Here is a 55,767-nt window from a genome sequence, read left to right on the forward strand (position 1 = left end):
GGGGTCGGCCGAGACGGCCAATGCCTTGGCCGCGAGCATCGAGCAGAAAGGTGGCCGTGCGCTGGCGTTGCAGGCCGATGCGGCGGATGCCGTGGCGGTCAGGGGGGCCATTGATAAGGCCGCAGCCCAGTTCGGGAAAGTCGATATTCTCGTGAACAACGCGGGCATAGCGGTGTTGGGACCCGTCGACGACATCTCGCTGGAAGACTTCGACAAGATCATTCAGGTCAACGTACGCGCGGTTTTCGTGGCGATAAAAGCGGTGTTGCCGCATATGGGCGAAGGCGGTCGTATCGTGAACATCAGCAGCTGCAATGCGGAGCGGATGCCCTTCCCGGGTGGCGCTGCGTATGCGATGAGCAAGTCAGCGTTGCGGGGGCTGGTGCAGGGGCTGGCTCGGGACCTGGGGCCGCGCGGGATCACGATCAACAATGTGCAGCCCGGGCCGGTGGATACGGACATGAATCCTCAATCCGGCGACTTTGCTTCGACGCTGCACGGATTGATGGCGATTCCCAGGCATGCGCATGCGGAAGAGATCGCCGGAATGGTGGCATATGTCGCAAGCCCGGAGGCGGCGTTTGTCACCGGTGCGGGCCTGACTATCGATGGCGGCTTCAACGCCTAGTGTTGCGCCGGCCCGCCCCGTCGCAGCGCCCGCGACACAAACCCGGAACGCGGGATGCAGCGGCTGCGTCAGCCGGCGGGAAGCCGGTTCATTTCGTCGACCAATTGCCGGCCGTGCAGGATGGCGGCGTCGACCGCGCGGCGGGGCGTTGGGACCGCACCGCCCTTCGCGAATTGCGGCACGCCATGCGCGGACGAGACCGACCCTTCATGGCGTATGACGAGTAGCGTGGCGGTGAACGCAGGCTGGTTGCTGGCGGTCTCTCGTTTCACGATGGCGCTCAGCCGATAGCCTTTATAGACGGAGTTGTTTTCCATATCAGATCCTTGTATCGAAGCGGCGAGTCAAACGCCGCAACAAACAAAAAAGCCCTCGACCGAGGGCTTTTTTTCACAGCATGCGGATATTCGCGGTTTGCGGCCCCTTGGGGCCTTGTCCTATCGAAAAAGTGACTTTCCAGGGGTCTACGGGCATGGCCGCCCCCGGTCCTTCGATGGCGGAGTACTCCGCGTAGCGGTCGCTGCCGCCGGCGCCCGGCATGATGAATCCGTGGCCCTTGCCGGCGTCGCCGCGGCTTCCGATGTCTGTTTGCATGCGCTTTCCTTGAGACGGAAGGGATGCCCCCTTCAAGCGGGAGATCAAGGAAAGGACTTTGGACAATGAAGCGCGCAGGCGCAGGATGGAACAAATCGCGGTACTTGAGTCTTGGATGCAATGTGAGCCACGCGAGGATCGGTGTCAAGGAAAGACTCATGGGGACGTAGCCGTCTTTGGTTACCGCGTGTGCCAGGGCCCTGAACGACAAACTTTCTATGCATGAGGAAGGCAGTGCGCGGCCGTGGCCCCATTAGGCACGCCGCCCGCGGGCATATCAAGATGTGATGGCTCGCCACAAATTCAGCATTGGACTGGGGTAGCCGGCCTCCATACACTCCTATCAAAACTACAGCCGGCAGACGGCAATAAGGCGGAGACGGTTATGGACAGGCATAACAAAACGGCATTGGTACGCGCCGAACGTCCGGCAGGGGATCGGGTGGCTCTCGGCCATCCGCGCAAGCGCCTGCATCCCAAACATCCATAAATCCTGACGATCCCGTCGAGGCCCGCCTGGCAACGTCCCGGCGGCCATCGGCCACGCCCGGTTCGCCGACCGGCGCCACAACGCAACGAGGAGACAAGCATGGGACTGCGCTTCATGGAGCACATCCTGATTCTTACCCACGATCCGGAAGCCACGCGCGACTGGTTCTGCGACAACCTGGGGTTTCGTAACGGCTATCACCCGGAATTTGGATTCCCGGTGTACTGGCTGTACATCGGCGACCAGGACGTGGTTCATATCGGCAAGGCGCGTCACTCCGAGCATCAGGACACTTATCTGCGCACGCCTGGCGATAAGGAGAGCGACGACTACTCCGCTGGCGGCGCGATGGGGTCGGGACGTATCGATCATGTGTGCTTCAACTGCGAGAACATTAACGAGTTCATCGAGCGGTTGACGCGCAATGGGGTCGACTTCAGCGAGCGCAAGGCGCACAACTCCGATCTGTACCAACTGTTCATGCGCGAGCCTGTCAATGGCATCAAGGTGGAGCTGAATTTCTCGGCGGAAGAAGCCGTGAAGGCCGGGCGTGTGCCGAGCTGGACGGACGCGGGGGCCAACGCCGCCAGCAAAGCCGCCAATAAGGCCGACGCCGCAGCGTCGGCCAATAAATAAGCGGAGCCCGAGCTATGCCGATTTATCCAGAGCTGTCGGGCCGCAGCGTCGTCATTACCGGCTCGGCCGGTGGTATCGGGGAACAGGCGGCGCGCGCCTTCCACGCGCAGGGCGCATGGGTGTTCCTGATGGACATCCAGGCCGACGCCGTGCGGTCGATCGCCAGCTCGCTGGGCGAGCGGGCGATGGGCATAGGAGTGGACATCACCGACGAGAAGCAGGTGCGGCAGGCCTTCGATACCGTGCTATCCACCGGTCACGGACTGGATGTGCTGGTGAATTGCGCCGGCGGCTATCGCAAGCTGGTGACGGTAGAGCAGATGGACCTGGAGGAATGGGAGCGCACGGTGGCGCTGAACCTGCGCAGCGTTTTCCTGTGCTGCCGCGCGGCGATCGCGCCGCTGAAGGAATCCCGCGCCGGCCGCATTATCAACGTCACGTCGATCTCGGGCCGTACCGTGCATGCGGCCTCCTCCCCTGCGTACGGCGCGGCCAAGGCAGGCGTCACGCAGCTGACGCGCTTCCTGGCCTACGAGCTGGGGCCGCATGGGATCACCGCCAATACCATCGCGCCGCTGACCACGGTGACCGCGCGGGTCGCGGCCCTGCGTTCGAAGGAAGACCTGGACCGCATCGCGGCGCAGGTGCCCCTGCGCCGGCTCGCCACGCCGGACGATCATGTGGCCGCGATGTTGTACCTGGCTTCCGATGGCGCGTCCTTCGTATCGGGCGTGAATCTGGACACCAATGGAGCACGAGTCATGTTGTAGCCAGGCGCGGCCATAGACGCCACTTCGGGACAGTCCCCGCCAGATGGGACGCCCACCCCAAGAACGAGGAGACAAAGATGCACCCATACCAAATGGTCTACCGGCGCCTGCGCGCCGTTGTGGCCGCGTCGCTGTGCGGTAGCACGGCCGCACTGCTGACGCTGGCGCCCGCGTCGGCCCACGCCCAGGCTTACCCGCAACGCCCCATTACCCTGGTGACACCGCTGGCCACCGGCAGCGCTTCCGATCTGGCGCTGCGCATCGTCGCGGAACGCCTCGCTACGCCGCTGGGACAATCCATCGTCGTGGAAAACCAGACCGGCGCATCCGGCGCGATCGGCGCCGAGAAGGTCGCGCGCGCCGCGCCGGACGGCTACACGCTGTGCGGTTGCAATAACGCCATCCTGAGCGTGCTGCCGCACGTCCGCAAGGTCAGCTATGACCCCGCCACGCAGTTCCGGCCGGTAGGCATGGTGGCCGTGCTGCCCACGGTGCTGGTGGTGAACCCGTCGCTGCCCGTGAAGACCGTCCGTGAGCTGGCCGACTACGTCAAGGCCAACCCCGGCAAGGTCTCTTATGCGACGGGCGGCGTCGGCAGTCCGCAGCACATCGCCATGGCGATGTTCGAAGCCGGATCCGGCATCAGGATGATGCATGTTCCGTACAAGGGCGCGAGCCCGGCAGCGGTGGGCGTGGCGGGCGGCGAAGCGCAGGTGATGTTCAACGCCATCGGTACGGTGCTGCCGTTGATCAAGGCCGGCAAGCTGCGGCCTATCGCCGTGGCGGGGGCGCAGCGTACGGCCATCCTGCCGGATCTGCCGACGGTGGCGGAGTCGGGCGTGCCGGGCTACGACTATGCGTCGTGGATCGGCATCGTGGCGCCCGCGGCGACGCCGGATGCCGTGGTAGAGCGTCTGTCGAAGGAATTGACGCAAGTGCTGAAGGCACCTGGCACGGTGGCGAAGCTGGCCGAGAACGGCATCGATCCCTTGGTGATGACGCCGCGTGAGATGACCAAATACATGGCCGACGACAACAAGCGCATGGCGACCGTGGTCAAGCAGGCGGGGATGGAGACGGAATGAGCGGCACAATGAAGTCCCCGGCGGCCCAATGGCGCGGGCGCCAGTTCCATTACCAGCCGGTCGCCAGCCATGTGCATCCTTTCCTGGTGGATCTGTGGGATGCGGTGCGCGAAGAGACAGCCGGCCGGCTCGATATCGAAGTCGTTGCCGATAACGGCGGGCTGAAGAAGTCCCATCTGGAGATCGTCGATGCCGTGATCGGCGGGGATATCCAGTTCTACGCGCTGATGGGCAGCATACTGGGGCCGCTGGCGCCGGCGATGAATGTGCAGAGCCTGCCCTTTGCCTTCCGTGACAACGACGATGTTTATCGTGCGATGGACGGGGCTTTGGGCGATGCCTTGCGTGCCGATCTGGCGGCGCGTGGACTGTACCTGATGCCTCATGGGCTGATGGAGAACGGCTTTCGCCATATCGCTACCACGGGCCGCGTGATCAATGACGCCGGCGATCTGGAAGGCCTGTCGATACGCATACCGGAAGGCAAGGTGTTCGAGGAGACCTTCCGTACGCTGGGCGCCAATCCCGTGCCGCTGTTCGTGCTGGAGCTGTATGACGCGCTGAAGACGGGGAAGCTGCAGGCGCAGGAGAACCCGCTGGCGATCATCGATTCGCTGCGTCTGCACGAGGTGGTCACGCACGTGTCCATGACCTCGCATATGTGGTCGGGCTTCAACATCATCGGCAACCTGCCCTTCTGGAATGACCTGCCTGAAGACGTGCGGGAAATTGTGCTGCGGAATGTGAAGCTGCACGTCGGGCGGCAGCGCACGCACACCATCGCGTTGAACGAGGCCCTGGCCGAGACACTGCGCGAACGCGGACTGCGGTTCAACACGGCGGATACCGATAGCTTCCGGCGGAGGCTGGCCGGCGGTTTCTACCGGCAATGGAAGGATGAGCTCGGTACGCGCATATGGGGTCTGCTCGAAGCAGAAGTCGGCAAGCTGGGCTGAGCGGTCCGCTGCCGAGCATTTCCATAACGAGGGGAAATTCTTATGACGACATCGATATCGAGTCGTTCCGCGCCACGCCGCCGCGTGGCCGGCCTTTTGCTCGCCACGGGGTTCGCGCTGGCGACCGCCACCGCATATGCCCAATCGGGCTGGCCGAACAAGCCTATCCAGGTGATCGTGCCGCTGCAGGTCGGCAGCGCGGCCGACGTGGCCACGCGAGTGGTGCTCGCCAAAATGGGCGAGAACATGAAGCAGACCTTCATCATCGAGAACCAGGCGGGTGTGTCGGGGCTGCTGGGCGCCGAGCGTGTCGCGCGCGCCGCGCCGGATGGCTATACCTTGGGCGGGATCACGGACAGCGTGCTGAACTACGCGGTGAATCTCAGCGACAAGGTGAACTTCGATCCGCTGAAGGATTTCGCGCCGATCAGCCAGATGGCGAATATCTCGTGGGTACTTGTGGTCAATAGCGCTTTCCCCGTCAAGAATCTGGCGGACCTGTTGTCGAAGGCGCGGGCGCAGCCCGGCAAGATCGACTATGCGACCGGGGGCACCGGCAGTCCGCATCACATCGCCATGGCGCTGTTTGCCTCCAGCGCCGGGGTGACGTTCGCGCACGTTCCCTACAAGGGCGCGACGCAGGCGACGACAGATGTGGCGGGCGGGCAGGTGCCGATGATGTTCTCGGCGGTGTCGGTCGCCCTGCCCTTCATCAAGGACGGCAAGCTGCGGGCGCTGGCGCAGCCCAATGATCGGCGCTCTTCGCTATTGCCCGATGTGCCCACGTTCGCCGAGGCGGGCGTGAAGGAGTTCCGGTTCTCGACCTGGCTCGGTTTGTATGCGCCCAAGGGGACGTCGGCCGACATCGTCAAGCGGTTGAATGCGGAGGTTGCGAAGGCGGTGGCCGATCCGGGCGTGAAGGAACGTCTGGTCGGGTTGGGGCTGGATCCGGTGGCCTCCACCCCGGCGGAGCTGGGCACGCTGACGCGTGAAGGATATGCCCGCGTCGGGCAGGCGATACGCAATGCAGGGATCAAGGCGCAATGAGCATGAGTGATTCGACGATACGGACGGTCGGCATCGCCGGACTGGGGCTGATGGGGACCGCCAGCGCACAACGGCTGGCGCTGGCCGGTTTCGAGCTGAGAGGGTATGACGTGGATCCGTCCCGCAGCACGCAGTTCGCCGGTGCTGGCGAGGCAGGCCGCGCGGCGGTGCAGTCGCTCGCGGAGCTGGCGGTGCAGTGCGACGCCATCGTGCTGGCGGTGTTCGATACGGATCAGGTCGAGCAGGCGCTGTTCGGGCCGGCGGGCATCGTGCAGGCCGCACAGGCGGCGGGCCACCTGCCTACGATCGTCTGCATCAGCACATGCGATCCCGACCGCATCGCCGTGGTGGCGCAGCGCTGCGCGGGCGAAGGCGTGCCTTTCGTCGAGTCGCCGATCTCCGGTACCAGTGCGACGCTGGCCAAGGGCGAAGCGGTCGGACTGGTAGCGGGACGCGACCGGGACCTGACGCTTGCCGCGCCGGTATTGGATGCACTGTGCGCACGCCGCTATACGATGGGCGCGCCGGGCAACGCCGCACGCGCGAAGCTGGCCGTGAACCTGGTCCTGGGCCTGAACCGCGCCGCCCTGGCCGAAGGCCTGCAATTCGCCGGCCAGCTCGGCCTGGACCCACAGGACTTCCTGTCCGTGCTGATAGGCTCCGCCGCCTACTCACGCGTGATGGAAGTCAAAGGCCCCGCGATGGCGCAACGCCGTTTCGACCCACCGCAAAGCCGCGTGGACCAAAGCCTGAAGGACTTCCGGCTGATCCTGGAACAAGGTCAGGCTCGCGCCCAGCACCTGCCCTTCGCCGAAGTCTACGTGCGGATGCTGGAGGACTGCGTCGCGCACGGCGAAGCGCAGTTTGACAATGCTGCGATCATTGAGGCGATAGGCAGGTCCCGGCGTTGACCGGGAACACTTTACTGATACACAGAAATCGCCTCAGTGTCGGGTAAATCCATTGCCTTATCCTCGGCTATCCCACCGCGCGCCGCTTATGGCGCACCTCTACTCCGCCGCGGCGTTTGATGACGAGGACGTCCGGGTGAGGCATTTGCAGCCCATCTACCGTGCCGCGGTATAGCAGGCACGCGAATACCCATAGGCCCAGGGTCATTGGCAACATGGTGACGGCGGTGTCCTGTGCGAGGGACATGCGGGTTTCCTTGATGCGGGCGGCGGTGTCGATGCGATTCAGGAAGTAGGTCGGCGTAAACGGCATGGCGATTCCTGCATATGGCCGCCACTTTACAGGCAACGCGCCGGCGAAAGTCCAGGCGGGCGCGCTGTCGTGGTCGGAAGGTCGCCGCAGTCTATCCGACGTCGTGGAGGGTCAACAACCACTCCTCAGGTCTCGCTCCACTCTCTGAGCAGGTTGTGATAGCACCCCACCAGCTTGCTGCGCGCGACGGCATCGGCCTGGGTTTGATTCAAGCGCTGGATGGCGTTGTCCATGTCGTAGAGCAGGCTCCTGCGGGCGTCTTCGCGGATCAGGCTTTGGACCCAGAAGAAACAGCCCAGGCGCACGCCGCGGGTGATGGGTGTGACCTGATGCAGGCTGGTGGCGGGATAGACAACCATGTCGCCGGCGTCGAGCTTGACGCTGTGCAGGCCGTAGGTGTCGTGGACCTGCAATTCGCCGCCGTCGTATTCGCTGGCGTCGCTCAGGAATAGCGTGATGGATACGTCGGTGCGGACTTTGCGGCCCGTGTGCGGGTGGATGCGCACGCCGCCGTCGACGTGCGCGCCGAAGGTCATTCCCTCGCCGTAGCGATTGATCATCGGCGGGTAGGCCACGTTGGGCAGGACGGCGCTGATGAACGCGGGATTGCGCTCGACCGCGCCCAGCACGATCTGCTGCACGTGGTGAGCGACTTCGGAGCGTTCGTCGATCTGCTGGTTGTGCTTGACGGCCGCGCCCTGGTAGCCGGCGGATACCCTGCCGTCGACCCATGCGTCGCCCGCGTTGTCCAACAGGCCACGGATGGCCTGGATCTGCGTGGCGTCGAGGACTTTCGGGATGGTGATCAACATGGCTGTCGTTCCGCTCGCCTTCGCCTGCTCGCCGCCGCCCGGCGCGGCGATTCGTCGGCTTATTGAACGTGATAACTGACCGTCAGCATGGCGGTGCGGCCCGTACCCGGCACCGCGCGGCCACCGTCCGACGGGATCAGCGCATCGTAGTACTTTTTGTCGAAGATATTGAACAGGTTCAAGCGCACGTCGTACTTGGGTTGGTGCCACGCCAGCGTGCCGTCCCAACGGGTATAGCCGCCGACCTGTACCGCATCGGTGTTGGCGGCGTAGCGCGACGAGGTATACACCGCGCCACCGCCCACTTCCCAGTTCTGCAGGAATTGATACGTGCTCCAGAAATTGAAGGTGTTCTTGGGCGTATTGGCTGGCGTGTTGCCTTGCGTGCCGTCCTTGGCGGCGGTGATCTCCGCGTCCAGATAGGTATAGGCCGCGTACAACTGCCACTGCCTGGTCAGGTGCCCCGACGCGCCGGCACGCACGCCGTTTACGCGCACGGTGCCGTCCAGTTCGTACACGCCCGGGCTGATCTGGGTGCGGGCGTTTTCCTTCTTGATCTGGAAGATCGCCGAGTTCAACGACAGGTTGCCGTCGAACAGATCCCATTTCCCGCCCGCCTCGTAGGAGCGGTTCTTTTCCGGCTCCAGCGTGTCCTGGCCTACCGTCGCGGTCAGCTGCTCCAGCGACGGATTGAACGATGTGCCGTAGGAGATGTAGTACGACTGCCCGTCGCTGGGCTGCCAGATGGCGCCGCCGCGCACGCTGGTGTAGTGCACCGTCTGGTCCGCATTGGTGGGCGTGGTACTGCGCGGAATGGAGTTGGTGACCGTCGCCTCATAGCGGTCCCAGCGCAAACCGCCCACCAGCTTGAACTGCCTGGTCAGTTCAATCGTATCGTTGGCGTAGATGCCCACTGTGTTGGCGGAGCCGGTCGCGAAGTTGCCGGGCACCTCGGGCAGATCGGCTGACGTGTGCCGCGGGTCCACCATCTGTGTGCAACCCACGAAACCGGTGTTCAACGTGAGGCCGTCGCACGTACCTGTGCGTGAGTAGGCCTGGTTGCTGTAGTGGTCATGCCCCAGCTCCACGCCGGTCAACAGGTTGTGCTTGATCGACCCGGTGTCGAATTTGGTGCTTAACTCGGTCTGGTTGAAGATCGACTCGTCGTGGATGACGCGGTCATGGCTTTGCTGCAGGATCCACAGATCATCGAGCGGGAGGTTCGTAACGTTGCCGGCAGGCAGTTGCCGGAAGCCATTGGGGCCCAGCGTGCCGACCGCCTGCGGCGCGGTTTCGCGGGCATCCGTGCGTACGTTGTTGTATTGGGTCTGGTTGCGCAGCACGGTGTCGGGCGTGAACTTGTGCTGCACCGACGCGTTCAGCATCGCAATGTCCTGCACGGTACGGTCATCGTGGAAGCCGTAGGCCGTATTGCGGCTGACGCCGGCGGGATGGCCGTTGACCGACTGCACGCCGTAGTCCGGCATGTCGTCGTTGTGCTGCAGTAGCGCGGACAAAGTGATCTCTGTCGGCGTGCCGATGCCGAACTTGAACGAAGGCGCCGCGCCGAAGTCCTTGACGTGCGATTGATCGCGCGTCGTCGCGTCGCCGTTCTGGGTCATGCCGTTGAAGCGGAAGGCCGAGGTATCGGACAACTGCATATTGGTATCGACCGTCGAACGCACCAGGCCGTTGGTCGTGACCGACCCGGTGACGTCGGTGAAATCCGCCAACTTGGGTTTCTTGCTCACCTGGTTGATCACGCCGCCGGTGGAGCCGCGGCCGAACAGCATGGACGACGGCCCCATCAGCACTTCCACTTCGTCGAGGTCGAAGGTATCGCGGTAGTACTGGGCGCGGTCGCGGAAGCCGTCCAGATAGATGTCGGTGCGTGCCGAAAACCCGTTCAGATAGATGTTGTTGCCTATCGTGCCGCCTTCCGCGGCGCCCAAGGTGATGCCGGCCACGTTGCGCAAGGCATCCTGCAGGGACGTCGCGCCTTGTGATTGCATCAGCGCCTTGTTCACTACCGTCACGGACTGCGGCACGTCGTGCAGGTCGGTGCCGAGGCGTGGCAGCGACGATTGTTCGGTGTTGAAGTCATCCACCGGCGCATCGCCGTTCACATGCACGGTTCCCAGCGTCGTGGTAGACGCCGGCGCGTTCGCAGGCGCCGGCGTACCGGGCGCGGCGCCTTGTTGCGCGATGGCGGGAAGGGGCGCGGCGAATACGGCCAGGACTGCGGCGGCGATCGGGGTTAGCTGCTTCATGTAGGCGGGAATGGTGAGTGGAAGAGGCGCGCCGGATGACGCCGGCATCACATCGCCGATGTCGCGCATGGCCCAAAACGACGCGAATGCTAACTATTCCCAATCTCGTTAGCAAAATCTTTTTCAAATCTGTCGATGGGCTGTGATCGCGCTGTCTGAAGGCTGAACGCTGGACTGCCCTAAGCCCGCGGCGCGAGGGCAAAGCCGTGCATGGGCCGGCAAATCGCCTCAGGCCTCGAACAACGAGCGCTCGTCGGCGAACAGCCGCAGCAGATGATCGGCGACCGTCCTGATCGCCACGTTGTTGCGATCCTGCCTTCGAGTGAGAAGGTAGATCTCGCGCGGCTCGGGCACGGGTTCAAGCCGGCATTGCCGCAGATCCGGCTGCTTGCGGCCGATGTAGTGCGGCAGGACCGCCAACCCGGCGCCGGCGCGCGCGGCGGCGGCTTGGGCCACATGGTTGTTGGTCTTGAATGCGACTCGCGCGGACGGATGCGTGCGCGCCAGCCATACGGCTTCCGGGATGTCCGCATTGACCTCGTCGAAACCGACGAAGACGGGATCGGCGCCCGCTTCCACCCGTTCGCACACGGCGGCCGTCCCGTACAAGCCGTAGGCCATGGTACTGAGCTGCCTGGCGACGAAGTCGCCATCGACGGGACGCCCAAGGCGGATCGCGATGTCGGTTTCGCGGCGTTCGAGGCTGACGGCACGCAGATCCGTAGCCAGGTCGATATCCAGGCCAGGATGCAGAACGGGCAGTGTCGCCAGGCGCGCGACCAGGAACCCCAGCGATAAGGCGGGCGGCGCGTTGACGCGGACCAGCCCCTTGATCGCGTCGCCTTCCCCGCCGCGCCCCAAGGTCAGCACGGCGGCCTCCATGTCACCCGCTGCGGCCAGCGTGCGCGTTCCGGCCGGGGTCAGTATGTAGCCTTCCGGTCGACGCTCGACCAGCTTTTCGCCCAGCGTCGCTTCCAGCGACTGGATGCGTCGCGCGATGGTCGCGTGATTGACCGATAGCGCGCGCGCCGCGCCGGACAGGCTGCCATGGCGGGCCAGCGCCAGGAAGACGCGTACGTCCTGCCAATCCACCTCTGTGCGTTTTTTCTCAGCCATTGAGCGCGAATAGCGAATTCCGCGGAAACGGACAGGAGCTTAGGCTACGTCCATCGCCAAATCAACACGGAGATCGACATGCGCGATACCACGCTGAGCCTGACGCTGGTGGGCGGGCCGACGGTCCTGATCGAATACGGATCCATACGCCTGCTGACCGACCCGACTTTCGATGCGCCCGGTCACTACCACCTGCCGTCAATATCTTTCGAGAAAACATCCGGGCCGGCGCTGACCAGGGATGAAGTGGGCCGCCTGGACGCCGTGCTGCTCAGTCACGACCAGCATATCGACAACCTCGATGTCTCGGGGAGGGCGATGCTGGGCAGCGTGGGCAAGACTTTCACCACCAAGTCGGGCGCGGAGCGGCTGGGTGGCAACGCGATCGGCCTGGCGCCTTACGAAACGTGCACTTTGCACGGCGAAGACGGCGAAACGCTGCTTGTGACCGCCACGCCAGCCCGGCATGGCCCTATCGGGATCGAACCGATATCCGGCGACGTCGTGGGTTTCACGCTGGGCCGCCAGCAACCCGGAGATCTGCTTTACGTCACGGGCGACACCGTTTGGTACGAAGGCACCGCGGAGGTGGCGCGCCGGTTCGACCCCAAGGTCGTGATTCTTTTCACCGGCGCCGCCGAACCGCGCGGCCGCTTCCATATGACGATGGGCAGCGAAGGCGCCATCGAAGCAGCCTATGCCTTTCCGCGGGCGGCGCTGGTTTCCGCGCATTCCGAAGGCTGGATGCACTTCAGCGAAAGCCAGGAGCAACTGGCCGACGTTTTCGAGAAGCTGAACCTTGCCGGCCGGCTGACAGCCTTCGACAAAGGCACGCCGGTGCGCTTTTCCATCCCGGCCTGATCGGGCCGACCTTGACGAGGAACATCATGAGTACGCAAGCTAAAGTCGCGATTGTCACCGGCGCATCCCAAGGTATAGGCGCCGGCATTGTGCAGGCGTATCGGGACCAGGGTTATGCCGTGGTCGCCAATTCACGCAGTATCAAGGCGGACGCGGACCGGGGCGTTATCGCCGTTCCCGGCAATATCGCCGATCGATCTGTCGCGCAGAATGTCGTCGCCGCCGCGCTGGCGCATTTCGGCCGCATCGATACGCTGGTCAACAATGCGGGGATTTTCGTCAGCAAGCCCTTTACCGACTACACGGAAGAAGATTTCGCCAACGTCGTGGACGTGAACCTGGGCGGATTCTTTCACGTTACGCAGTTCGCGTTGCGGCAGATGTTGAAGCAGGAACGCGGGCATATCGTGCAGATCACGACGGCGCTGGTCGAACAGCCTTTGTCCAACGTGCCGGCGGGTTTGGCGTCGCTGACCAAAGGCGGGCTGGCCGCGGTGACGCGTGGCCTGGCTATCGAGTATGCGCGGAAAGGCATACGGGTCAATGCAGTGGCGCCCGGCATCATCAAGACGCCCATGCATGCGCCGGAAACGCATGAGTTCCTGAGCGGCTTGCATCCGGTGGGACGGATGGGAGAGATCGGCGACGTCGTCGATGCGATCCTGTATCTGGAGCGGGCCGGCTTCGTGACCGGCGAGACGATCAATGTGGATGGCGGCCAGCACGCCGGCCGCTGGTAGGCGCCGGGTGAACAGGCGCACAAAACATTTCAGGAGACGGCCATGCCGTATGTGAACATCAAGGTGACGCGCGAAGGCACCGCGCCGGGCGCGTCCGCCACCACGCCGGCGCAGAAGGCGGCGCTGATCAAGGGTGTCAGCGAGCTGCTGCGCGATGTGATGGGGAAGCCGCTGGACAGCACTTTCGTGGTGATCGACGAAGTGGACATGGACAACTGGGGCGTGGGCGGCGTGCCGGTGCGGGAATACCGCAAGCGCTCGCCCTGAGGTCCCTCACTCGCCCTTGATGGCCGCCTTCTGGATCACCTCGCTCCACTTCTTCATCTCGGCATCGATGAACCTAGCGAAGTCGGCGGCGTTGCCGGGATATGGCTCCATGCCTTGCGCCAGCAGCTTGCGCTGGATGTCGGCGTCCTTCAGCGCGGCGTTGATCTCGGTATCCAGGCGGCTGACGATGGGCGCCGGCGTGCCGGCGGGCGCCAGGAAGCCGTACCAGCCCGACGCCACGACATTGGGCAAGCCTTGTTCACGCAGGGTGGGGGCATCCGGGTAGATCTTGCTGCGTTCCGCCGAGGCCACGCCAAGGACCCGCAGCTTGCCGGCCTGGATGTGCGGCAGCGCCGCGGTGATCGCGGTCAGCGTACCGTCCAGCCTGCCCGCGAGCAGATCGGTATAGGCGGGAACGTCGCCACGGTACTGGACGCTGATACCCTTCACGCCGGCATCGCGCAGGAACAGCTCGGCGGCCAGATGAGGCAGCGAACCGGTGCCCGGCGTGCCGAACGTCAGCCCGTTGGGCAGCGACTTGCCGTAGGCGATCAGCTCCTGCGCCGTCTTGGCCGGGGATTGCGCATTGACCACCAGGAACAGGGGCACCGTGGCCGCCATCGCCACGGCCTGCAGATCTTTGCGCGGGTCGTAGCCCAGCTTGCCGTACAGGGCTTCCAGGGTCGAGTACGGCGCGGCGCCATACAACAGCGTGTAGCCGTCGGCGGGAGCGTGGGCCACGTATTCATTGCCCAGCCGGGTGCCCGCGCCTGCCTTGTTCTCGACGATGAAGGACTGGTTCAGGCGCCGGCCCAGGTATTCGGCGAACAGTCGTGCCGACAAGTCGTTCGGGCCACCGACGCCGTACGGCGAAATGATGCGGACCGGCCGGGCGGGCCAATCGCCCTGGGCGAACACGCGCGGCGCAACGCCGCTGTACAGGCCCGCGGCCGCCGCGCCCAGCAGGGCCCGTCGGGTGATCTTCATGGTGGTCTCCTGATTATTGGAATAAGAACTGCCGACCCGCCGTCATTGGGAGGACGACGGGACGCGAGCTTGGAGACGCGATGATAGAGGCGGCCAACCTATCAGGACAAATTTCATTTTCTTGATGACTTAAAGGTTAAAGTTATAAGTTGGATTGCCCGGCGGCGGCGGGACGGTGGCGGTCGCGATAGTGCGTCCGGGCCCGCGGGATACGCCCTGGGCCGGACGGTGGCCCATCAAGCAAAGGAGACTCGATGGCAGTCGAAGTAACGCTCAGGCAGTTGCGCGCCTTTCTCGCCGTTCTGGAATGCGGCAGCTTTTCCGAGGCGGCGGACGCCATGCATCTTTCCCAGGCGGCATTGAGCGGGCTGGTCAAGGAGCTGGAAAGCCGGCTGGGCGTGCGCCTGCTGGACCGCAATACGCGCAGCGTCAGCGCTTCCGCGGTGGGCAGCGCATTCGAGCCCATGGTGCGGCGGGTGCTCGCCGACCTGGACGAGGCCCTGGAGGGCGTCAGCAATCTGAAGGAGCTGCGGCGCGGGCTGGTACGCGTCGCGGCGCCGGAACCGCTGTCCTGCACCTTGCTGCCGGAACTGATCTCCGGCTACGGCAAGGCCCACCCCGGCGTCGAGGTACGTTTCGACGACGTTCCCATCGAACAGGTACTGGCCAGCCTGCACAACGGCAGCGCCGACATCGGCTTCGGGCCCGCCGGCGTACTGACCGACGATGCCATCGAGGCGCACGTGGTCCGGGCCGATCCGCTCTGGGCGGCCCTGCGGCCGGACGACCCGCTGGCGGACAGCGAGTCGGTAAGCTGGAAAGAGCTGCGCGACCGGCCCTTGGTCAACTACATGCCCAACCTGGCCGTGAACGTCCTGGCCAATATTCCGGCTCGCAATCACCCGCGCGAGATCTTGTCCGTGCACCGGGTGAATACGGCCCTATCGCTGCTGCGCGTGCGGCCCGGCTATGTCATCTGCCCCGCCATGGCGCGTTCCCTGGTTGAAGGCTTTGGCCTCGTATTCCTGCCGGTGCTGCAGCCCGTCGTAACGTGGCGCATCGCCATTTTCGTGCGGCCGCGAAGCTCGATCTCGCCGGCGGTGGAGCGCTTCCTGGACTTTACGCTGCGGTATGGCAAGACCGATGATAAATAAGATTAGGTTATAGAAAATTCAGAAAACACAGTTTGTCTGATAAGACAGCCACGGGTATCTTGGCCGGTCTCCGGAGACACGCGGCGCGCACAACCCTACATCGATAGCGCGCCCACCCTGCCTCGGCATTCGTCCCAAGATCCCATGACCCTGCCAGACCTAGACTCTTTTCTGTCGCCACGCTCCATCGCCATCGTCGGCGCTTCGTCCAACCGCAGCAAGATCGGCGCGGTGCCTGTCCGCTATCTGGTCGAGCACGGCTACGACGGCCAGATCTATCCCATCAATGCGCGCGCCGAGGAAATCGAAGGCCGGCGCGCCTACGCGTCGCTGAAGGCCGTCGAAGCGCCCATCGATCTGGCGATCTTCGCCATCCCCGCCGCCAGCGTCGACGCGGCGCTGGATGATGCCATCGCCGCCGGGGTACAGAACATCGTCATGTTTTCCGCGGGCTTTGCCGAGATGGGCAAGGACGGTGAACAGGCGCAGGCCGCCTTCGCGGCCAAGGCCAATGCGGCGGGCATCCGCGTGCTGGGCCCCAATTGCCTGGGCTTCATGAACGTCGCGCGGGCGGTCTATGCCACGTTTTCGCCCGTGGTGGGCACCGGTTCGAACAAGCCCGGCCATGTCGGCATCGTCAGCCAGAGCGGCGCCTTCGGCGCCTATGCCTACGCGATGGCGCGCGAACGCGGGCTGGGATTGTCGGCATGGGTGACCACGGGGAATGAATCGGATATCGGCGTGGCCGACTGCATCGCCTGGATGGCGCGCGACCCCGCCACGCGGGTGATCATGGCGTATCTGGAGGGCTGCCGTGACGGCCGCAAGCTGCGGGAAGCGCTGGACCTGGCGCGCGCCGCGGGCAAGCCGGTGGTCGTGGTCAAGGTCGGCCGCACCGAGCTGGGCGCCATTACCGCGGCGTCGCATACCGCCGCGCTGGCGGGCGACGATGCCGTCTTCGACGTGCTGTTCCGCCAGCATGGCGCCTATCGTGCGCGGACCATAGAGGAATTCTTCGACGTGGCGCACGGGCTTGCGGTGGCGGGGCTGCCGCCCAATACGCAGGTGGGCCTGCTGACGGTGTCGGGCGGCGTCGGCGTCATGATGGCCGATGAAGCGGCCGACGCCGGGCTGGATGTGAACGAACTGCCGGCCTCGGCGCAGGCCATGATCCGCGCTCGCGTGCCGTTGGCGGCCACGCATAATCCGGTCGACATTACGGGCCAGGTGACGGCGGAGCCTGATCTGCTGGAAGCGACGGCGCGCGCCATGCTGGGCGAGGCGGGCCATGGAAGTCTGCTGATTTTCCTGGCGGCGTTCGGCGCCACGCCGGCCATGCAGGCCTTGCAACAGCAATTGGCGCGCGATCTGAGGCGTGATTTTCCGGGGCGGCTGGTGGTATTCAGCACCTTGGCCGATGCGGCCCAGCAGCGCGCGCTGGAAGACGCCGGCTGCCTGTCTTTCACCGATCCGGCGCGGGCGATACGCGTCATGGCGGCGATGCGGTTTTTCCTGCGCGACCGCGAGCGGGCCGCGCGGCAGGCCACATCGGCGCAATCCCCGGCCGCCCCTGCCGGCGCGGCGTCGGCTGCCGTGCGTCACGGTCCGTACAGCGAGGCCGACGCGCTGGATCTGTTGGCGGCATCGGGCCTGCCCGCCGTGCCCTTCCATCGCGCCCACAGCCGCGAAGACGCCATCGCCGGCGCCCGCGCGCTGGGCTTCCCGGTCGTCATGAAAGTGCTGTCCGCCGACATTACGCACAAGAGCGATATCGGCGGCGTGGTGCTGAACATCCGCCAGGAGAAGGAAGCCGGCGCAGCCTATGACCGCATCATGGCGGCCGCCGGCGCCGCCGCTCCCGACGCACGCGTGGACGGCGTGCTGGTCGCGCCCATGGTGCGCGGCGGTGTCGAATGCATACTCGGCGCGCGGCGCGACCCGGCGCTGGGCGTCGTCGTGATGCTGGGCTCCGGCGGCGTGAACGTCGAACTGCTGGGTGACGTTACCTTCCGCCTGGCGCCGGTCGATCTCGACCAGGCTCGCGACATGATCGACGAGCTGAAGACCGCGCGGCTGCTGCGCGGCTTCCGCGGCGCTCCGCTGGCGGATGCCGAGGCGTTGGCACAGGCCATCGTGCGCCTCTCGCATTTCGCGCTGGCGGCCGGCGACACCCTGGAATCCGTGGAGCTGAACCCCTTCGTCGTACTGCCCCAGGGCCAGGGCGCACTGGCCCTGGACGCCGTACTGATCTCGACTCAAGCATGAATACCGACATCATGAGCCCCAATATCCCGGCCTCCGCCGTCCCGGCCGAGGTACGCCAGACCGTCCTGATCACCCTGCCCCTGTTCGAGATGGCGCGCATGCGCGCCGCGAACACCGCGCGCAAGCATCCGGTGCAAGGCTTTGCCGGCGACAGCCCCACGTCCCGCATGCGCTGGCTGAACCAGTTCACCCACACGCGGCGCCTGCGCGGTCCGGACGACAAGGAAGTCGTCACGCCGAACAACGACACGCTGTTCACCAATGCCTGGCTGGATCTATCCGCCGGCCCGCTGGTGATCGACGTTCCGGCAATGGGCAATCGCTACTGGGTGCTGGGCTTCCTGGACGCCTGGACGAATCCCTGGGCCTATGCCGGCCGCCGCACCACCGGCGGCGACGCGCAGCGCCTGTTCGTGCATGGCCCGCGTTGGCAAGGCGTCGTGCCCGACGGCATGCACGAGATCAGCGCGCCCAGCGACGACGTCTGGGTGATCGGCCGCATCCTGGTCGATGCGACCGCACAGGACCAGGCGCAAGTGCATGCGCTGCAGGACCGGTTCGCGCTGCGGCGCCTGGATGGGTCGCCGGCGCTTTCGCGCATCGATACCCTGATCGACGACCGCGGCGCCGGCGTGCCGCAAGCGGCCGAATACCAACGCGTCGTGGACGCCATGCTGGCGCGCAATCCTTCCGCGCATCCGCTGCCCGCGTGGCCGGTCGCGCCCGGATTGCTGCAGGAAGCGCTGACCCAGGTGTACACGGAGCTGCGCGACGTCGCGCAGGCGTCGGAGCTGGGCGGCGGCTGGACCACCGCGGTCAGCGTGCGCGACAACTTCGGCGACGACTTCCTGACCCGCGCCCGCGTGGCGCGCAACTGGATAGGTACGCTGGGCATCGAGGAAGCCATGTACATCATGGCCGAGGTCGACGAACAAGGCGCGGCATTGAGCGGCGCGCATCGCTACGTGCTGCGTTTTCCGCCGGGCGGCCTGCCCGATGTTGCCTCGTTCTGGTCCATCACCCTGTATCGCCGCAGCGACTGCCTGCTGGTGGCGAATCCCATCGGCCGCCACTCCATCGGCGATCGCACGCAAGGCCTGCGGTACGACGAAGACGGCGGCTTGAGCATCCGCATCCAGGCGGACGATCCCGGGGCGGGACACAACTGGCTGCCCGCGCCGGCGGGCGCGGGCTTCTATCTGACGCTGCGCCTGTATACGCCGGCAAAGCCCCATCTGGAAGGGACCTTCGCCTACCCGCCGGTACGGCGCGCGGACTAAGGAAGGAATCACCATGCAGAAAGATGTCTACGTCATCGCCGCGGCGCGCACGGCCATCGGCGCCTTCGGCGGCACGCTGAAGAACACGCCGCCCGCCGAACTGGCGACCCTGGTGGTACGTGAAGCCCTGGCGCGCAGCGGCGTCGCGCCGGCAAGCGTCGGCCACGTGTCGATGGGCACGGTCGTCACCACGGAGCCGCGCGATATCTACATGAGCCGCATCGCCGCGCTGGATGCCGGCTTGCCGCAATCGGTATCGGCCTTCAATATCAATCGCCTGTGCGGATCGGGCCTGCAAGCCATCGTGTCGTCGGCGCAGGCGATCGCCGCCGGCGATTGCGACGTGGCCGTGGGCGCCGGCGCCGAATGCATGTCGCGCGCCGGCTATCTGTCGCCATCGAACCGCTGGGGCGCCCGGATGGGCGACACGGTCATGCTGGACCTGATGCTGAATGCCCTGCACGATCCCTTCCACAACATACACATGGGGATGACGGCCGAAAACGTGGCCGAACGCTACGGCATCACGCGCCGGATGATGGACGAGCTGGCGGTGACCAGCCATCAACGCGCCGCCGCGGCGATCCGCGCAGGCCGCTTCAAGGAACAAATCGTTCCGGTGAAGATCGCCTCGCGACGCGGCGACATTCACTTCGACACGGACGAACACGTCAAGGCCGACACCACGCTGGAGGTGCTGGCGTCCATGAAGCCGGCATTCAAGCGCGAGGGCGGCACCGTGACGGCCGGCAATGCCTCCGGCATCAATGACGGCGCGGCGGCGCTGGTGCTGGCGGGCGCCGAAGCGGTGAAGACGCAGAACCTGGCGCCCATGGGGCGGCTGGTCGGCTATGCCTATGCCGGCGTCGAGCCCGCCCTCATGGGCACCGGCCCCATACCGGCGACCCGCGCCGTGCTGGCGCGCACGGGGCTGAAGGTCGCGGATATCGACGTCATCGAATCGAACGAAGCCTTCGCGGCCCAGGCCTGCGCGGTCATGCGGGAACTGGACTTCGATCCGGCCAAGGTCAATCCCAATGGCTCCGGCATATCATTGGGGCATCCGATCGGCGCCACCGGCGCCATCATCGCCACCAAGGCGCTGTACGAGCTGCAACGCATCCGCGGACGCTACGCGCTGGTGACGATGTGCATAGGCGGCGGCCAGGGTATCGCCGCCATCTTCGAGCGAGTCTGATCGGAGCTTGCCGGCTGGCAAACAAGGGAAAGCAATGTCGAATGTCTTGAAGAACCGGGTGGCGATCGTGACGGGCGCCGGTGGCGGACTGGGACGCGCCCATGCGCTGGAACTGGCGCGCCATGGCGCCCAGGTCGTCGTCAATGACCTGGGCGAAGCGGCGCAAGCGGTGGCCGATGAGATCCGCCGCGCCGGCGGACAGGCCGTCGCGCACCAGGGCGACGTCAGCCGCTACGAGCACATGGAAGCCATGGCGGCGCTGGCCGTCGCCGAGTTCGGCCGGGTCGACATACTCGTGAACAATGCCGGGATATTGCGCGACCGCACCTTCGCCAAGATGTCGCTGGAAGAATTCCGCCTGGTCATGGACGTGCATGTAATGGGCGCGGTGCATGCCACCAAGGCGGTCTGGGCCGGCATGCGCGAACAGAACTACGGCCGCATCGTCATGACGACGTCGTCGTCGGGCCTGTACGGAAATTTCGGGCAGTCCAACTATGGCGCCGCCAAGATGGCGCTGGTGGGATTGATGCAGACGCTGGCGATGGAAGGCGCCAGCAAGAACGTGCGCGTGAACTGCCTGGCGCCCACCGCGATCACCGCGATGACCGAAGGCCTGCTGCCGCCCGAGGCGGAAACCGTGCTGACGCCGGAACGCGTCAGCACCGGCCTGCTGGCCCTGGTGGGCGAGGACGCACCGACGCGCATGGTCCTGCTGGCCGGCGGCGGCAGTTTCGAAAGCGCGCACATCACCATGACGCAAGGCGTACATATTCCCGACGAGGAAGATCCCGCCGGTACGCTGCCCCGTCGATTGGCGGAAGTCCAGGATCAGGCTGGACAGGTGACACCGCAGTCCGGCTGGGACCAGGCAAAACACGAACTGGCCAAGGCTTTGGCGGTGCAATCCTGACGATGCCGCTCGCCGCGCCGCGGGCAACTATGTCCGCAGCAGCCCTGTAGTCGCCTGGGACACTTTGGCCCGGCCGAACAGGACATGCGCGGTTTCCGGTGGATCCAGGGCCAGCGCCTCGGCGGCCGCGCCGGCGATCAAGGCATCCAGTGACGCAGTGGGCCGCAGATCGCGCCCTTCGTAGAGATCGCCCGCGGCCAGCCCGGGCCAATCGGCCAGGATCCGGCCGCCCGACACCGCGCCGCCAAGAAGCATCGCGACCGCGCCTTGCCCGTGATCCGTGCCGCCCGTGCCATTGGCCGCCGCCGTACGGCCGAATTCCGTGGCGACCAGCACCGTGGTCCGCTCCCAGTGCGCGCCAAGGCTATCGCGCAAGGCAGCCAGCATGGTGTCCAGCGCCTTCAGTTGGTTCGCCAGCCGCTGGTTCTGCGCGCTATGGGTATCCCAGCCGCCCGTTTCGATCATGGCTATGCGCGGGCCGTCCGGGCGCGACAGGAAGCCGCCGGCCAGCTTGCCCAGGTGCGCGGGATCCTGCCGGGCGCCGGCGTCGCCGGCCAGCATGCGGGTCTGCATGGCCTGTTCCCAGAGCGGCCCGAGCTGCCGGTCATGGCCGTAGAGATCGGACACCCGCGCCAGAAGGTCGTCCGGCGCGGCCGGGAGCGTTGAAGGCGCATAGGAGGTTGCCGTCACGGCGCCCCGCAGCGCGGCGGGTATCGTCGGGGCGAAGGCGATCGCCTGCTCCCGTGTCTTCGGCAGCATGCCCGCCAGCCGGTTCAGCCAGCCGTCCTTCAACTGATAAGGCGCGCCGCCGCCGGTCTCCAGTACGTTCTGCCCATCGAAATGCGAGCGGTCGCGATAAGGCGAGGCCACCGCGTGAACGAACAGCGCCTGGCGCTGTTCGTACATGCGTGCTGTGTCCGCCAACGCAGGATGCAGCGCGAAAGTGCCGTCCAGCCGCGTCGCCGCGGAGCCGTCGATGGCCAGCGCGCCGCGCAGGCGGACATAGGCGGGATCGGCATAGGGAACGACGATATTCAAGCCGTCCGCCGCGCCGCGCTGGATGACGAAGACGAACCTGCGGTCCGTCGCGACATTCGCGAGAACGACGCGAGGCCTGGCGACCAGGGCTGCCGTGGCAAGGGCAAGGAAATCGCGGCGTGAGGGCATGGCATCATCTCCGTTGAAAGTCCGGTGAAACGAGAAGCAGCGCAATGGCGGTCTGTACGCTTTCCGCGCGCGCCACGGCCGTCACGGTCCCCCGCCCGGCAGTGCCCGCGAACAAGGCCCGGGCCAGCTCCCGTGGATCGATTGCGCCATTCACGCGCGCGGCCAGACGCTGAGCGGCTTCCACGCGCCGCACCAATGCGTCCGGCGCGGCCCAGGCGGCCGCCACGTCGTCATAGCCCGCCGGCGACCCCGGCCGCCAGACGGGCTGGCCCAATTGCGCCAGCAGCCCGGCGTAAGCGGGTGCGCCTCGGGGGCCACTTCGCGTCCCCAAGCCGCGCATGGCGGAAATCAGCCACTCCCAAGGCGTCTTGAATTTCACCGAGGCCGGCATCCAGGCCTGCGGCATATCGACCAGCTCCCGGTACATGGCGGACAGATCGCCACCGCCGCGGACATAGGTGCGCGCCAAACGATCGACGGCCTCCGGCGGTGGGTTGTCGGCGATGAAGTGACGCGCCAGTTTCAAGGAGATATGGCGCGCGGTGTCCGGCGATGCGGCCAGGTCCCGCAGGACCGCGAGCGGCTGCTGTACGCCGGCCTGCGCATACTGCCGTCCCATGATGGTACGCGCGCCGGGCTCGTGCAGCCCCGCACGAAACACGAATGCGCCCGGCGCCGCGTCGTCGGGTCTGGCGCCGCGCGCGCCGGCGATGCTCCATCCCGTCAAGGCGCGCGCGAACTCCGTGACATCGGCCTGCGTGTAGCCGGTGCGCGCGCCCAGGGTGTGCAGCTCCATGATCTCGCGCGCCAGGTTTTCGTTCAGCCCGCGCGATCTGGACGGATCGCGCCGTTCGGCTCTCTGGACCGCCTTGCTGTGCGGTCCCACGGAGCTCGGCTGGTCCAGGAACAGCTGCATCGCCGGATGCTGCTCGACGGCGACCAGCATATCCTCGAAGCGGCCCAGCACATGCGGGCGTATCGCTTCGGCCTCGAACGAACCGGCCAGGGCCGCGACGGCCGGCTTTTCCGCCGACACCGCGAAATGGTTGGCCCAGAAGTGGACCAGCCGCTCGACAAAAGGCGTCGGAGTCGTCAAGGCGCTTTCGACCCGCGCGCCCACCGCGTCTCGATAGTCGTCGCGTATGTCGGCCGCGAGCGCCTTGCGCGCTGCTTGCGCGTCCGGTTGTTCACGCCCGGGCCGGTCATCCCCGGGCTTTACCTTCCTGTCTTGCGCCACGGCCATGCGGCGCTGCGCCAGGTCGGCCGCCAATACCGACGACGACGGCCGCGCGCGCCAGGGCGCGGGCCGGGGATCATAGACGTCGAACTGGGCCAGCAGCCACCCTTTCGGATCGGCCGGCGGCGCCTCATCGGCGCGCGCCCCCAGACCGAAGCGGTTCAGCGCAATGGCGATGGGTTGCGATACCTTATCCATACACTACGCCTCCAGCCATATGGCGCTTACTGGACGCCGCCGCGGCGCACGTCGTCCCGGGCCGGCGCTTTGCCAGCCGCGGCCGGCTGCCGCCACTCGCCGCGCCGGCGCAAGCCCTCGACGAATGCCATGCGTTCCTGTGGCGACAGGCTTGCCGCGAAGTCCGCCACGGCATGCTCCACGCGCGTGCGCACCGCCGCATCGGCCGCGCGGGTCCTGGCCAGCGCCGCATCCAGCGCCGCGCGGTCGAGTTGCGGCGCGGCCAACTGTTCCAGTACATCCTGGCGCGCTTCACGGGCCGCCAGCGCATCCTCGTGTCCCTGGCGCCGCGCCTGCCTGAGCGCCCGCAGGAACTGTTGCCGGCGTTCCGGGGACAGCTCGTCCGCCGCGAAGCGCAGCGCGGCGCGCGGCGCGGCTGCTGTCTCGCCGACATGGGCGACGGAGAACCATTGATACGCGCCGCCGGCCAACCCGCCGAGCAGGAAGGCGTTCAATACCAGCGATCCCACCAGGGCGATCTTCCATCCGCGACCCATCATTCTTCGCCCCAATCGGAAACGGGGTTGCTGAAACCGGTTTCCTGCCAGGGCAGGTCGGCGTGCATCGCCGGCGCCGCCGCCATCATGTACATGGACATGGCGAAAGCGCCGACGATCCCCCCCGCCACGCCCGCACCGGCGAATACCGCGCCAGACCACCAGACAGCGCCACGACGCCACAGCGATTGCCTGGCGGGCGCGCTTGCCACGATGCGCTCGAATAGCGCTCGCGGCGGCGGCGCCTGAAGCTCGCTGTCCAGCCAGGCATCCAGGGGCAAGGATGCTTCCAGTATGGCGTCGGCCGCGGCCGGATGGCGAGCCGCCCACTCGTGGGCGGCGGCGCGCTCGCCCGCGGGCCAGCGGCGGGCATCGGCGCCATAGGCGTCCACGATGGCTTGGAATCTTTCAGGTGTCATGACGTACCTTCCCTGTTTCAATGCGAACCAGCGTTTCACGCAGGGCGCGCCGGGCGCGCGCGAGCAGGCTCTCCAAAGCGTCCACGCCAATGCCCATGACGGCGGCCGCCTCCGCGTTGGGCAGCTCCTGGTAATAGGTCAGGACCAGCGCTTCGCGTTGCCTCGGCGGCAACGCCGCGAGCGCGGCCTGGATGCGGCGATCGCGCGCGCCGGCCTCCACGACCGCATCCGGCCCGGGGCCGGGATCGGTGTATTCCGGCAGGTCATCGATCGGCTCCTCGCGCCGGCCACGCAGCCGGTCATAGCAAAGATTCAGCGCCACGCGATGAAGCCAGGTATCGAAGCGCGCTTCGCCCTCCTTCCAGCTCGGCGCCTGCTTCCACACGCGCATGAAGGCCTCTTGCGCCACGTCCTCGGCTTCCATGCGGTCGCCCAGCATGCGCGTCGCCAGCGCCAGCAGGCGCGGCAGTTTGAGCGCGACGAGCTGGCGCACGGCCGCCGGGTCGTGCCTGCCGACCAGGGCGATGAGGGCGGCGTCAGGATCGCGTTCGCGTTCGCTCAAAGTGCGCGTTGCGGCGTGATGATGCGTTCAGGTTCAATAGACGTAGACGGGTCGGACGTGGACCGGCCGCGCCGGGACCACGACGCAGCCGCTCAGCGTGGCGGCCACCAACAAAAGGACGGCGAAAGTTTTGATCACGGCGGGGTCTCCAGGTTCTGTGCAAAACGCGGTCGTGCGGTTTTTTCTATGCCCAGTGGCCCGGCACCCAATGCCAGTTGGGGCCGCGCGCCACCCAGTGCCCCGGAATCCAGCGATAGCCGACATGCACGGGTTGCCAGTGGCCGGGCATCCAGACATAGCCGCCGTGGTCCCAGCGCCAATGGCCGGCATCCCACACGTAACCCGCGCGCGGCCCGGGCACGACCTCGACGCGCGGTGGAGGCGGCGGCGCGGTGGGTTCGACGATCACCACACGGGCGAACGCCGACGATGCAGCCAGCAAAGCGCCGGTCGCGCATACGGTCTTTAGCAGAACAGCAAGCTTCATGTCAGGCTCCCAGCTACACCGTCGATCCGGGACGGCGCCGTTTCTACTTCAACGCGCGGAGCAGCGTATATCCGTCGCCGCGAGATGTAAGAGTCGGTAAGGGGGAGCCGCCTGAAGCGCGCGATTATCGGCCGATACGTATCACCTGGCGTATCCCCACGGAGGCGATCAGCCCCATGATGATGGCGACCGCGCCCAGCGCCACGCGCAGATCCGCGTGATGCGTGATGCCGCCGATGATGGCCGGGCCCAGCAGCATGCCCGTGTAGGCGCAGCGGGCGATGGCCGCCACGCCTTGCGCCGGCGTGGTCCCGGGCAGGCGCGCGCCGGCCAGGAAAAACAGCGGCATCAGGTTGGCCACGCCCAGCCCCATCAGGATGAAGCCCGCGACCGTCCAGCCCGGCTGCGGCACGGCAACGGCCAGGGCGATGCCGGCAAACCCCATCCACGTACTGATGGTCAACGTCGGCCCATCGCCGATCCGCTTGCGCAAGGGATCGGCGGCGAAGCGACCGCAGGCCATGCCGGTGGAAAACGCCGCATAGCCGTAGCTGGCCAGCCGCGGCGCGGCATGCGCGACGTCGCGCAGGTAGACGCTGGCCCAGTCGTACATGGCGCCTTCGCAGATCAAACCCAGGAAAGCAAAAAGGCCCAGTATCCACAGGGCGGCGGGCACGCGCCCCGAACCGGCCCTGGCGGCGTCCTCATCGGACGACGCATCGGCCAATAGATGCGGACGGCCCCACGCAATGGCCGCCAGCGTCGCCAGCCCCATGGCGGCGGGATACACCCAGGACGGCAGATCGGCCAAGGCCGCCAGGCCGCCCAGCCCTGCGCCTATCATGCCGCCCAGGCTGAACATGCCGTGCAGGGTCGACATGATGGGCCGGCCGCCGCGCGTTTCCACCGCGGCGGCTTGCACATTGACGGTCACGTCGTAGCCGGCCGTCGACATGCCCAGCACCAGCAGCAGGGCCAGCAGGATCTCGAAGTTCGGCATCCAGGGAATCAGGGCGGTGGCCAGCGCATAGATCACGCCGCTGACCACCAGGGCGCGGGCGCTGCCCACCCGGGTGGCCCAGCGGCCTATCGTGCCCATCGCGATGATGGCGCCGCCCGCCACCGTCAGCATGGCGAAGGACAGCACGAAGTCCGACAACTCGAAGCGCGACTTGATGTCGGGGATCTGCACGCCCCAGCAGGCGAAGGCCATGCCGGCGACGAAGAACTGCGCCATGACGGCGCGGGTAGTGGCGCGCATGCCGCTGGCATGGGCCATGGTCGAGGGCAAGGCGTCGTTCAAATCCACCGAATCAGGCATCTGTTCAAAAGGTTTTTATCTGGCATTACTGGGAATAGCGCGCGGCGCGTTCACGGGCATGGGCTTGAAGCAGCGGCGCCAATTGGCGCACCGCCCGCCGGAACTGCTGCGCGACGGCGCCCAGCGGAATGGCGCGGCGCCTGAGCAGCCCCAGCGTGCGGGTCACCCGCGGCCCGCCCAATGCGCAGACCGCCAGGCGCGGATCCGGCGCATCCGGCAGGGCCGACAGCGGCACGACGGAGATCCCCAGCCCGGCTTCCACCAGGCCCAGGGAGCTGGTCAGGTGATCGATCTCCACCAGATGGTCGCGCTGCCAGCGCCACTTCCGCAAGGCTTGTTCCAGCACCGCGCGATTGCCGCTGCCGGGCTCGGAGACGATGAGCCGGTAGGGCTTCAGGTCGCTCCAGTTGACATGGCTGCGTTCCGCCAGCGGATGGTCGACAGGGCAGGCCAGCAGGAATGGCTCTGTCAGCAAGGCGTCGAAGGACAGGCCGGCGCCCGCCGCGGGCTGCAGCGTCACGCCGAAATCCACCATGCCGTTCAGCACGCCCGCGGTCACGCCCGCCACATTGTTTTCGACGATGCGTATGCGGGTCTGCGGCCTTTGCTCATGGAAGGCCCGCAGGATGTGCGGCAACAGCAGCCTGGTGGCCGTGGGGATGCAGCCCAGGCTGAGCTGTCCGCTGCGGCTGGCCAGCGCGTCGTCCACCGCGGCCAGGGCGTCCGCCAGGCTGGCCAGGATGGCCTGCGCGCGCGGCAGCAGCAATTCACCGATGGGCGTCAACTGCACGCGCCGGGTAGTCCGTTCGAACAAGGGCGCGCCGATGGCCGTTTCCAAGCGCTGGATGCGGCGGGTCAGCGCCGGCGCCGAGATATTCAGTTCGGCCGTGGCCTGCTGGAAACTGGCATGCCGCGCGATCGCGACGAAGCCGCGCAGGCCTTCGAGATCGACCGCGTTCAATGAAGCCATGGCAAATTTGATTATTCCACTTCGCGCAATAATAAACGCGCAATGCGCAATTCACAATCCGCCGTCCCGCGCCGGATACTTGCAGGTCACCCTATTCAAAACCCCGCGGGAGCGCCGGAGACAATCATGGGCCACGGGCACGACAGCGAAGAAATCCAGAACACCTATACGCGTGGCATCGCGGAGTTCATCGCGACGCTGAAATACGAATCCATCCCCGAACATGTACGTGAACGCATCAAGCTCCTGATCCTGGACTCCTTCGGCTGCGCCATCTTCGGCGCGGAGCTGCCGTGGAGCAGGATCCTGCTGGAAACGCTGCTGGCCGAAGACCAAAGCACGACGACGCCGGTCTGGGGCACGGATAAACGACTGTCATCGCCGCATGCCGCGCTGGTCAACGGCACGCTGATCCAGGGCTTCGAAATCGACGACGTGCACCGGGTGGGCGTGCTGCACGTGGGCGCGGTCACCCTGCCCGCCGTGCTGGCGGTGGCGGGCCGGCGGCCTGGCATGACCGGGCAGGATTTCCTGCGCGCCTGTGTGGCGGGCTATGAGATCGGCCCGCGCGTGGGCATGTGCATGGGGCCCGAGCACATCGCCCAAGGCTGGCATTCCGGCGCGACCGTGGGCGTGTTTTCCGCGGCCGCCGGCGCCGCGGCCGCGCTGCGGCTGTCCGCTGACGAGACCGTGCATGCGCTGGGCATCGCCGGCACGCAATCGTCCGGCCTGATGGCGGCGCAGTTCGGCGCCATGGTCAAGCGCATGCATGCCGGGCGGGCCGCGCAAAGCGGCCTGTACGGCGCCCTGCTGGCCGCGCGCGGCTTTACCGGCATCGTCGATGTATTCGAAAACCCCTACGGCGGCTTCTGCAGCACCCTGTCGCGATCGACCGATCGCTTCGATCTGGCCAAGCTGACGGCGGGACTGGGCTCGCAATTCGAGACCATGCGTATCGCGCTGAAGTTCTATTCCTGCGTCGGCAGCAACCACACGACGCTGGACGCGCTGCGCACCATGCGGGCGCGCAAGCCCTTCGGACCTGACGACGTCGAGGAAATCGTGGTGGAAGGATCGCGGGTCACGGTGGACCACGTGGGCTGGAAGTACGTGCCGCAGGGGCTGACGTCGGCTCAGTTGAACCTGCCCTACTGCGTCGCCACGCTGCTGCTGGAAGGCGACGTGTTCGTCGACCAGTTCACGGAAGCGGACGTCACCAATGCGGAGCGGATCCGCGTTTCACAGAAAGTGCGGGTGGTCGAAGACCCGGCCATCACCGCGCGCGGCGCGGTTTATCGTCACATGGTGAAGGTGAAGGTGGCGCTGAAGGACGGCACGCGGATGGAGGAAACCGTCGAGGCGCCGCGCGGCAGCGAACATTCTTTCGCGTCCGCCGACGACGTCATCGAGAAATTCGTCAAGCTGGCTTCGCGGCGCATCGCGCGGCCGCAGGTGGACCGCGTGGTCGACACCATGATGAATATCGAGAAGCTGGCGGACATCGGCGAGCTGATAGATGCGCTGACCGTCAAGCGCTAGCCGTCGCGCGTCCGTGCCAAGGATACGCCCGCTCGATCATGCGGGCTGCCAGTACCGCGTAAGCGCCGGGTCCTTGCCGGTGACCGGGTCGGTGACCGGAAACGGCAATTTGGCGATCCGGTCGAGCATGGCCTGCGTGGGGGCGTCCCGGCAGATATCCCACTTCTGACCGGGCGGATAGGCGCCCACCACCAGGAAGTCCTGGCTGGCGGACACGCGGCAATGGCCGGTGCCGGCCGGCAGCACCAGCACGTCGCCCTTCTGAACGGCGACCTCCGTGCCGTGCGGGCCGCCCAGGATCAAGCGCGCGGAGCCGGCGGCGATGCCCAGGGTTTCGTGAGCCGTGGAATGGTAGTGGTGATAGTCGTAGATGCCGTCGCGCCACTGCGGCACCCAGCCGTTGCGCGCGAACAGCCCTTCGAAGGCGGAGGCGACATCGCCGTCCATGATCACGCCCATGTACTGCAACACCGGCAGCCGGGGATTGTTGGGCACCCAGTCGTTGGGTTGCAGCAGCAGCGTGGCGGGCACCTGGACCGCGGCGCGCGCGGGCGATGAAGGAATGGCCAGGCAGGCGGCGCCCAGCAAAGCGCCGGTAAGGAAATCCCGCCGATGGAATGTCGTCATGGTCAACTCCCGAGGTGTCTCTGTGTCCGGGGCAAACCCGTAGTGTGACACCCAGGGGCGGGCTATGGAATCCGCCGGCGCGTTGCGCTCGATCGCCGCCGCCGGGGAACGGCCGCGGCTCAGCTCGACAATCGCGGGAGCTCAGGCAGTGACGTGGATCTGCGTACCCACCATGCCGTAGGTCGACAACTGCGGCACGGTCGCCGCGTCCAGCAGGCTGGTGATGGCTTGCGCCTGGTTGTCCAGCACCCGGCGCAGCAGGACGTTCTGTGCTTCCTGCATGGCGTTGGCCTGTTGCAGGCCCACCGCCGTGGCGACGGTACCTTCGATCGACATGTTGTCCATGGACATGACCCGGCTGGAGAAAGATTCCGAAGCATACCGCAGGTTTGTGACATTTGGCATAATTTCGCCATGCCTAGCTTGCACATGTTCCTGTTGTTCCTGGCCGCCGACATCGCCCTGAAGCTGACTCCCGGTCCCGATATGGCCCTGACGCTGACGCGCGGCATGACGCAGGGGTTCCGCATCGCCTGGCTGAGCGTGCTGGGCACCTTCGCGGCGGGTTTTGTACAGGTACCGCTGATCGTGCTGGGCCTGGCGGCGATCTTCAAGGAATCGCCGACCCTGTTCCTGGCGGTGAAACTGATGGGCGCGGTCTACCTGATCTACCTGGGCGTGCGCGCCATACGCCGCAGCCGCAATCCGCATACGCTGGCCGAGGTCGCGGCGCGTGGCCAGGGTCGGGACGTGTTCGTGCAGGGCTTTATGACCAACCTGCTGAACCCCAAGGTGTTCATTTTCCTGATCGCCTTCCTGCCGCAATTCACCGATCCGGCGCGGGGGCCGGTGTGGGTGCAGCTGCTGTTCCTGGCCTGCTTCTCCAAGGTGTTCGGCCTGTTTTCCGGCGCCACCTATGCCTATGGCGCGGCGCGGATACGGAACTGGCTGACCCGCAACCGCTGGTTCCTGCGCGCGCAGGAAGGCGTGCTGGGCGTCACGATGATCGCGGTCGCCGGCTACCTGATCTTCAATCAGGACGGCCCGGCGGGGAAATAGCCGGCTACGACCTGGAGGACGTCCCCCTGCGGCCGCGGATGATCAAACCGAGGTAGACGAGCCCGGCAGCCAGGCTGGTGTGGCCGCTGTAACCGACCAGTCCCAGCCCCCAGCCCTGGCGGGCCACGATGATGGCCAGCGCCACGGCCAAAGCGCTCCAGCCCGCCAGGCGCAAGATGCGCGTACGCCCGGGCGCGAGCAGGCGGCCGAACAGCGCCTCCTGCTGGCGTTCGGTCGCCATGGCCAACGCCATGAATCCCAACAGGCTGCATGACAGCGTCAGCAGGTGAGTCATCGTCCGGCTCCACGTGGCGCGCGCGGCGTATGCCGCAGCGTGCGCAACGCCAAAGCGGCATGCAGCGCGGCGAACGCCCACATCGTCAGATCGAATCCGGCGTACACCCAGTCCCCCGTCGCGATGCTATGCCATAGCGGTCGCCGCGTCGTGACCGCGTTCAGGACGGGCAATAGTGCCAGCAGGCCGGCCGCCAGCCACAGCAGCTCCGTCCACGCGCGCCGCGCCGGCCGCGCCAGCGCATACAGCAAGGTCGCCGCCCATACCGCGAAGAACAGATCGATCTCCCTGCCCGCGCGGGCCTCCAGCCCCACGGGCAACAGGCGATTGCCCCAAAGAAACGCCGTCATCGCCACGGACAGGCCGGCGATGGCGGCGATGTTCAGCCGCTCGACCAGCCGGAAACCGAAATGCGGCCGCAGCGGATCCGGCAGTTTCTGCCGCCGCTTGACGGTCCACATCACCAGGCCGGTGCCGACCATGGCCGTGCCGGCCAGGCTGACGATGAAATACAGCCAGCGCAGCTCCAGGTCGCTGAAGCGGCCCAGATGCAGGGCGTACATGACGCCGCGCACCTCGGCCGCCGGGCCCACGCTGTCGTGTACCTGCAGCAGCTTGCCGGTCGCGCCTTCGAACAGCAGGTAGTGCGGACTTCTCGATGGCCGTCCGGATTCGCCGCGCGTCACGGCGACCCGCGCCGCGGCATCGCCCGGCAGCGTGACCGTCACCCGCCCGACCTGATCGTTGCCCCAGCGCGCCTGCGCCTGCCGCACCATCTGGTCCATGGGCGCCAGCTCGGCCGGCTGGCCGCTGGGCTTGCCCGGCTGGATGAAGGCATTGAGCTGCGCGCTCAACTCCTGCCGCTGCGCCGGCGTCTTGATGGCGACCTGCTGGCCCCAGGGCATATACATCGCCATCAACGTGACCAGGCCGGTATAGGTGATCATCAAATGGAACGGCAGGCCGAACACCGACAGCGCGTTGTGCGCGTCCAGCCAGGAGCGCTGTCCCTTGCCCCAGCGGAAGGTAAAGAAATCGACAAAGATCTTCTTGTGCGTGATGACGCCGCTGACGATGGCCACCAGCATGAACATCGCGCACAGGCCGGCCAGCCAGCGTCCCCAGAAGGCCGACATGTAATGGAACTGGAAATGGAAGCGGTAGAAGAAATCGCCGCCCTGCGTCGCGCGCGCGGCCACCTGCCGGCCGGTGGCGGGATCCAGGTTGGCGGAGCCGAAGGCGCGCCTGCCCGGCTCGGCGCTGGGCAGGCGCCAGAATACGTCGACGACATTGCTGCGCGGCGTGGGCAGCTCCATATTCCATTGCGTCGTGCCGGCGGCCAGGACCTGCATTTGATCCGCCACGCGCCGCGCGATCGATGCCGGGTCCCCGAGCAGACTCTGATGCGGCAGTTCGGGCCGCATCCATTGCGAGATCTCATCCTTGAAGTAGCTGACCGTGCCCGTCAGGAACATCGCATACAGGATCCAGCCCGCCAGCAGGCCGGTCCAGGTATGCAGATCCGACATGGTCTGGCGTATGCCGCGGCCCGTGCAGGCGGCGAATACCCAGACCACCACGCCGGCGTAGATCGCGAAGCTGGCCAGCATGCCGGTAAGCACCGCCTGCGGCCGGCTGATGGGCAGCGCGAGCGCGGCCACGCTGGCCAGCGCCGCCAGCGCATAGCCGCCGCCGACGGCAAGAACGATGCGGACGATAAGCGCGGCGGCGCGCCCTCTCCCTATCCGTATACCCGGCAAGATTCGGCTTCTCCCTCTCAGAAATCGATTTGGGCCGACAGCAGCAAAGTGCGCGGCGCCGCGACCGTGGCATAGGTCCCGCTGACCAGCCAGTAGTCCTTGTTGAACAGGTTTTCGATATTGGCGCGGAATACCACCGACTTGCCCATCACGTCGGTGACGTAGCGCGCGCCGATGTCGTAGCGCGTCCACGACGGCACCTTGAAGGTGTTCGCCGCATTGAAGTACGTCGACGACGTGTGGATGACGCGCGCATTCAGGCTCAGCCCGCGCACCCATGGCGTATCCCAATCGACGCCCAGGTTGAAGGTGCTGTCCGGCACGCCGTTGGCGTCGTTGCCGTCGTTCACGCCGCCGGCCGTGCGCTTGAGCTTGGCGTCGAAGAAGGTCGCGCTGGTCATCACGCGCAGGCCGCGCGTCACTTCGCCATAGGCCGACAGCTCCAGGCCGCGATTGCGCTGCTCGCCGTCGAAGCTGTAGATGTTGGTGTCCGGGTCCGTAATGGCGTTGGGCCGGTCGATCTGGAAGACCGACGCCGTCGTAATGACGCTGCCCCAATCGACCTTGACGCCCGCTTCGTACTGCTTGGATTTATAGGGCGCGAACACTTCGCCCGCATTCGCCGCCGTGGCCGGCGCGATCCCGCCGCGCGTCAGGCCGGACGTGAAGTTGCCGTACAAGGACACATTGGAGACCGGCTTGAACACGATGCCGGCCAACGGCGATACCGCGCTTTCGTCATACGAGGAAGTGCGCGCGCCCGTGGTGGTCGAATAGTTGTCCAGCACCACGCGCTGGTCGCGCAAGCCGCCGGTGATCAGCAGCCGGTCGTTGAAGAAGGACAGCGTATCCGTCAGGGCCACGCTGGAAAGCTCGGTCTCCGACGCCTTGCTGGGCGATACGCGGTCGCCGGTCACCGGCGGCAGCGGCGACGGATGGTAGATGTTGGACGCAACGCGGGTCGCCGAGGTCACGTAGGCATTGCCGGCCTCCTGGTCCAGGCGCGTGGCGCCCAGTGTCAGCGTGTGGCCCACGCCCCAGGTATCGAAGCGCGCGCGTACGCCGACTTCGCCCGTCGACGTCTTGCTGTACGAGTCGTAGTACGCATTGGTGACGGTGAAATTGCCCTGCTGGTCCACCGGTCCCGACGGAAACGTCTGGTCGGCCGAACCGTAGCGATAGCCGCCCGCGGCATAGACGGTGATATGGTCGGTGACGTCGTACTCGACGCGGCTCAGGATGGTGGAATCCTGCAGCTTCAGCTTGGTGCCTGGAAAGAAATTGCGATGCCCCGACGGCGCGTCCGGCATGGACGTCACCGAGGACTGGAAGCCCACCTGCGGGCGGAAGTTGTCGGTATCCTCGCGCTGGTCATAGGCATCCAGCGACCAGCGCAACTTCGTACCGCGATAGTCCAGGCCGATCGCGCCCACGGTCTGCTGCTGGTTGCCCTTGTCGATGGTGGTGGCGCCGTCCTTGTACACGCCGTTGACACGGATGCCCCATTCGTTGTTTTCACCGAAACGGCGGCCGATGTCGAACTGTTCGCCCAGCTGGCCCTTGCTCTGGTAGGTGGTGGTGAAGCGGGTCAGCGGATCGTCGCCGGCGCGCTTGGTGACGATGTTGATGCCGCCGCCGATGCTGCCGTTCGGCGCGATGCCGTTCATCAGCGTGCCGGGTCCTTTCAGTACTTCGACCCGTTCCATGATCGCGGCCGGCATGCGGCTGGCCGAAGCCAGGCCGTACAGGCCGTTGATGCCCACATCATTGCTGGACACGGTGAAGCCGCGGATCTGGAAGTCTTCGCCGAAGCCGTTGGTGGACGTCAGCATGCGTACGGACGACTCGTTCTGCACCACGTCGGCCAGCGTGCGGGCCTGCAGGTCCTCGATCGCTTCGGCGGTGTAGTTGGTGGTGCTGAAGGGCACGTCCATGACCTTGTTCGTACCCAGTATGCCGAGCCCGCCGCCGGTGGCGATCTGTCCGCCCGCATAGGCCGGCGGCAGGTCGTTGTCCACGGTGGTGTGGACCTTGACCGTGGGCAGCTGCACCGCGGCGGCGCTCGCGCCGCCGTCGGCCGGCCGGTTCAGCACATAGCTGCCATTGCTCTGCCGTACCGCCTGGATGCTGGTGTTGGCCAACAGCGCTTCCAGCCCGCCTTCCACCGTGTAGCTGCCCTTCAGGCCGTTGCTGAGGCGTCCTGCCGTCAGCTCCGGCTTGAACGACAGCATGATGCCGGACTCGCGGCCGAAGCGGCCGAGCACGTTTTCCAGGGGGCCGGCGGGGATGTCGTAGCTGCGCACCTGTACCGCCTGAGCCTGCGCCTGGACCGCCGGGGCCAGCGCCATCAAGGGCGCCCCCGCCACCACGGCGTAGGCAATACGCCCCGCCGCGCAGGTCGACGCCGTGCGGCGGGTAAGGGATTTCAAAGAGCGCCTGCGCGCCGTAGCCGTGTACATATGCAGCCTTTCGTCGGGAATGAGTAAAGTGTTCTCATTCGCATTGACCCGCGAGAATTCAAAAGGGATCACGTTGGGCTGAATTTTTTGAAGGCGGAAAACTAGCTCTGGGCGGCGGCCGGTCCCGGGACCAGCCGGGTAACCTTGCCGCCCCAGAACCGCCGGCGGATTTCCAGCTGGGCGCCCAGCGTGGTGCCCACCGTGCGCATCACCTGGTCTATGTCCCGCAAGGGGAATGAGCCCGACACCCGCAATCCGGCAATGGCGGGATCGCAGGACAGCGCCTCCGGGCTGTAGCGCGCCAGTTCGGCGATAAAGTCATCCAGGCGCATGCTGCTCGCCACGATGAAACCGTCCTTCCAGGCGACGCTGGCCTCGTCGTCCTGGCGCGGCGCGCCGATGGCGACCGCGGTGTAGACGGCGCTGTATCCCGCCTGGATATCGAGCATGCGATCGGCATCGCCGCGCGGCCGGATGCGTACCGCGCCCTTGAACACGCCTATCCGCGTATCGCCATCCTGCTGGCGCACGGCGTATTCCGTGCCCAGCGCCTGCGCCGTGCCCTCGGCGGTTTCCACCAGGAAGGGCCGCGGCGTGGGCGCGCGATCCGCCGCGGTGACGATGAATATCTCGCCGGCCAGCAGCCTGATGCGCCGCTCCGCCGCGTCGAAGCGCACGTCGACGGCGCTGTCGGTGTTCAGCACCAGCCGCGTGCCGTCGGCCAGCACCAGTTCGCGGCGTTCTCCTACCGCGGTGCGATAGTCGGCCAGGCCGGCGAGGCGGGCCCATGCGCGCCACGGCGCGTGCGCTTCGATGCCCCAGCCGGCGCCGCCGGCGAATACCACCACCGCCAAGGCCTTGATGATGCGGCGCCGGTACGCGGATCGCGCGCCCAGCAGCGTGGCCTGCGCGACAGCGGCATGCAGCGGCGACGCCAGGGGCTGCAGCCTGCCGCCGACGGCTTCGATGCGCTGCCAGGCGCGCGCGTGATCGGGGTGCGCGTCGCGCCAGCGGGCCCATTCTTCGCGCACTGCGGGCGGGACGGCTTCGCCCTGCAGCTCCACCAGCCATTCCAGCGCGCGTTCGGCCACCGCCGGCGGGATGCCGGACACATCGGTGGTGTCGCGATACCAGGAAGAGGTGGTGGACAAGGCGGCGTTATCCCGTAAAGGAAAGATCGGCGAAGTAGCAGCGCCGCAGCGCCTTGACGATGTAGCGCTTGACCGTGGGGATCGATACGCCCAGCGCCTCGGCCACCTGCACATGCGTGTGGCCATCCAGTTGCGACAGCAGGAAGGCGCGCCGCACGACGGCTGGCAGGCCGTCCAGCAGACGGTCCAGTTCCAGCAGGGTTTCCAGGAGGATGGCGCGGGTTTCCGGCGAGCAGGCCATTTCGACGGGGGCCTGGGCCAGTGCTTCCAGATAGGCTTTTTCCAGTTTCTCGCGGCGCCAGTGGTTGGACACCAGGCGTTGCGCCACCGTGGTCAGGAAGGCGCGCGGCTCGTCCAGCGCGACGGGCACGCGCTCGCTGCTGAGCAGGCGTATGAAGGTGTCATGCGCCAGGTCCGCCGCCTGGTCCGCATTGCCCAGGCGCCGGTGCAGCCATCCTTTCAGCCAGGAATGGTGGTCGCAATAAAGCGCTTCCACGCTGGTGGGGAAGAAATATCCCGTACTCAAAATAGAGCCTTTTTTGTCGGGCCATCGCCACCCCCGGTGGTCGGCGCCGGCCTGATGCACATACGCAAATAGTAATCGTTACTATTATCAAGTGTACACCGGCGTAGGAATATTCGTGCCCTGGCCTTGTGCGAACGCCAGGGCTGGCAGGGCCTGCCGGCCCTGCCACGGCGCGGCCCCGCTATTTCCCGGAGGCCTGCAGCTTGTCCTGCGTACGGGTGTCGAAGTCGGACGCGTCGTGACGCTCGTGCAATTGGCTGGCCGGGTCGCCATTGACCCGGTTGACCATCCGGCCGCGCCGGACGGCGGGACGGGCGCCGATGGCGTCGGCCCAGCGCCGCAGGTGCTTGTAATCCTGCACGGACAGGAACTCCCCCGCCCCATACACCTGCCCTTGCACCAAGCTCCCGTACCACGGCCAGATGGCGATATCGGCGATGGTGTAATCGCTGCCGGCGATGTATTCGTGGTCCGCCAGGCGCTTGTCCAGCACGTCCAGCTGCCGCTTGACCTCCATGGCGAAACGGTCGATCGCGTACTCGATCTTGACCGGCGCGTAGGCATAGAAGTGGCCGAAGCCGCCGCCCAGATAGGGCGCGCTACCCATCTGCCAGAACAGCCAGGACAGGCACTCGGCCCGCTGCGCCGGATCCTTGGGCAGGAAAGCGCCGAACTTCTCGGCCAGGTACAGCAGGATTGCGCCGGATTCGAATACCCGTATGGGTTGGGGCCCGCCGCGGTCCATCAGCGCGGGGATCTTGGAATTGGGATTCACCTGCACGAAACCGCTGCCGAACTGGTCGCCGTCGCCGATGCGGATCAACCAGGCATCGTACTCAGCGCCCTGATGGCCCTGCGCCAGGAGCTCTTCCAGCAGGATGGTCACCTTCTGGCCATTCGGGGTCGCCAAGGAATAAAGCTGCAAGGGATGGCGGCCGACCGGCAGTTCCTTGTCGTGCGTCGGTCCGGAAACCGGCCGGTTGATGCTGGCGAAATGGCCGCCACTGGGTTTGTTCCAGGTCCAGACCTTGGGCGGCACGTATTCGGGGGAATCGCTCATTCAACATCTCCTTGTAAGCAGCGACGGGGTGTTCGTTCGGCAAGGCGCCCGGCCCGGCGCCATCAACGATGGCGCCATCCGGACGCGGGCGGCGGATGGCTTCCGCCCAGGCTTTCGTATAGCACCGCGGGACGCCGCAACGGCGCAAAGCCCCACCCCGGGCGCGGTCAAGCGCCCGCCCCGGGGGCTGCGGTATCCTGCGTGCACGTCATACGCACGTGGAGCGAACGGTGGCACATATCATCCCGGACGGCTGGGAGAACCAGCAGCGCAGCGGCCCGGCACAACGCGAACTGGACACACTGGCGCGGCTGAAGGCCGGCCTGCCCGACGACTACACGGTCTACCACGCGGTGCACTGGACCAATGTCGAAGGACGCCATGCCATCCACGGCGAGATCGACTTCGTGATCACCAACCGCGCCGGCGACCTGCTGGTCATCGAACAGAAAACCGGCGCGCTGGACGAAACCCCCGAAGGCCTGGCCAAGCGTCACGAAGGCAAGGCCAGGCTGGTGTCGGTGCAGATGGCCCGCACCGCCGACGGCCTGCGCGCCAAACTGGCCCGCGGCCTGGACGGCGCGGAGATCCGCCTGGACTACCTGCTGTACTGCCCCGACCATCGCGTGGTGGCGCCCACCACCGCGGGCCTGGTGCCGGAACGCATCGTCGACGCCAGCCGGCGCGACCGCTTGTGCGGGGTGATCAAGGACATCCTGCCGCCGGGCACGCAATCACCGCTGGCGGCGCGCGTCGACCGCTTCCTGCGCGACATCATCCGCCTGGAAGTCGACGTCAGCGCGCTGATCGGCCAGACGCGCACGCAAGTGACGCGGCTGGCCGGCGGCCTGGCGCATTGGGCGCGGCAGCTGGATATCGAACCCTACCGCCTGCGCGTCACCGGCACCGCCGGCTCAGGCAAGACGCAGCTGGCGCTGGCCGAATACCGCGACGCCATCGAACAGGGCAAGCGGCCGCTGTATGTGTGCTTCAACCGCCCGCTGGCCGATCACTTCAACCGCATCGCGCCCGACGGCGGGCTGGTCTGTTCTTTCCATATGCTCTGCGACCGCCTGCTGCGCGCCGCCGGCAGGAAGCCGGACTTCTCCCAGCCGGATTCCTTCGATCGCCTGGTGGACCAGGCCGCGACGCTGGAGGTGCCGGCGGATTTCCTGTTCGACACCGTCATCGTCGACGAGGGCCAAGACTTCAGCGCGCGCTGGCGCGACATCGTGCTGCGAATGGCCAAGCCAAGAGCGCGGGTGCTGTGGCTCGAGGATCCGCTCCAGAACCTTTACGGCAATACGCCGCCCGAACTGCCCGGCTGGGTCAGGATGCGGGCACAAAGCAATTTCCGCAGCCCGCGCCCGGTCGTCGGCTTCCTGCACACCATCCTGCCCGACGACGCGCATATCGATGCGCAGGCGCCCGTGCTGGATGCGGACGTGGAAGTGCTTTCCTATCACGACGAAGAAAGCCTGGCCCGCGCGGTCAAGCAGGGCATACGCAAATGCTATTCGGCCGGCTTCCGGCAGGAGGACATCGCGGTGCTCAGCTACCACGGCCACAAGACCTCGCAAGTGCTGCGCAGGGACAAGCTGGCGCCGCACACGCTGCGCCGCTTCACCGGTCAGTACGACATGTTCGGCCAGCCGGAATATTCCGCCGGCGAAATCCTGGCCGAGTCGGTCTATCGCTTCAAGGGCCAGTCGATACCGGCGGTGGTATTCGCGGAAATCGATTTCGACACGCTCGACGAACAGGCCGTGCGCAAGCTGTTCGTCGGCGCGACGCGCGCCACGCTCAAGCTGATATTGATCGCGTCGGAACCGGCAGCGGAGGTCTTGCGCGACAGGCTGGGGCAGTCGGCGGAGGCCGAAACGCCCTGACCCCGCTGCCTATTCCGCCGCCTATTCCGCGACGACGCCGGCGGCCTTCACCACCTCACGCCAGCGCTCGAACTCCGCCTCCTGGCGGGCGGCAAGCTCGGCGGGACCGTCATGCATCATGGTGACGCCCAACTGGCCGAAGCGGTCCTTCAGGGCAGGATCGCGCATCGCCTGGCCGATGCCTTGCCGCAGCGTATCGATCACCGGGGCCGGCACGCCCTGGGCCGCGTAGAAAGCCACCCATAGATCGCCGCTGAAGCCGGGAATCTGCTCGGCGATCGCCGGTACGTCGGGCAGGCTGGGATCGCGCGCCTCGCTGCTCACGCCGAGCGCGCGCAGCTTGCCGGCTTTTATGCTGGACAAGGCCGAAGGCAGACTGGCGAAAAGCATAGGCACCTGGTTGCCGAGCACGTCCGCCATCGCCGGGGAGACGCCTCGATAGGGGATGTGCTGCAGCCGCAGGCCGCCATACTCGTTCAGCATCTCGCCGAGCAAATGGTTCAACGTCCCGGCGCCCGCGGATGCGTACTGGTATTTGCCTGGATTCGCCTTGGCCAGCGCCAGGAATTCCCGCAGCGTATGGGCCGGAAAATCCGGGTTGACGCATAGCACGTTCGGCACTTGGCCCACCGCGGCGATCGGTACGAAGTCCTTGATCGGATCAAACTTCGCGTCCTTGTATACCCAGGGGACGATCAACTGGTTGCTATTGGCGGTGAAGAGCACGGTATAGCCGTCCCTGGGCTCGCGCAGGAACGCCTGCGTGCCCACCACGCCGCCCGCCCCCGGCTTGTTCACGACAATCACGGACTGGCGCAGGATCGGCCCGAGCTTCTCCGCCATGATGCGCGCAACGATATCGACGGTGCCGCCTGGAGCGGTCGGGACCATGATGGTCACCGGGCGCTCCGGATAGCTGCCGGCGGCGTACGCGCAAACCGCCGGCGCGATTGCGGTGGCCATCGCGGCCACCCCGCGCAGGACGCGTTTCAAGCTCATGCTATTCCCCTTGCTGTGTGAGTAATCGATGGAGCCGCTGGCCCTGGGCAAGCAACATGATGTCGGCGTGGAAATCGCCGATCAGCTGGATGCCGATGGGCAGCCCGGCGCCAGGCGCGGATGTGGGCAGATGAAGGCATGGCCATCCCAGCAACGACCACACCCGGTTGAAAGACGAGGAACCGGTGGATTCCAGGCCCGCCGGCGCGGCGCCGGGCGTGCTCGGCGCCAGCACCAGGTCCGCCTCGCCATAAAGCGCGCGCCAGCCGGCACGCATCGATGCCTGAAGCTCGCGCATCTCGCGATATCGGCCACCGCTGATTCCGCTGCCCTTTTCGACTGTTTCCAGCAGCGCGTCGCTCAGCCGCGCCGCATACCGGTCCACGACCGGCGCAAGGCTGCGCGCGAACTCATAGTGCATGATCACGGCATGCGCCTGCATGAGCGCCGCGCAGGCCGCGGCAGGATAGGCATCGACGCAGCGCACGCCGTGGGCCTCCAGCAGGCCGCGCGCGCGGGCAATCTCCGCCAGCGTCCGGCTGTCGGCATCGACCTCGGGATTCCGCGACTGTATCGCCACGGTGAGAGGCGCCCGATCCATGTCGCGCGGCAGATCGTCCTCGTCAAGCAGCACCCGCGCCAAACGCCGCGCGTCGCTGACATTGCCCGTGTACCAGCCTATGGTATCCAGCGACTCGCAGGTCAGCTTCATGCCATCGCGGAATACACGGCCGAAGCTGGGCTTGAAGCCCACGACGCCGCAATAGGCGGCGGGCCGGATCATGGATCCGCCGGTCTGCGTGCCGATGGCGGCCGGCACCATGCCGGCGGCCACCGCGGCCGCCGAGCCGCTGGAGGAGCCGCCGGGTGTATGGCCCGGCGCGTTGGGGTTTCGCGTGGCGCCCGGCGTGCGGGAAGCGAACTCCGCGGTGACGGTCTTGCCTATGGGCAAGGCCCCGGCGGCCCGCAGCACACCGACCACGCAAGCGTCGAAGCGCGCCTCGCCCGTCTCGAACGCCTCGACGCCATAGCCGGTGGGCATGCCCGCCACATCGAGGATGTCCTTGATACCGATCGGCACTCCGGCCAGCGGCCCGTGTACATGGATGGGGGCTTCCCCGGCAACGGCGGCGGACATCACGTGACGCCAGGCCCGCACATCGGGTTCTCGCTCACCGATAAGGCGCAAGGCCTCCCGCGCCGGCGCGTGCGCCGGCAGGCTGCCATCGTTCACCTGCTCGGCGATACGCGTCACGGTCATGGGGAAAGCCGCGGCCGGCATAAAAGCTCCAGATTCCGGTAGTTCGACAATGCGGAATTCTAGGAATCTGATTAATATCCGTCCAATTCATAATCAGCTATAGATTATGTCCGATAGAGAATTAATCTTCCTGGACGGGCGATTGCTGGACGCGTTCTGCGTGGTAGCCGAGGAGCTGCACTTCGGCCGCGCGGCGGCGCGGCTGTTCATGACCCAGCCGCCGCTGACGCAACAGATCAAGAAACTGGAGGCCATGGTCGGAAGCCCCCTATTCGTGCGCACCACCCGCTCCGTCAAGCTGACGCCGGCAGGCGAGGTCATGTACGAAAAAGCCCGCGAGATTGCCGCCGAAACACGCGCCATGATCAACCAGGCGCGCCGCGCGGCGCGCGGGGAAGCGGGGGTGCTGAGAGTAGGCATCACGCCGAGCGCGGCGTCTTCGCCGCTCGTGTCGGCGCTGAGCGAATACCGCGACGCGCATCCCGAAGTACGGCTGGAGCTGCAGGAAATGAACTCCATTGAAATGGAGCAGGCCTTGCGCACGCGGCGCGTCGACGTGTCGCTGATGCGGCCACATCCGCTGCATGCCGGCATCAGGACACAGCCTATCTACAAAGAGCCTTTATGCGTGGCGCTGCGCCGGGACCATGCGCTCGCGGGCCGACGCGAAGTCACGCTGGCCGAACTCTGTCGCTATCCTCTGGTCGCATACCGGCAGGACATCTCGCCCTACTTCCACGCCATGCTGCGACGGCTGTTCAGTACGGCTGGACTGCGACCCGAAGTGACGCAGGAAAGCGTCATTCCTACATTGCTTACCCTGGTGGAGGCTGGCGCGGGCGTGGCCATCGTGCCGCTCTCGCTCGCACGCACGCGCGGCGACACATTGTGCTTCCCGCCTCTACGCCATGCGGCGGCGCCCATGGCCGAAATCGTGCTGGCGGCATTGCGCGACGTCGACAATGCCGTGGTCGAGGGTTTTATCGCCACGCTGGCGCGCTTCGGTTCGCGCGCCGCGCCGCGAGCGTCCCAGGTCACGCGGCGTGGCGGGCGATCGACCGCGTCCAAGTGATATACGCCGGGTCGCGCGAATGAAGCACAGGTCGGCGTCCGCGGCGCACCTCGGCAACGTCGGCCATCTACCATCAGCACGCCGTCAACTACCGGGATCAAGGCCGCTTCTTGTTGGGCAAGCTGGACGCACGGCGAAAAGTTTTGTACACTACTGCCCTTTCCCCAGGCGCGAAACACATACGTCGCCTGCGACTACCAAAATCAAACACGTTCAATAGCGCGCCTTGAAAGGCAAGCTGCCGGCGATGCATTGCGGAGCGCGATGCCGCCACCCGCGATGCGGGTGTCTTCGGACCCTTGGGCTGTAGCCCCACCGCATCGCACCGGGAAACGATCCGCCGCGATCAACTCCCTTCCGAACGTTCCTCGGTTCCGACCGATCTTGCGTGCACGACAGCGTCGTGTGCGTGGGCGTGGCATTGCCGTTCGCCGCGTCCGACACATACGGAGGCCCTGGCATGAGTATCCGGCTGATCAAATACGCCGCCGCATCCGCCCTGGTGATGGCCGCGCTAGCGCTGCTCGCGCGGGCGATAGGCGCGGACGCCTTCCACCAGTACGGCGGCGATCTGCGCTACTACGCCGGGCGCCATCTGATCCTGGTGGGATACTCGATGGCCCTGGCGCTGGCGGTCGGGATTCCAGCCGGCGTGCTCCTCAGCCGCCGCTGCGCGGCGCGCTACGCCGAGCGCCTGATGCAGATTTTCAACGTCGGCAACACCATCCCTTCGCTGGCCGTACTGGCCATCGCGCTGGGCATCTTCGGCATCGGCGAACCGCCCGCGGTCACCGCGCTATTCCTGGCATCGCTGCTGCCCATCACCCGCAATACCTATGAAGGCGTCAGGCAGGTGCCGGCCGCCATGCTGGAGGCCGCGCGCGGCATCGGCATGACGCCCTGGCAGGCGCTGTGGCGGGTGGAGCTGCCGAACGCCCTGCCCATCATGGTGGGCGGCATACGCACGGCGCTGGCCATCAATGTCGGCACGGCGCCGCTGGCCTATCTGATCGGCGCGGACAGCCTGGGTACTTTGATCTTTCCCGGCATCTATCTGGACAACACGCCGCAGATGCTGATCGGCGCGGCGGCCACCACCGTGCTGGCCCTGGCCTTGGACGGCATCGTCGCCGGGGCCGGCCGATATGCCTTGTCCTGGCGCGGCCGGGCGGCGTGACGACGTGACGGCATGACGACATGGCGCGCGGCCCCCGCCGCGCCGTGCCCGGGCTCGATGCCGGACATGCGGTGGCCAGCACGCGATGCCCGGCACGGCTGCCCTGCCGCCAGACGACGCCATGCCTGACCGGCAATTTTTTGGAGAACCCCGAACGATGCAGCGATTCCTTCGCAGGCCATGCCGCCTGCCGCGCGCGCCGATATGCGCGCTGATCCTCTTGCTGGCGTGCCTCGCGCTGGCCCCAAGCCCCGCGAATGCCGCCAACGCCGCGAACGCCGCCACCACGCTGCGGGTGGGCGGAAAGAACTACACCGAACAATACCTGCTGGCGCAGATCACCGCCGACTATCTGCGCGCCCGGGGCTACGGCGTCGATACGCGCGCCGGCCTGGGCAGCACCCTGATGCGCACCGCCCAGGAAAACGGCCAGTTGGACATCGTGTGGGAATACACCGGCACCGCCGCGCTGGTCTACCTGAAGATTCCCGATGCCGTGAAGCTCGACGCCCATGCGCTCTACCAGCGCGTCCGCCAGGCCGATGCGCGGCGCGGCCTGGTATGGCTGGATGCCTCGCGGCTGAACAACACCTACGCGGTGGGCGTCCCGGAACAGCTTGCCCGCGCCTGGGGCATCAAAACCATATCGCAGTTGGTGGACCGGCTTCGCGCCGAGCCCGACCGGCGGCATATCTTCGCGATGGACGCGGAATTCGCCAACCGCCCCGACGGGCTGAGGCCGCTGATGGCAGCCTACGGTATTCGCTTCGATCGGAGCCAGATCAAGCAGATGGACCTGGGCCTGGTCTATACCGCGCTGCATAACGGCCAGGTCACGCTGGGCCTGATCTTCAGCACCGACGGCCGGGTGCGCGGCTTCGATATCGCCGCGCTGGAAGATGACCGCCACTACTTCCCCGCCTACAACGCCACGCCTGTCGTGCGCCGGTCCGTGCTGGACCGCAATCCGGCGCTGGCCGCGCAGCTGAACGCGCTGTCGGCGGCCCTGGACAACGACACCATGCAGGAGTTGAACAAACAGGTCGACATCGATGGACGATCCGTGCAGGACGTCGCCGCGGCTTTCCTGCGCACCCATGCACTGCCCCGAGGAGAAGCACCATGACGCTGTATGGCTATCTGTCGGCCAACTGGCCCGATCTGCTGGCGATGACGCTGCAGCACATCTACCTGGTGGGCTGCGCCGTCGGATGCGCCATCCTGGCCGGCGTACCCGCGGGTATCCTGATCAGCCGCCACGAGTGGCTGGCGCCGCCCCTGCTGGGCATCGCCACCGTCGTACTGACGCTGCCCTCCATCGCCCTGTTCGGGCTGATGATTCCGGTGCTGTCCCGCTTCGGCGCGGGCATCGGCGCCGTGCCCGCCGTCATCGCGGTATTCCTGTATTCGCTGCTGCCCATCATGCGCAACACCTACCTGGCGCTGCGTAACGTCAGTCCGGGCATCAAAGAGGCAGGCATCGGCATCGGCATGACCTTCTGGCAGCGGCTGCGCCTGGTGGACCTGCCGCTGGCGGTGCCGGTGATTCTGGGCGGCGTGCGCACCGCCGTCGTCATGAACATCGGCGTCATGACCATCGCCGCCGTCATCGGCGCCGGCGGCCTGGGCGAACTGATCCTGCGTGCCATCGGCCAAAGCAACATGATGAAGCTGCTGGTGGGCGCCGTGCTGGTCAGCGTGCTGGCCATCGCCTGCGACCTGGCGCTGCAAGCGCTGCAACGTTCGCTGACTTCCAAGGGAGTACAGAAGCCATGATAGAACTCGATAGCCTGACCAAGACCTTCGTCCAGAAGGACGGCAGAACGTTCAATGCGGTGGATGCGGTCAGCCTGGACGTGCAGGAAGGCGAGTTCTGCATATTCCTGGGCCCGTCCGGCTGCGGCAAGACGACGACGCTGAAGATGATCAATCGCCTGATCGCGCCGTCCTCGGGCCGGGTGCTGGTCAACGGCCAGGACACGATGGCCATGGACGAAGTGGAATTGCGCCGCCATATCGGCTACGTCATCCAGCAGATCGGCCTGTTTCCCAACATGACCATCGAGGAAAACATCACGGTGGTACCGCGCCTGCTGGGCTGGGACAAGAAGCGCTGCCGTGAGCGCGCGGCGGAGCTCATGGCCATGGTCGCGCTGGATCCGAAGATCTACATGAAACGCTACCCGCGCGAGTTGTCCGGCGGGCAACAGCAACGCGTGGGCGTGGTGCGCGCCCTGGCGGCGGATCCGCCGGTGCTGCTGATGGACGAGCCCTTCGGCGCCGTGGACCCGATCAACCGCGAATCCATCCAGAACGAGTTTTTCCAGATGCAGCGCGCGCTGAAGAAGACCGTCATCATGGTCAGCCACGACATCGACGAAGCCATCAAGCTGGGCGACAAGATCGCCGTGTTCCGTCGCGGCAAACTGGTGCAGTTCGATCATCCCGACACGCTGCTCGCCCATCCGCACGACGAGTTCGTCGGCGCCTTCGTCGGGCAGGACGCCACGCTGAAGCGCCTGTTGCTCGTCAAGGCGGGCGACGCCGCGACGCAGCCGGGCGTCGCGCATGCCGAGACACCGCTGGCGGACGCCTACCGCGAGATGGAAGAAAACGACAACGGGCATCTGACCATCGTGGGCGGCGACAATCGGGCGCTGGGCTTCGTGCAGCGGCGTGTCGCGCGCGGCGGCCAGGGTGCTTGCGGCGAACACCTGCGGCCATTCTCGGCGACGGTCGCGCCGGACGACAATCTGCGCGTGGTGCTGTCGCGCATGTACCAATACAACTCATCGTGGATGCCGGTGATCGATGCGGATCACGGCTATGTCGGCGAGGTGACCCAGGACTCGATCGCCAACTACCTGAGTTCGGGCCGGTCGCGGCATCGGACCGGACAGATCGCCGCGCCGTGGCATACGGCGGCGTAGGCTTGGCGACCGCGGCGGGCCATTGACGGCGGCCCGCAAGGCGCCCTCCCCGCGCCGCGCGGCCCTTGCCACGACCCTCGTCACGGCCGCCTCAATGCGCGCTGGCTCGCGCGTAGAAGCCCTGCCGTTCCAATAGCGCCTCATGCGTGCCGGCCTGCGCGAGCCGGCCATCCTGCAATACCAGGATCAGGTCGGCCTCGCGGATGGTGGACAGGCGGTGGGCGATCACCAGCGTCGTGCGATTTTGCATCAGGAGCTGGAGCGAGCGCCGGATGCGCAGCTCCGACAGCGTATCCAGATGCGATGTCGCCTCGTCCAGGATCAACACCGGCGCGTTCTTCAGGAAGGCGCGTGCGATCGATATACGCTGGCGCTGGCCGCCCGACAACTGCATGCCGCGTTCGCCCACCCGGGTCGCCAGGCCATCGGGCAAGGCGCGCACGAAATCCGTCAGCGCGGCCTGCTCGAGCGCCGTGCGCAGATCGGCATCGCTGGCATCCGGCCGTGCCAGCCGGATATTCGCTTCCAGCGTGTCGTTGAATAGATAGGTGTCCTGGGTCACCAGCGCCACGCATTCGCGCAAGCCGTCCAGTTCCAGTTCGCGCACGTCGACGCCGCCCACGCGTATGGCGCCCTGGGCGGGATCCCAGAAACGCAGCAGCAGGCTGGCGACGGTGCTCTTGCCGGCGCCGGATGGTCCGACAATGGCCGCCATGGCGCCGGCCGGCACGTTGAAGCTCAAGTCCTTCAAGGTGTACTCGCGCTGGCCGGGATAGGCGAAGCTGACGTGATCGAATTCCAGCGCCAGACCATCGGCGCCGCGTGGCGCGGGCAGTGGGCCGTCGCGCACCGGCTCGGGCTCATGATTGACGACATGCAGACGGCGGGAGGCCGCCACGGTATCGGCCAATTGCCGGCTGACCTGCGAGATTTCCGATACCGGCAGGAAGGTCGCCAGCGATATCAGGATGAGCAGGGGCAGCATGCCCGCGTCCAGCTGGCCGGCCGATACCTGCAGCGCGCCGACGACGGCGACGGCAAGGCCGCCCAGGCCCATCGCGACTTCGAAGCGGGCTGTCTGGCCCGATAGGTCGCGCAGAATATCCAGGCGGCGTTGGCCGTAGCGCCCGGCCAGCGACAGGAATTCCGTGCGCCGGCGGGCAGTCGCCTGGAAGGCCGTAAGTTCGCCCAGGCCCTGTATCGTGTCGGTGGCATGGGCGCTCATTTCGCCCAGCGCGGCGCGGGCCTTGTCGCCCAGCGCATCGATGTGGCGGCGGCCGCGCACCGGGGCGAACAGGGCATAGACCAGGAAAGGCAGCAGGGTTGCGGCGACCGGCCAGCTGAAGGCGAACAGGAAACCGAGCACGGTCAGCGGCACCAGCAGCGCGACGATGGCCGGGGCGATGGTATGCGCGTAGAAGTATTCGATCATCTCCACGTCCTGGGTGGCCAGCGCGACCAGGTCGCCGGAGCGGCGGCGCAGCAGATAGGCGGGAGCCAGCCGCTCCAGTTTGTCGTAGAGGTTCACGCGCATATCGCCCAGCAGGCGATAGGCCATGGCGTGGGCCAGCCAGGACTCCAGCCAGTGGAACAGCGCGGCCAGCGGCGCGGTCATGAGCAGCGCGATGATGAGGGCGCCTGCGTCCCGGCCGTCGCGCACGGCGGCTACCACCAGGGCGCTCAGTACGCCGACGCCGATGTAGGCGGCCACGCGGGCGATGCCGAGGACGATGGTGGTTATCAGCGTCCCGCGCCATGGGTGCACCACGGCCAGCAGGGTGGCCAGCGTGGCGCGCCAGCCGACGTGCCGGGCGTCTTCGTCGAGCGCGCGCGGTTCGGGACGTGATGGCGCGGCGCCTGCCTGCGCATGTGCATGTGCATGTGCATGTGCATCCGGATCGATGCCGCCGCCTGCGCCTGCGCCTGCGCCTGCGCCTGCGCNCGCGCCGGCAGCGTGGACGGACGGATCCTTCTGCCCGCGCGCCTCATCCTGTTCGTGCATCAGCTCGTAGTAGAGGCCGCCACGCGCCATCAGCTCGGCGTGCGTGCCCGCTTCCGCTACGTTGCCGCCATCAAGCACCAGGCAGCGGTCCGCCCCCAGCACGCTGGCCAGGCGATGTGCCAGGATCAGCGTCGTCCGACCCGCCATCAGGCGATCCAGCGCCTGCTGGATGATGGCTTCGTTCTCGGTATCCACCGACGATAGCGCCTCGTCGAGGATCAGGATGGGCGCATCGCGCAGCAGCGCGCGCGCTATCGCCAGGCGCTGGCGCTGGCCGCCCGACAGTTGCAGGCCGCGCTCGCCGATGCGCGTCGCGTAGCCGTCCGGCAGCGCCATGATGAAATCATCGATATTGGCGGCGCGCGCCGCGGCGCGAACCTGCTCGGCGCTCGCGTCGTATCTTCCCAGGCGCAGGTTCTCATCCAGGGTGCCATGGAATAGCGTGATGTCCTGGCTGACCACCGCAATGCGCGACAGCAGCGCATCCGCGTCCAGGTCTCTGATGTCGTAACCGCCGATACGCACGGCGCCCCGCTGCGCCACGCATTCGCGCAGCAGCAGCCGCACGATGGTCGACTTGCCGGCGCCGCTGGGCCCGACGATCCCTACCCGTTCGCCGGCGGCGATGCGAAAGCTCAGTCCGCGATGCGCCGTGCGTTGCGGCGTATACGCGAATGTCACGTCGTCGAACTCGATACTGGGACGGAAGTCCGCCGCGCGGATGTCCGTGGCCGTGTTCGACGCACCGACGCGCATGGCCCCGATGCCGGCCGCCTGGTCATCCGGCGCATCTGACCGTGCCGGCGCGCGCCCGCCGGTGGTGGCGTCCGCCGCGGTCGCGCCGGATTCCGCGTCCATCAAGGCGTGTATGCTGGCCGCCGCCGATTGACCCAGCATGCCCCGATGCAACACCGCGCGCAGCTCGCGCAGCGGGCGAAAGATCTCGGTACCGGCCATCAGCACGATCAAGAGCGCTTCCACGCTCATCTCGCCGTGGCCGACGCGCCAGGCGCCCAAGGTCAGCGCGAGCGCGGCGCCCAGCGCCACGCCCAGATCGCTGATGCCACGCGTCAGCAGGCTGACCGACAGCACCCACATCGTGCCGTCGGACAAGCGGCGCGCCCGCTCGGCCAGCCGGCGGCCCCAGGACTTGCCCTGGCCGAAGGACTTGAGGGTGGGCAGCCCCTGCACCGCGTCCAGGAAGTCCTCGCCGAAATCCTGCAGCGATTTCGCCCGGTTCAGGCTGGCGCGCCGGTCCAGCATGTGCACCGCCATGGGCCCCACCAGGGCGAATATCGCCGCCGCCAACAGCACCAGCGCGGTCGGCACGTCCCAGAAGGCGATGACCGCGAAAATCGCGAAAGGGGCCGCGGCCGCGATCGCCACCTGCGGCAGATACTGGCCGAAGAAAGTCTGCAACTGCTCGACGCCATCGACCACCGTCAACATCACGCCGCCCGTGCGCTGATTGGCGAACCAGGCCGGTCCCAGCGCGACGATGCGATCATATAGCCTGGCGCGCAGCACCTGCTGCACGGTGGCGGCGCAGCGGTTGGCCTGCACTGTGCGGCCATGGTCCAACGCGGCCCGCAACAGCACCATCGCCGCGGCGGCCGCGGCCGGCCAGATCCAGCTTTGCCAGGGATCGCCGCCGAACACGCGCGCCAGCATCTGGCCCAGGAATACATAGCGTCCTATGCCGGCCGCCAGCGCCAGCAACCCCAGCAGAATGCCGCCGGCCAGCTGGCCCCGCATGCCGCGGGTAAGCTGCCACAGCCGAAAGTCGAAATACATGGTGCCCGCCCCTTTCCCTTTCCGTGCATGTACCGCATTGTTGCCTTCCGCGCGGGTGTCGGAATAGTGATAGTTTTTCGATCGTGGGTAGAGTTTAATTACACCCATGCCGACCTTGCCTTTCCGTACCCCGCCCCTGGCCGCCCTGCGCGCGTTCGAAGCGGTCGCCCGCCTGGGCAGCCTGAGCCGGGCCGCGGCGGAATTGAACATCACCAAAAGCGCCGTCAGCCACCAGTTGCGGGCGCTGGAGTCCGAGCTTGGGGTGGTCCTGCTGCGGCGTGGCGGGACCACGCGCCGCGCCGAGCCCACGGAGGCCGGCGCCGACCTGCTGGCGTCAGTGCAACAGGCCTTGACCCTGCTGGCGACCGCCTGCCGCAACGTACGCGCCTCCGCGCGGGCGCGGCAGCCGCACCGCCTCAACATATCGTCCAACCCTTCCCTGGCCGCGCTGTGGCTGGCGCCGCGCATAGGCCGCTTCGTGCAGTCGCATCCGGACATCGACGTGCAGGTCTATCTGCACACGAATCAGGACCCGGCCTGGCAGGAGCAGGACATCGACCTGGCTTTCCTGCACATGCGCGACGAAGGTCCGCATCGGCCGGCGCCGGGAGATATCCGGCTCATGCAGGAGACGGTGATGCCGGTGTGCAGCCCCGCCCTGATCGACGCGGCGGAACGCGACGACCCGGCGGTATTCGCCCGCCACCGCTGGCTGGAGGAAAAGCACGTGGCCAGTCCGGAAACCAGCTGGCGGACCTGGCGCAAGCGCCTGCAACTGGACCACACGCAGTGGCAGGAACCGCTCGTCCTGAGCGGACTGAGCACGGTGGTCTCCGCCGCGGTGGCGGGCGCCGGCATCGCGCTGGGAAGATCGCCCCTGATCGATGAGGAAATCGCGCGCGGCGGGCTGGTGCCGCTGGTGCCCGCGCTGCGCATGGCGGGATCATGGGGCTATGTGATGCGCATGCGGCCCGACCGGCCCGACGATGCCGCGCTGCCGACGCTGGTGGACTTCCTGCTGGACGAAGCTCGCCAACCGACGGACTGAATCCTGCTTCATGCAAAGCGGCCCGATGCCCCCATGGGAATGACGGTTGCGGCCTGCCGGTCTCGCCACCGATATGGAGCATCATCATGACCGATAACCGTCCCATCGAAGATCCCACCCGCACCACGCCGCCCGAGCCCTCCACCAAAAGCCAGGTCGACATCGCCAACGATGTGCAGGACAAGCTGCACAAGGGCAAGGACGCGGATCAGCAACGCCAGACCACGGTCGGCCAAAAAGCGACGCAGTTCGACGGCAATCCCAATCCCGAAAGCGACGACGAAGGTGGCGTATTCAGCCCGCCCGACGATACGCCCGCCGTGCTGCCCAAGAAGGAAGGCGTTTGAGCGACGCCCGCGACGCGCCTGGCTTGCCGCGATGAAGCCGCATGCGGCGCCGCGACGCCAGCGGGCGGCGCGTACTCAGCAGGGGCATGACCCTTGCGCTCATGGCCCCGTCCATCTGGACAACGCTACGGGAGAACGCGATGAGAGCACTACGATGGCACGGCAAACACGATATCCGCTGCGATACCGTACCTGATCCACAGATCGAACATCCCCGCGACGCCATCGTCAAGGTGTCCTGCTGCGCGATTTGCGGTTCCGACCTGCATCTGTTCGACGGCTTCATGCCGGGCATGAAGCATGGCGACATCATGGGCCACGAATTCATGGGCGAGGTGATGGAGGTCGGCGCCGACAACAAGGCACTTAAACCGGGCGACCGTGTCGTCGTGCCCTTCACCATCATTTGCGGCGAATGCGACCAGTGCAAGCGCGGCAATTTCTCCGTCTGCGAACGCACCAACCGCAACAAGGACACGGCGGACAAGTTGTTCGGCCACACGACCGCGGGCTTGTTCGGCTATACCCATCTGACCGGCGGCTATCCCGGCGGCCAGGCCGAATTCGTGCGCGTGCCGTTCGCCGACAAGACGCATATCAAGATTCCCGATGGGCTGAGCGACGAGCAGGTACTCTTCCTGGGCGATATTTTCCCCACTGGTTGGCAGGCGGCGGCGCAGTGCGACATCGAGCCGACGGATACCGTTGCGATCTGGGGCGCCGGTCCGGTGGGGCAGATGGCGATCCGCAGCGCCGTGCTGCTGGGCGCCAAGCAGGTGATCGCCATCGATCGCGTGCCGGAGCGCCTGGATATGGCGCGCGCCGGCGGCGCCATCGCGATCAACTTCGACGAGGAAAGCGTGCTGGATCGCCTGGGCGAACTGACGCACGGGAAGGGGCCGGAGAAATGCATCGATGCCGTGGGCATGGAGTCGCACGCCACGCGCTCCATCGACTCGATGTACGACCGCGCCAAGCAGGCGGTGATGCTGGAAAGCGACCGGCCGCATGTGCTGCGGGAGATGATCTATGTCTGCCGTCCCGCCGGGGTGCTGTCCGTACCAGGCGTGTATGGTGGCCTGATCGACAAGATACCGTTCGGCGCATCGATGAACAAAGGCCTGACCTGGCGCATGGGGCAGACGCACGTCAATCGCTGGACCGATGATCTGCTCAAGCGCATCGCCGAAGGGCAGATCGATCCGTCGTTCGTGATCACGCATCGCGTGAGCCTGGAAGATGGTCCGGAGATGTACAAGACCTTCCGCGATAAGAAGGATGGCTGCGTGAAGGTGGTGTTGAGGCCGTGAGGTGGTCCACCCCCGCAGCGCTGCGCGCTTCCCCCTCTAGGGGGCGACGCGGGCGGACCGGCGGAGCCGGCTCCGTCGCGTCCCTGATCGGGCGGCATCTTGCTAATTCTGCGGCGTCGCTTCCCATCCCCCGCCTAGCGCCTTGTACAGGGCGACGAGGTCGGTGGTTACGCGCACGGTGGCATTGGCCAGCTCGTTGCGGCTGTTCGATAGTTGGCGTTCCGTGTCCAGCACTTCGATGAAGCTGTTGAGGCCGTTCACGTAGCCGTCGCGCGCGAGGTCGAAGGCCCGGCGATTGGCGTCCACGACCGTCGATATGGTGTCGCGCCGGGACTGGTCGGTACGGTAGCGGACCAGCGCGTTGTCCACGTCGTGCAACGCGGACAGCACCGTCTGCCTGTAGGCCAGCGCGGCCGCGGCCTGATCGGCGCGGGCCATGGCGATCTGCGCGCGCAGCGCGCCGCCCTGGAAGATCGGCAGGCTGATCTGCGGCCCAACGGAATAGAAGAGACTGGCCCAGCGCGTCAGATAGCTCGCCTCCGTGGCGCGCAATCCTATGTTGCCGGTCAAGGATAGATCGGGAAAAAGCTGGGCGATGGAAGCGCCGACCTGTGCCGTGGCGGCGTGCAAATCGGCTTCCGCCCGCCGTATGTCGGGACGGCGGCGCGCCAGCTCCGCGGGCAGGCCTATCGGCACGCTGGGTGGCACGGGCGGCACCGCGCCAGGCGTGGACAGCTCCGCATCCAGGGTCCCCGGCGGCGCGCCGATCAATAGCGCCAATCCGTTCAGCGCCGTGGTGGTCTGCTGTTCGTACAGCGGCAGTTGCGATTGCGACGCGCCCAGCTGCGCCTGCGCGCGCTCCACATCGGTCTGGCTGGCCAGCCCGGCCTGCTGGCGGCTGCGGGTCAGATCCAGCACCTGCTGGTCCTCCCGGATCTGCTCCGTTGCAATGCGGGTCATCAGTTGCGCCCCGCGCAACTGCGCATAAGTCTGGGCGACTTCCGCTTCCAGGGATACCAGGGCGTCGTTGCGGGCTTCGATCGCCGACTCCGTTTGGGCGTCGGCGGCTTCCACGGTGCGGCGAACACGGCCGAACAGATCCAGCTCCCAGCTGGCGTCGAAGCCCACCTGATAAAGGTTGACGGGGTCCTCGAGCTTGTCGATAAGCTGCCTGCCGGCGGCCTGCGCCGCCGCACCGGCGCCGGGCGATACGTTGTCCAGCGGCGAACCCGGTGCGCCCAGCCGATCTATCTTCTGCGGCACGCCGCGGGA

52 protein-coding genes and 2 pseudogenes (2 of these 54 only partly in view) are annotated in these 55,767 nt (G+C 66.6%); 26 read left to right on the top strand and 28 right to left on the bottom strand.

The features are described from left to right. Positions 1-628, top strand: partial view of an SDR family oxidoreductase gene (locus tag ACNA0R_RS08025; RefSeq protein ID WP_415825420.1) — the 3' portion only. It extends 116 nt beyond the left edge of the window; only the last 628 of its 744 coding nucleotides appear in the window; its start codon lies beyond the left edge, outside the window; its stop codon occupies positions 626-628. 68 nt (positions 629-696) lie between these two features. Here ACNA0R_RS08025 and ACNA0R_RS08030 read toward each other — a convergent pair whose 3' ends face one another. Next, positions 697-945 carry a hypothetical protein gene (locus tag ACNA0R_RS08030; protein ID WP_415825421.1) on the bottom strand — a complete coding sequence of 83 codons (249 nt, stop codon included), beginning with the start codon at positions 943-945 and terminating at the stop codon, positions 697-699. A 73-nt stretch (positions 946-1,018) separates the two neighbouring features. Beyond that, positions 1,019-1,222, bottom strand: coding sequence for a cold-shock protein (locus ACNA0R_RS08035; RefSeq protein ID WP_415825422.1), 204 nt, complete (start codon positions 1,220-1,222; stop codon positions 1,019-1,021). 589 nt (positions 1,223-1,811) lie between these two features. Between ACNA0R_RS08035 and ACNA0R_RS08040 the strand changes: the two genes are divergently transcribed. From ACNA0R_RS08040 to ACNA0R_RS08065, 6 genes are all read left to right on the top strand, one after another. Next, positions 1,812-2,348: a VOC family protein gene (locus ACNA0R_RS08040; protein ID WP_415825423.1), complete on the top strand. Its 537-nt coding sequence runs from the start codon at positions 1,812-1,814 to the stop codon at positions 2,346-2,348. A gap of 14 nt (positions 2,349-2,362) precedes the next feature. Then, positions 2,363-3,118 (top strand): SDR family NAD(P)-dependent oxidoreductase, encoded by a 756-nt coding sequence (locus ACNA0R_RS08045; RefSeq protein WP_415825424.1) that lies wholly within the window; start codon positions 2,363-2,365, stop codon positions 3,116-3,118. Positions 3,119-3,195: 77 nt separating this feature from the next. Continuing rightward, entirely contained in the window at positions 3,196-4,203 is a 1,008-nt protein-coding gene (locus ACNA0R_RS08050) for a Bug family tripartite tricarboxylate transporter substrate binding protein (protein ID WP_415825426.1), read from the top strand. Next, positions 4,200-5,159: a TRAP transporter substrate-binding protein gene (locus tag ACNA0R_RS08055; RefSeq protein ID WP_415825427.1), complete on the top strand. Its 960-nt coding sequence runs from the start codon at positions 4,200-4,202 to the stop codon at positions 5,157-5,159. The genes ACNA0R_RS08050 and ACNA0R_RS08055 overlap by 4 nt, the downstream gene beginning before the upstream one ends. A gap of 42 nt (positions 5,160-5,201) precedes the next feature. Beyond that, positions 5,202-6,206: a Bug family tripartite tricarboxylate transporter substrate binding protein gene (locus ACNA0R_RS08060; protein WP_415825428.1), complete on the top strand. Its 1,005-nt coding sequence runs from the start codon at positions 5,202-5,204 to the stop codon at positions 6,204-6,206. A gap of 2 nt (positions 6,207-6,208) precedes the next feature. Further along, entirely contained in the window at positions 6,209-7,117 is a 909-nt protein-coding gene (locus tag ACNA0R_RS08065) for an NAD(P)-dependent oxidoreductase (RefSeq protein WP_415825430.1), read from the top strand. Positions 7,118-7,184: 67 nt separating this feature from the next. Here ACNA0R_RS08065 and ACNA0R_RS08070 read toward each other — a convergent pair whose 3' ends face one another. The 4 genes from ACNA0R_RS08070 to ACNA0R_RS08085 all read right to left on the bottom strand — a co-directional run bounded on the left by ACNA0R_RS08070 (position 7,185) and on the right by ACNA0R_RS08085 (position 11,628). After that, the gene (locus ACNA0R_RS08070) at positions 7,185-7,430 is read right to left on the bottom strand and encodes a hypothetical protein (RefSeq protein WP_415825432.1); all 246 of its coding nucleotides are present in this window, start codon (positions 7,428-7,430) and stop codon (positions 7,185-7,187) included. 125 nt (positions 7,431-7,555) lie between these two features. Further along, complete coding sequence (locus ACNA0R_RS08075; RefSeq protein ID WP_415825433.1) at positions 7,556-8,242, bottom strand: Fe2+-dependent dioxygenase; 687 nt, start codon at positions 8,240-8,242, stop codon at positions 7,556-7,558. Positions 8,243-8,301: 59 nt separating this feature from the next. Continuing rightward, a complete protein-coding gene (locus ACNA0R_RS08080) occupies positions 8,302-10,512 on the bottom strand; it encodes a TonB-dependent receptor (RefSeq protein ID WP_415825434.1) in 2,211 nt (736 codons plus the stop codon). Between the two features lie 228 nt (positions 10,513-10,740). Then, positions 10,741-11,628 carry a LysR family transcriptional regulator gene (locus tag ACNA0R_RS08085; protein ID WP_415825435.1) on the bottom strand — a complete coding sequence of 296 codons (888 nt, stop codon included), beginning with the start codon at positions 11,626-11,628 and terminating at the stop codon, positions 10,741-10,743. Between the two features lie 78 nt (positions 11,629-11,706). On the opposite strand from ACNA0R_RS08085, the gene ACNA0R_RS08090 reads away from it, so the two are divergent. The 3 genes from ACNA0R_RS08090 to ACNA0R_RS08100 are packed head-to-tail and all read left to right on the top strand — an operon-like array spanning position 11,707 to position 13,496. Next, entirely contained in the window at positions 11,707-12,489 is a 783-nt protein-coding gene (locus tag ACNA0R_RS08090) for an MBL fold metallo-hydrolase (protein WP_415825436.1), read from the top strand. A gap of 26 nt (positions 12,490-12,515) precedes the next feature. Beyond that, positions 12,516-13,229 (top strand): SDR family NAD(P)-dependent oxidoreductase, encoded by a 714-nt coding sequence (locus ACNA0R_RS08095; RefSeq protein ID WP_415825437.1) that lies wholly within the window; start codon positions 12,516-12,518, stop codon positions 13,227-13,229. A gap of 42 nt (positions 13,230-13,271) precedes the next feature. Then, entirely contained in the window at positions 13,272-13,496 is a 225-nt protein-coding gene (locus tag ACNA0R_RS08100; RefSeq protein WP_415825438.1) for a tautomerase family protein, read from the top strand. 6 nt (positions 13,497-13,502) lie between these two features. On the opposite strand, the gene ACNA0R_RS08105 is transcribed toward ACNA0R_RS08100, so the two are convergent. Next, the gene (locus tag ACNA0R_RS08105) at positions 13,503-14,483 is read right to left on the bottom strand and encodes a Bug family tripartite tricarboxylate transporter substrate binding protein (RefSeq protein WP_415825439.1); all 981 of its coding nucleotides are present in this window, start codon (positions 14,481-14,483) and stop codon (positions 13,503-13,505) included. A gap of 254 nt (positions 14,484-14,737) precedes the next feature. Between ACNA0R_RS08105 and ACNA0R_RS08110 the strand changes: the two genes are divergently transcribed. The 5 genes from ACNA0R_RS08110 to ACNA0R_RS08130 all read left to right on the top strand — a co-directional run bounded on the left by ACNA0R_RS08110 (position 14,738) and on the right by ACNA0R_RS08130 (position 21,293). Beyond that, positions 14,738-15,637 (top strand): LysR family transcriptional regulator, encoded by a 900-nt coding sequence (locus ACNA0R_RS08110; RefSeq protein WP_415825440.1) that lies wholly within the window; start codon positions 14,738-14,740, stop codon positions 15,635-15,637. A gap of 144 nt (positions 15,638-15,781) precedes the next feature. Then, complete coding sequence (locus ACNA0R_RS08115; RefSeq protein WP_415825441.1) at positions 15,782-17,902, top strand: acetate--CoA ligase family protein; 2,121 nt, start codon at positions 15,782-15,784, stop codon at positions 17,900-17,902. After that, entirely contained in the window at positions 17,899-19,182 is a 1,284-nt protein-coding gene (locus ACNA0R_RS08120; RefSeq protein ID WP_415825442.1) for a DUF1254 domain-containing protein, read from the top strand. Before ACNA0R_RS08115 ends, ACNA0R_RS08120 begins: the two co-directional genes overlap by 4 nt. 13 nt (positions 19,183-19,195) lie before the next feature. Continuing rightward, the gene (locus ACNA0R_RS08125) at positions 19,196-20,380 is read left to right on the top strand and encodes an acetyl-CoA C-acyltransferase family protein (protein ID WP_415825443.1); all 1,185 of its coding nucleotides are present in this window, start codon (positions 19,196-19,198) and stop codon (positions 20,378-20,380) included. A 34-nt stretch (positions 20,381-20,414) separates the two neighbouring features. Then, positions 20,415-21,293 carry an SDR family NAD(P)-dependent oxidoreductase gene (locus ACNA0R_RS08130; RefSeq protein WP_415825444.1) on the top strand — a complete coding sequence of 293 codons (879 nt, stop codon included), beginning with the start codon at positions 20,415-20,417 and terminating at the stop codon, positions 21,291-21,293. Between the two features lie 27 nt (positions 21,294-21,320). Here ACNA0R_RS08130 and ACNA0R_RS08135 read toward each other — a convergent pair whose 3' ends face one another. The 8 genes and pseudogenes from ACNA0R_RS08135 to ACNA0R_RS08170 form a co-directional block, all read right to left on the bottom strand. Then, positions 21,321-22,460 (bottom strand): DUF1501 domain-containing protein, encoded by a 1,140-nt coding sequence (locus ACNA0R_RS08135; RefSeq protein ID WP_415825445.1) that lies wholly within the window; start codon positions 22,458-22,460, stop codon positions 21,321-21,323. A gap of 4 nt (positions 22,461-22,464) precedes the next feature. Continuing rightward, on the bottom strand, positions 22,465-23,895 hold the full coding sequence (locus ACNA0R_RS08140) for a DUF1800 domain-containing protein (RefSeq protein WP_415825446.1): 1,431 nt from the start codon (positions 23,893-23,895) through the stop codon (positions 22,465-22,467). A gap of 26 nt (positions 23,896-23,921) precedes the next feature. After that, complete coding sequence (locus tag ACNA0R_RS08145) at positions 23,922-24,434, bottom strand: periplasmic heavy metal sensor (RefSeq protein WP_415825447.1); 513 nt, start codon at positions 24,432-24,434, stop codon at positions 23,922-23,924. Beyond that, positions 24,431-24,850: a hypothetical protein gene (locus ACNA0R_RS08150; RefSeq protein ID WP_415825448.1), complete on the bottom strand. Its 420-nt coding sequence runs from the start codon at positions 24,848-24,850 to the stop codon at positions 24,431-24,433. Before ACNA0R_RS08150 ends, ACNA0R_RS08145 begins: the two co-directional genes overlap by 4 nt. Continuing rightward, positions 24,840-25,430, bottom strand: a pseudogene (locus ACNA0R_RS08155) (RNA polymerase sigma factor); the annotation flags it as partial. The gene ACNA0R_RS08150 and the pseudogene ACNA0R_RS08155, both read right to left, overlap by 11 nt. Before the next feature lie 166 nt (positions 25,431-25,596). Further along, positions 25,597-25,899 (bottom strand): hypothetical protein, encoded by a 303-nt coding sequence (locus tag ACNA0R_RS08160; protein WP_415825449.1) that lies wholly within the window; start codon positions 25,897-25,899, stop codon positions 25,597-25,599. Positions 25,900-26,023: 124 nt separating this feature from the next. Then, positions 26,024-27,220 carry an MFS transporter gene (locus ACNA0R_RS08165; RefSeq protein WP_415825450.1) on the bottom strand — a complete coding sequence of 399 codons (1,197 nt, stop codon included), beginning with the start codon at positions 27,218-27,220 and terminating at the stop codon, positions 26,024-26,026. A gap of 25 nt (positions 27,221-27,245) precedes the next feature. Next, complete coding sequence (locus ACNA0R_RS08170; RefSeq protein ID WP_415825451.1) at positions 27,246-28,190, bottom strand: LysR family transcriptional regulator; 945 nt, start codon at positions 28,188-28,190, stop codon at positions 27,246-27,248. Between the two features lie 126 nt (positions 28,191-28,316). On the opposite strand from ACNA0R_RS08170, the gene ACNA0R_RS08175 reads away from it, so the two are divergent. After that, positions 28,317-29,729, top strand: a complete 1,413-nt coding sequence (locus ACNA0R_RS08175) for an MmgE/PrpD family protein (protein ID WP_415825452.1) — start codon at positions 28,317-28,319, stop codon at positions 29,727-29,729. Positions 29,730-29,765: 36 nt separating this feature from the next. Here the strand turns inward: ACNA0R_RS08175 and ACNA0R_RS08180 are convergent, their stop codons facing one another. Together ACNA0R_RS08180 and ACNA0R_RS08185 are read right to left on the bottom strand one after the other, a co-directional pair. Beyond that, complete coding sequence (locus ACNA0R_RS08180; protein WP_415825453.1) at positions 29,766-30,356, bottom strand: cupin domain-containing protein; 591 nt, start codon at positions 30,354-30,356, stop codon at positions 29,766-29,768. A 141-nt stretch (positions 30,357-30,497) separates the two neighbouring features. Further along, on the bottom strand, positions 30,498-30,707 hold the full coding sequence (locus tag ACNA0R_RS08185; RefSeq protein WP_415825454.1) for a hypothetical protein: 210 nt from the start codon (positions 30,705-30,707) through the stop codon (positions 30,498-30,500). Between the two features lie 63 nt (positions 30,708-30,770). On the opposite strand from ACNA0R_RS08185, the gene ACNA0R_RS08190 reads away from it, so the two are divergent. Further along, a complete protein-coding gene (locus ACNA0R_RS08190; RefSeq protein WP_415825455.1) occupies positions 30,771-31,415 on the top strand; it encodes a LysE family translocator in 645 nt (214 codons plus the stop codon). A gap of 4 nt (positions 31,416-31,419) precedes the next feature. On the opposite strand, the gene ACNA0R_RS08195 is transcribed toward ACNA0R_RS08190, so the two are convergent. The 6 genes from ACNA0R_RS08195 to yghU all read right to left on the bottom strand — a co-directional run bounded on the left by ACNA0R_RS08195 (position 31,420) and on the right by yghU (position 38,666). After that, positions 31,420-31,710, bottom strand: coding sequence for a DUF3325 domain-containing protein (locus tag ACNA0R_RS08195; RefSeq protein WP_415825456.1), 291 nt, complete (start codon positions 31,708-31,710; stop codon positions 31,420-31,422). Then, entirely contained in the window at positions 31,707-33,239 is a 1,533-nt protein-coding gene (locus ACNA0R_RS08200; RefSeq protein WP_415825564.1) for a PepSY-associated TM helix domain-containing protein, read from the bottom strand. Before ACNA0R_RS08200 ends, ACNA0R_RS08195 begins: the two co-directional genes overlap by 4 nt. A gap of 248 nt (positions 33,240-33,487) precedes the next feature. Next, entirely contained in the window at positions 33,488-35,929 is a 2,442-nt protein-coding gene (locus ACNA0R_RS08205) for a TonB-dependent siderophore receptor (protein WP_415825457.1), read from the bottom strand. A 101-nt stretch (positions 35,930-36,030) separates the two neighbouring features. After that, positions 36,031-37,080: a FecR domain-containing protein gene (locus tag ACNA0R_RS08210; protein WP_415825458.1), complete on the bottom strand. Its 1,050-nt coding sequence runs from the start codon at positions 37,078-37,080 to the stop codon at positions 36,031-36,033. A 7-nt stretch (positions 37,081-37,087) separates the two neighbouring features. Then, on the bottom strand, positions 37,088-37,606 hold the full coding sequence (locus tag ACNA0R_RS08215; RefSeq protein ID WP_415825459.1) for a sigma-70 family RNA polymerase sigma factor: 519 nt from the start codon (positions 37,604-37,606) through the stop codon (positions 37,088-37,090). 181 nt (positions 37,607-37,787) lie between these two features. Beyond that, on the bottom strand, positions 37,788-38,666 hold the full coding sequence (gene yghU, locus ACNA0R_RS08220; protein WP_415825460.1) for a glutathione-dependent disulfide-bond oxidoreductase: 879 nt from the start codon (positions 38,664-38,666) through the stop codon (positions 37,788-37,790). Between the two features lie 230 nt (positions 38,667-38,896). Between yghU and ACNA0R_RS08225 the strand changes: the two genes are divergently transcribed. After that, positions 38,897-40,555 (top strand): ATP-binding domain-containing protein, encoded by a 1,659-nt coding sequence (locus tag ACNA0R_RS08225; RefSeq protein WP_415825461.1) that lies wholly within the window; start codon positions 38,897-38,899, stop codon positions 40,553-40,555. Between the two features lie 21 nt (positions 40,556-40,576). Here the strand turns inward: ACNA0R_RS08225 and ACNA0R_RS08230 are convergent, their stop codons facing one another. After that, on the bottom strand, positions 40,577-41,554 hold the full coding sequence (locus ACNA0R_RS08230) for a Bug family tripartite tricarboxylate transporter substrate binding protein (protein WP_415825462.1): 978 nt from the start codon (positions 41,552-41,554) through the stop codon (positions 40,577-40,579). A gap of 1 nt (position 41,555) precedes the next feature. After that, the gene (locus ACNA0R_RS08235; protein ID WP_415825463.1) at positions 41,556-42,815 is read right to left on the bottom strand and encodes an amidase; all 1,260 of its coding nucleotides are present in this window, start codon (positions 42,813-42,815) and stop codon (positions 41,556-41,558) included. 106 nt (positions 42,816-42,921) lie between these two features. On the opposite strand from ACNA0R_RS08235, the gene ACNA0R_RS08240 reads away from it, so the two are divergent. The 5 genes from ACNA0R_RS08240 (at position 42,922) to ACNA0R_RS08260 (ending at position 47,994) form a co-directional block, all read left to right on the top strand. Continuing rightward, positions 42,922-43,887: a LysR family transcriptional regulator gene (locus tag ACNA0R_RS08240; RefSeq protein WP_415825464.1), complete on the top strand. Its 966-nt coding sequence runs from the start codon at positions 42,922-42,924 to the stop codon at positions 43,885-43,887. A 460-nt stretch (positions 43,888-44,347) separates the two neighbouring features. After that, positions 44,348-45,064: an ABC transporter permease gene (locus ACNA0R_RS08245; protein WP_415825465.1), complete on the top strand. Its 717-nt coding sequence runs from the start codon at positions 44,348-44,350 to the stop codon at positions 45,062-45,064. 157 nt (positions 45,065-45,221) lie between these two features. Continuing rightward, positions 45,222-46,190, top strand: a complete 969-nt coding sequence (locus ACNA0R_RS08250; RefSeq protein WP_415825466.1) for a glycine betaine ABC transporter substrate-binding protein — start codon at positions 45,222-45,224, stop codon at positions 46,188-46,190. After that, complete coding sequence (locus ACNA0R_RS08255) at positions 46,187-46,840, top strand: ABC transporter permease (protein WP_415825467.1); 654 nt, start codon at positions 46,187-46,189, stop codon at positions 46,838-46,840. The genes ACNA0R_RS08250 and ACNA0R_RS08255 overlap by 4 nt, the downstream gene beginning before the upstream one ends. Continuing rightward, positions 46,837-47,994, top strand: a complete 1,158-nt coding sequence (locus tag ACNA0R_RS08260) for an osmoprotectant ABC transporter ATP-binding protein OsmV (RefSeq protein ID WP_415825468.1) — start codon at positions 46,837-46,839, stop codon at positions 47,992-47,994. The genes ACNA0R_RS08255 and ACNA0R_RS08260 overlap by 4 nt, the downstream gene beginning before the upstream one ends. A gap of 91 nt (positions 47,995-48,085) precedes the next feature. Here the strand turns inward: ACNA0R_RS08260 and cydC are convergent. Continuing rightward, positions 48,086-49,935 (bottom strand): thiol reductant ABC exporter subunit CydC (gene cydC / locus ACNA0R_RS08265; RefSeq protein WP_415825470.1); only part of this gene is annotated, 1,850 nt, incomplete at its 5' end. Between the two features lies 1 nt (position 49,936). Next, positions 49,937-51,790 (bottom strand): annotated as a pseudogene (locus tag ACNA0R_RS08270) (ABC transporter ATP-binding protein/permease); the annotation flags it as partial. Positions 51,791-51,896: 106 nt separating this feature from the next. Here ACNA0R_RS08270 and ACNA0R_RS08275 point away from each other — a divergent pair. From ACNA0R_RS08275 to ACNA0R_RS08285, 3 genes are all read left to right on the top strand, one after another. Next, positions 51,897-52,838, top strand: a complete 942-nt coding sequence (locus ACNA0R_RS08275) for a LysR substrate-binding domain-containing protein (RefSeq protein WP_415825471.1) — start codon at positions 51,897-51,899, stop codon at positions 52,836-52,838. An 86-nt stretch (positions 52,839-52,924) separates the two neighbouring features. Beyond that, the gene (locus ACNA0R_RS08280; protein ID WP_415825472.1) at positions 52,925-53,185 is read left to right on the top strand and encodes a hypothetical protein; all 261 of its coding nucleotides are present in this window, start codon (positions 52,925-52,927) and stop codon (positions 53,183-53,185) included. A gap of 140 nt (positions 53,186-53,325) precedes the next feature. Then, positions 53,326-54,495 (top strand): zinc-dependent alcohol dehydrogenase, encoded by a 1,170-nt coding sequence (locus ACNA0R_RS08285; protein WP_415825473.1) that lies wholly within the window; start codon positions 53,326-53,328, stop codon positions 54,493-54,495. A 102-nt stretch (positions 54,496-54,597) separates the two neighbouring features. Here ACNA0R_RS08285 and ACNA0R_RS08290 read toward each other — a convergent pair whose 3' ends face one another. Beyond that, positions 54,598-55,767, bottom strand: the 3' portion of a protein-coding gene (locus ACNA0R_RS08290; RefSeq protein WP_415825474.1) for an efflux transporter outer membrane subunit. Its footprint extends 399 nt past the window's final position; the window shows 1,170 of its 1,569 coding nt (coding positions 400-1,569); its start codon lies off the right edge, out of view — the gene reads right to left on this strand; it ends in the stop codon at positions 54,598-54,600.

Source organism: Bordetella sputigena (assembly GCF_965137885.1).
GTDB lineage: Bacteria > Pseudomonadota > Gammaproteobacteria > Burkholderiales > Burkholderiaceae_B > Bordetella_C > Bordetella_C sputigena.

Bases quoted from the DNA above. Each gene is read 5' to 3' on its own strand.
- ACNA0R_RS08030 (WP_415825421.1), bottom strand. From the start codon at position 945: ATGGAAAACAACTCCGTCTATAAAGGCTATCGGCTGAGCGCCATCGTG.
- ACNA0R_RS08035 (WP_415825422.1), bottom strand. From the start codon at position 1,222: ATGCAAACAGACATCGGAAGCCGCGGCGACGCCGGCAAGGGCCACGGA.
- ACNA0R_RS08040 (WP_415825423.1), top strand. From the start codon at position 1,812: ATGGGACTGCGCTTCATGGAGCACATCCTGATTCTTACCCACGATCCG.
- ACNA0R_RS08045 (WP_415825424.1), top strand. From the start codon at position 2,363: ATGCCGATTTATCCAGAGCTGTCGGGCCGCAGCGTCGTCATTACCGGC.
- ACNA0R_RS08050 (WP_415825426.1), top strand. From the start codon at position 3,196: ATGCACCCATACCAAATGGTCTACCGGCGCCTGCGCGCCGTTGTGGCC.
- ACNA0R_RS08055 (WP_415825427.1), top strand. From the start codon at position 4,200: ATGAGCGGCACAATGAAGTCCCCGGCGGCCCAATGGCGCGGGCGCCAG.
- ACNA0R_RS08060 (WP_415825428.1), top strand. From the start codon at position 5,202: ATGACGACATCGATATCGAGTCGTTCCGCGCCACGCCGCCGCGTGGCC.
- ACNA0R_RS08065 (WP_415825430.1), top strand. From the start codon at position 6,209: ATGAGTGATTCGACGATACGGACGGTCGGCATCGCCGGACTGGGGCTG.
- ACNA0R_RS08070 (WP_415825432.1), bottom strand. From the start codon at position 7,430: ATGCCGTTTACGCCGACCTACTTCCTGAATCGCATCGACACCGCCGCC.
- ACNA0R_RS08075 (WP_415825433.1), bottom strand. From the start codon at position 8,242: ATGTTGATCACCATCCCGAAAGTCCTCGACGCCACGCAGATCCAGGCC.
- ACNA0R_RS08080 (WP_415825434.1), bottom strand. From the start codon at position 10,512: ATGAAGCAGCTAACCCCGATCGCCGCCGCAGTCCTGGCCGTATTCGCC.
- ACNA0R_RS08085 (WP_415825435.1), bottom strand. From the start codon at position 11,628: ATGGCTGAGAAAAAACGCACAGAGGTGGATTGGCAGGACGTACGCGTC.
- ACNA0R_RS08090 (WP_415825436.1), top strand. From the start codon at position 11,707: ATGCGCGATACCACGCTGAGCCTGACGCTGGTGGGCGGGCCGACGGTC.
- ACNA0R_RS08095 (WP_415825437.1), top strand. From the start codon at position 12,516: ATGAGTACGCAAGCTAAAGTCGCGATTGTCACCGGCGCATCCCAAGGT.
- ACNA0R_RS08100 (WP_415825438.1), top strand. From the start codon at position 13,272: ATGCCGTATGTGAACATCAAGGTGACGCGCGAAGGCACCGCGCCGGGC.
- ACNA0R_RS08105 (WP_415825439.1), bottom strand. From the start codon at position 14,483: ATGAAGATCACCCGACGGGCCCTGCTGGGCGCGGCGGCCGCGGGCCTG.
- ACNA0R_RS08110 (WP_415825440.1), top strand. From the start codon at position 14,738: ATGGCAGTCGAAGTAACGCTCAGGCAGTTGCGCGCCTTTCTCGCCGTT.
- ACNA0R_RS08115 (WP_415825441.1), top strand. From the start codon at position 15,782: ATGACCCTGCCAGACCTAGACTCTTTTCTGTCGCCACGCTCCATCGCC.
- ACNA0R_RS08120 (WP_415825442.1), top strand. From the start codon at position 17,899: ATGAATACCGACATCATGAGCCCCAATATCCCGGCCTCCGCCGTCCCG.
- ACNA0R_RS08125 (WP_415825443.1), top strand. From the start codon at position 19,196: ATGCAGAAAGATGTCTACGTCATCGCCGCGGCGCGCACGGCCATCGGC.
- ACNA0R_RS08130 (WP_415825444.1), top strand. From the start codon at position 20,415: ATGTCGAATGTCTTGAAGAACCGGGTGGCGATCGTGACGGGCGCCGGT.
- ACNA0R_RS08135 (WP_415825445.1), bottom strand. From the start codon at position 22,460: ATGCCCTCACGCCGCGATTTCCTTGCCCTTGCCACGGCAGCCCTGGTC.
- ACNA0R_RS08140 (WP_415825446.1), bottom strand. From the start codon at position 23,895: ATGGATAAGGTATCGCAACCCATCGCCATTGCGCTGAACCGCTTCGGT.
- ACNA0R_RS08145 (WP_415825447.1), bottom strand. From the start codon at position 24,434: ATGATGGGTCGCGGATGGAAGATCGCCCTGGTGGGATCGCTGGTATTG.
- ACNA0R_RS08150 (WP_415825448.1), bottom strand. From the start codon at position 24,850: ATGACACCTGAAAGATTCCAAGCCATCGTGGACGCCTATGGCGCCGAT.
- ACNA0R_RS08160 (WP_415825449.1), bottom strand. From the start codon at position 25,899: ATGAAGCTTGCTGTTCTGCTAAAGACCGTATGCGCGACCGGCGCTTTG.
- ACNA0R_RS08165 (WP_415825450.1), bottom strand. From the start codon at position 27,220: ATGCCTGATTCGGTGGATTTGAACGACGCCTTGCCCTCGACCATGGCC.
- ACNA0R_RS08170 (WP_415825451.1), bottom strand. From the start codon at position 28,190: ATGGCTTCATTGAACGCGGTCGATCTCGAAGGCCTGCGCGGCTTCGTC.
- ACNA0R_RS08175 (WP_415825452.1), top strand. From the start codon at position 28,317: ATGGGCCACGGGCACGACAGCGAAGAAATCCAGAACACCTATACGCGT.
- ACNA0R_RS08180 (WP_415825453.1), bottom strand. From the start codon at position 30,356: ATGACGACATTCCATCGGCGGGATTTCCTTACCGGCGCTTTGCTGGGC.
- ACNA0R_RS08185 (WP_415825454.1), bottom strand. From the start codon at position 30,707: ATGTCCATGGACAACATGTCGATCGAAGGTACCGTCGCCACGGCGGTG.
- ACNA0R_RS08190 (WP_415825455.1), top strand. From the start codon at position 30,771: ATGCCTAGCTTGCACATGTTCCTGTTGTTCCTGGCCGCCGACATCGCC.
- ACNA0R_RS08195 (WP_415825456.1), bottom strand. From the start codon at position 31,710: ATGACTCACCTGCTGACGCTGTCATGCAGCCTGTTGGGATTCATGGCG.
- ACNA0R_RS08200 (WP_415825564.1), bottom strand. From the start codon at position 33,239: ATGTCGGATCTGCATACCTGGACCGGCCTGCTGGCGGGCTGGATCCTG.
- ACNA0R_RS08205 (WP_415825457.1), bottom strand. From the start codon at position 35,929: ATGTACACGGCTACGGCGCGCAGGCGCTCTTTGAAATCCCTTACCCGC.
- yghU (WP_415825460.1), bottom strand. From the start codon at position 38,666: ATGAGCGATTCCCCCGAATACGTGCCGCCCAAGGTCTGGACCTGGAAC.
- ACNA0R_RS08230 (WP_415825462.1), bottom strand. From the start codon at position 41,554: ATGAGCTTGAAACGCGTCCTGCGCGGGGTGGCCGCGATGGCCACCGCA.
- ACNA0R_RS08235 (WP_415825463.1), bottom strand. From the start codon at position 42,815: ATGACCGTGACGCGTATCGCCGAGCAGGTGAACGATGGCAGCCTGCCG.
- ACNA0R_RS08240 (WP_415825464.1), top strand. From the start codon at position 42,922: ATGTCCGATAGAGAATTAATCTTCCTGGACGGGCGATTGCTGGACGCG.
- ACNA0R_RS08245 (WP_415825465.1), top strand. From the start codon at position 44,348: ATGAGTATCCGGCTGATCAAATACGCCGCCGCATCCGCCCTGGTGATG.
- ACNA0R_RS08250 (WP_415825466.1), top strand. From the start codon at position 45,222: ATGCAGCGATTCCTTCGCAGGCCATGCCGCCTGCCGCGCGCGCCGATA.
- ACNA0R_RS08255 (WP_415825467.1), top strand. From the start codon at position 46,187: ATGACGCTGTATGGCTATCTGTCGGCCAACTGGCCCGATCTGCTGGCG.
- ACNA0R_RS08260 (WP_415825468.1), top strand. From the start codon at position 46,837: ATGATAGAACTCGATAGCCTGACCAAGACCTTCGTCCAGAAGGACGGC.
- ACNA0R_RS08275 (WP_415825471.1), top strand. From the start codon at position 51,897: ATGCCGACCTTGCCTTTCCGTACCCCGCCCCTGGCCGCCCTGCGCGCG.
- ACNA0R_RS08280 (WP_415825472.1), top strand. From the start codon at position 52,925: ATGACCGATAACCGTCCCATCGAAGATCCCACCCGCACCACGCCGCCC.
- ACNA0R_RS08285 (WP_415825473.1), top strand. From the start codon at position 53,326: ATGAGAGCACTACGATGGCACGGCAAACACGATATCCGCTGCGATACC.